Genomic DNA, 57,671 nt, shown 5'->3' on the forward strand with positions numbered 1-57,671 from the left:
ACAACAACCGCTCATGATGCTCATCACCATCATGCACAGTGTCTCAGCCAGAGGGTAGCGTCGGCCTTGCGGGCGACGAAAATCAGGTACCTCACGCAGACAGGCTAGTAAACTTACTTCACTATTTCGCATCTGCTCCCCCTTTCCTAAACATATTAGTTTACGAAAAATAGAACTTAACGGCCCTGCCCCTTTGAAGGGGGCAGGGGGATGAACAACTGTAACTATAAAACTATAAAGTCAGCTATAGCAAAGGCTTAAAAACTCCCCTCCTTAGACAAGGAGGGGTAGGAGTGGTTAAATAATACAAACTATAAAACTATAATCTCAACTGGAGCAAACACTCAAATTCTGTTAACCTATTTAATCCTGTAAATCCTGATCCAGCCAAAAATAAAAAGCCGGAACACAAGACTGCTCCGGCTTTTTTCAACTATAGTTTATCTTTAAATTACTCTCTTGGTTTAGCTGGTCCGCCCTGGTTCGGGTTAGCGATGGAGTTACGCATATCAGTATCAGACTGGATGTTCTGCATTTTATAGTAATCCATAATACCCAGGTTGCCGCTACGGAAAGCTGCTGAAATAGCTTGCGGAATCTCAACCTCAGCTGCAATTACGGAGGCGCGGGCTTCCTGTGCTTTGGCTTTCATTTCCTGCTCTACGGCTACGGCCATAGCGCGGCGCTCTTCGGCTTTGGCTTCAGCAACTTTCAGGTCGGCGTTTGCCTGGTCTATCTGTAGTTTGGCACCAATATTCTCGCCTACATCCACGTCGGCAATATCAATTGAAAGTATTTCGTAAGCAGTTCCGGCGTCCAATCCTTTCTGCAACACCAGCTTCGATATCATATCCGGGTTTTCCAGTACAGCCTTATGTGAGATAGACGAACCGATAGAGGTAACGATACCTTCGCCAACGCGGGCAAGTATCGTTTCTTCACCGGCACCACCTACCAACTGCATAATGTTGGCACGAACTGTAACACGCGCTTTGGCAATCAGCTGAATACCATCCTGGGCAACGGCGGCTACGTTTGGTGTATTAATTACTTTCGGGTTTACCGAAGTGGTTACTGCTTCAAACACGTTACGGCCGGCCAGGTCTATAGCTGTAGCCTGCTTAAACGACAACGGAATGTTGGCTTTATCCGCGGAAATAAGGGCTTTGATAACAGTAGGTACGTTGCCACCTGCCAGGTAATGGGTTTCAAGCTCTGAAGTGGTTACGGCTATACCTGCTTTGGTCGCGTTAATCATCGAGTTTACGATAAGGCTTGGCGGCACTTTACGGATGCGCATAAATACCAGTTCCAAGAGCCCTACGCGCACGTTCGAGAACTGCGCTGTGATCCAGAGACTGATTGGTACAAAATATAAAAAGATCATGAGCAGGATGAGGGCTCCTGCAATCAGAAAAATAACGGATACGTTTTCCATTTGGCTTAGCTTACAGCTTCTACTATTATTTTATGTTGGCTTAATTTGGTAATGCGTACAGTGGTATTGGGGTCAATAAATTCTCCGTTGGTTTGCACCTCGTGGTGCTGGTCGTTAAAAAGTGCTGTGCCCTGCGGACGAAGTGCTGATACGGTCAGGCCAGTTTCGCCTATCTGTAGGTTGTGTTGGTAATCTTCGTTCACGCGGCTGTCTATCGTTTCTTTCAGCGCAAACCGGCTCCAGGCATCCGTCCGGAAACTATAAAAGAATGCCACCCCGGCCGTCAGCACCGATAACCCGAGTATAACATGTCCGGTTGTCGTGCCCAACGCCGCGTACCCGATCCAGATGCCGATGCCAGCCAGCACAAAACCAAGTATACCGATCAGGGTAGTGCCCGGTATAAAAACCAGTTCCACGATAATCAGGATCAGGCCGATCACGATCAGTAAAATAACAGTTACCCAGTCTAGTAGCATAGCAAGTGGCTTGTTAGGTAAATATAGAGGTTTTTAGATACATCTGCTAATTGTTATAGTTGATTCAGTAATTGATATTTACGTTTTTAAGATGATTTCATACAAGAGCTTATAGTTTCAAACTATAGTTTCCCTTTTGTCATTTCTACATTATGAGAAATCTATCTCATACTATAGTTTCTGTTTACTTCAACTTTAAACAAGCTATCCTTTCAAATTTCCTGTACTCCTGGGAGCTTTAGGTAACAATCGTTTCAACTTAACTTTGGCTCCCTCACGGCCGGGAGGCCCCGTCTTTGGGCATCGCGCTGCTGCCTTCTTGCTATCCTCGTGCCTCGGATTGGCTCACGCCACCGCAACAAGTCAAAGGCGCTCAACCCAAAGACTGCGATATTTCTCATAGCTATAGTTCTTCTATAGTTTGATTTTACTCGCTTCGAAATTGATCTTAACTATAGTTTCGTAGGGACAGGTCGCGACCTGTCCGCCTCGTGGATTGTAACTATGAAACTATAGCTCTAACTATAGCAAAGGCAGTAAAAACTCCCCTCTTGAGAGGGGCAGGGGTGTGTTATAGTAAAGGCTAATTCCCCCTTCTCACAAGATCCTTCCAGGATGATAAATGAAAAAGTAGCAGAAAAACTCCCTCTCCTGTTTTGGGGGTAGGGGCCCTCTTTAAAAGGAGAGGGCTGGGTGAGGTCAAAACTTCCCTCCTTAGACTACCGAGAACGAAAGTTCGAGGGTAGCGAGCATAGCGCTGAGGGTAGGAACGGTTGGACCATGGCAACTATAGAACTATAGCCCTGATGCTAGCAGGAACTGCGCACACTGCTAAGTTTAAAATCTTGTAAATTCTTCAATCCTGGTAATCATCATTCAGACAAAAAACAAAAAGCGCCACCCTCCAACCAGGAAAGTAGCGCTTTTATAGTTTGCCAGTCTATCAATCAGCAATTGCCAATCAACAATTAGTAGGCTTTTGCGAAGTAAACGCGGCGCTTGCTTGGTTTACCGGTCAGCATATCTACACCATCTTCATCAGGGGTGTTTAATGCAATACAGCGTATAGTTGCTTTGGTTTCTTCTTTAATGCGTTCTTCGGTTTCCGGAGTGCCATCCCAATGAGCAAGTACAAATCCACCTTTGGTTTCCAGAACCTGCTTAAACTCTTCGTAGCTGTCTACCTTCGTAGTATGCTCTTCTCTATAGTTTAAGGCTTTGTTATAGATGTTCTCCTGTATCTCATCCAGTAAGGCAGGTATGTAAGTGGCCAGGCTGTCGAACTGCTGCGAGCTTTTCTCTTTGGTGTCGCGGCGGGCGATTTCGGCGGTGCCGTTTTCCAGGTCGCGGGCTCCGATAGCGATACGTACCGGCACACCTTTCAATTCCCACTCAGCAAACTTAAAGCCTGGGCGTTCGGTATCGCGGTCGTCAAACTTCACGCTGATGCCTTTTGCCTCCAGTTCTTTCTTCAGTTGGAGCACTTTCTCGCTAATCTGTGCCAGCTGCTCATCACCTTTATAGATCGGAACGATAACTACCTGTATTGGCGCCAGTTTTGGAGGTAACACTAAACCTTCATCATCAGAGTGGGCCATAACCAGGGCGCCCATTAAACGCGTACTAACGCCCCACGAGGTACCCCAAACGTATTCCAGGCCACCATCTTTTGTAGCAAATTTCACATCAAATGCCTTGGCAAAGTTCTGACCCAGGAAGTGCGAGGTGCCCGCTTGTAATGCTTTACCATCCTGCATCATACCTTCGATACAATAGGTTTCCAGGGCGCCGGCGAAGCGTTCGTTTGGCGTTTTTATACCACGTATAACCGGCAGGGCAATGTATTGCTCGGCAAAGGTGGCGTATACTTCCAGCATCTGCTCAGTTTCGGCAATGGCTTCTTCGGCGGTAGCGTGTGCGGTGTGGCCTTCCTGCCATAAAAACTCAGCAGTTCTTAAAAACAAGCGTGTACGCATTTCCCAGCGCACTACGTTGGCCCACTGGTTTACCAATATAGGCAGGTCGCGGTAGCTTTGTATCCAGCCTTTGTAGGTGTTCCAGATAACGGCTTCGGAAGTTGGTCGAACAATCAGCTCTTCTTCCAGTTTAGCGTTCGGGTCTACACGTAATTTACCTGGCTTGTCCGGGTCGTTTTGCAGGCGGTAATGCGTAACAACTGCACACTCTTTTGCAAAGCCTTCGGCATTCTGTTCTTCGGCCTCAAACAAGCTTTTGGGTACAAACAGCGGGAAGTATGCATTTTGGTGGCCGGTGGCCTTAAACATATCATCCAGCTGGCGCTGCATTTTCTCCCAAATGGCGTAACCGTAAGGCTTTATAACCATACAACCACGCACTGCGGAGTTCTCGGCAAGCCCGGCTTTTTTCACTAGTTCGTTATACCATAAGGAGTAATCTTCGCTTCTTTTTGGTAGCCCTTTGCTCATTTTTAAAATTATTTATTGTATATCCTTAATTAAAGATGTTTTTGGAATAATAATTGCTTCTGAGTCAACTATAGTTTAGACATCAATACTGCCCAAAATTACGTTAATATATTATACTATTGATAAGGTTTTGCGCCATTGTGTTTATATCTTTGATATAGAAGGAGTTTTACATCAGCAGGTCATGAAAAAGTTTACAATTTTAACGATAGCGCCGGCGCTGGCCTTGTTTGTAGTTGGTTGCAGCAGCCCTACCGCCATGCAGTCTACGGAGTACGATGATATGTACTATAGCACCGCAGACAAAACAGAATATGTGCAGCCAGCCCAGGAGGCATATACACAGACCGGCGAAACGGAGCAGCAATCCGGAACGGTAACGGAAGAAGGCGTGCCTAACCCGGAATATTCTGAAAGAAGCTCTTCTGTTACTGATAATTATTATGGCGATGAGTATTATGATGGCCGCGAATACGACCCTCGCGATAACTGGTACCGTCCTAACTATTCATTTGTAGATCCTTCTTGGGCGTATACTTCTTACCCGGCTTACAGCAGCTATAGTTCTTACGACCGTTACTCACGTTACCGTTACGCCGATCCTTTTTACGACCCATTCTATTACGATCCGTTTTATTACGACCCTTTTGCATACAGGCCTTATTACAGAAGTGGGGTAACAATAGCTGTGGTGTATAACATTGGCTGGGGTAGTGGTTACTATGGCCGCTATTATAACCCATACTATTATGGTCGCTACTATAACCCATGGTACCCGCATTACAATAACTATTATGGCGGCTATTACGGCAACCGTTATGTGTATGATTATCCGCGTTATACTAACCCGCGCAAAGTACAGTATGGTCCGCGTGGCGAACGTGGAGGTGTGGTAACAGAGCGTACACAGCGTAACGGCCGCACCGAACGAGGCACCTTAACCGAAAGCACAGAGCAGCGCGTTGTGCAAGGCCGCCCAGCTAGAACCACCGAGCGCACCGCAAGGCCTGCCACACAAGACCGTAAAGAAGTAATAACTAACCGCCCGGGCCAGGAAACGTACAGACCGCGCACCGGCGAAGCAAGGCCAACCCGCGACCGCGTTGATAGAACGCAGCAAGAACAGCAGCGTGAGCAACCAGTTACCCGCCCGGCAACCGAGCCGCGCCCAACCCGCGAATTTAGACCACAACGCGAGTACCGCCAGGAGCAACGCAGCACCGAAACCAGGCCACGTGAGAGCGCCCCTCGCCGTGAGACCACGCGTAGTTACGAGCAGCGCGAATACAGGGCACCGGAGCAGCGCGAAACCCGCCGTTCAGAACCGACGCCGAGCCGCAGCAGCAGTAGCGAAAGCCGTAGCAGCGGCCGACCGCCAAGGGGCAATTAAAACCGATTCAGTAAACGAACCACATGAAAATGAAGAAGCTACTCTCTGCCAGCCTGGCGCTACTGCTGGGCTGGAGCGGAACTGCTTTGGCTCAGAACGAGGAAGATGCTTTGCGCTACACCCGTCAGGCCTTGCAGGGTTCTGCCCGCATACAAGGTATTGGCGGTGCGCAAACAGCACTTGGCGCCGATATTTCTACGATGTCTGTTAACCCGGCAGGGCTGGGCATGTTTCGCAGGTCGGAGGCCAACATAAGCCTGGGCTTTACCAACAACAGCACTACTTCCCGGTTTATGGATAACACTACGCCTGACGAGCGCAACACAGTAAACCTGCCGCAGGGGGGCGTTGTGTTCAGTAACCGTAAAGACGACTCGGACGGCAGCGACTGGCGCGGAACAGCATTTGGTGTAAGCATCACACGTCTTAGCAATTTTAACCAGCGTTTCAGCTATAATGGCACCGTGCAGCCACCCAACACTATAGTTGACTATTTTGCAGAACAGGCAAACCTGAATGGCCGCACAAAAGCCGACCTGGATGACGAGTATGGCGATTTTTATTCCTTGGAAGGATTGGCCTACGGTACCTACCTATTCGATTTTAAGGATGTGTATGGAAAAGACACGACTGCAGCAATAGCACTTTACAGCGTAGGCGACATTGACCAGTTTGAAGAAATGGAACGTCGCGGCTCTCAGAACCAGATAGACTTTGCCTTTGGCACAAGCTTCAGAGATAAAATTTATTTAGGAGCTTCGTTAGGCATCGTTACCTCTAATTTTACGCAGGAGCGCATTTTCCGGGAGTCTGGTTATTTTATAGAGCGAAAGCGCAAAGTGCAGGGAGAAGCTGATGTGATAGAATCGGATGGTGACTATAGCTTGGAGCTGCGCGATGAATTTACGACCGAAGGAGCAGGCGTAAACCTGAAAGTTGGGGTTATTGTAAGGCCGATAGATGCCATACGCTTTGGTGTAAGCATCCAAACCCCAACGGCCTATACCTTTACCGAAACTTATGACCGCTCTATGTACACGACCATTAACACCGACCTGGGCTCAGACAACTATAGCGCAGCCGAAATGCCGGGCGAGTTCTCTTATAGCCTTACAACTCCTTTCCGGGCAAATACGGGCTTGGCAGTGTTTTTAGGGAAGTATGGCTTTGTAACCGCCGATGCCGAATTTGTAGACTATAGTAACATGCGTTTTTCCGAAGACGAAGATGGTAGTGGTTTTGGCAGCTACTTTAGTGGCGTGAACAGTCGCATTAACGAGACTTATAAGTCGGCGATGAACTATAGGATTGGCGCCGAAGGCCGTTACGAAGTGTTTAGGTTGCGTGGCGGTTATGCCATCTCCGAGAGCCCGTACAAGAACAGCGCTTTTGATGCAAAAACAAACACACTTACCTTAGGTGCCGGCGTTCGCCTGCAGAAATACTATGCCGATGTAGCCTATGCCCGCACAACCGGCAACAGCCTGTATTCGCCTTACACATTTGCGAATGGCGAAGGCAACCCGATAGTGGACCTCGACAATAAGCAAACCAATGTAATGTTTACAGTTGGGATGAACTTCTAACTAAAATTTACTTCCAGTTTAAAAAGCGTTAGTCTCCTGGGCTGGCGCTTTTTGCTTTTAAAGCTTTATTTATACTTTGGTTAACTATAGTTGCGGTTTTAGCTGTAATCTATGGCATAACAATAATAATCAACTAAATTAGGGGAGCTAAACTAACAATTAACTATTCGCATGTATATCAAACTCAGATCAAACCTTTTAGCTGCCATGTTGCTTTGCTTCGCTTTTGTGGCGCAGGCGCAGCAGAAAAAAGAAATCACCCTGGAGGATATCTACCGCAAAGGTACATTCCGTGCCCAGTCGGTTTATGGTGTAAACTGGATGAAAGACGGCCAGTACTATAGCTCTACCGTAGCTGATGAGCAGAACAAAGTAGCCGACATTGTAAAGTATGATGTAACTACCGGCAAAGCGGTAAGCACCATTATTGAAGGCGAAAACCTGAAGCCGGCCGGCAGCAGCGCACCTATCCAGTTCGATAACTATACGTTCTCTTCGGATGAGCAAAAGGTGTTATTCTCAACAGAAACAGAGCCGATCTACCGCCGTTCGTCTAAAGCTGAGTTTTACATTTACGATATCGCCTCAAAAAAACTGACCAAGCTAAGCGATGGCGGCAAGCAGCTATATGCTACGTTCTCGCCGGATGCGAAGCGTGTAGCTTTTGCCCGCGAAGGCAACATGTTTGTAACTGACCTGGCCAGCATGAAAGAAACGCAGATCACGACAGATGGCAAGTATAACTCCATCATGAACGGGTATGCGGACTGGGTGTATGAAGAGGAATTCTCTTTTGCACAGGGCTTCCATTGGTCGCCGGATGGTAAGAAGATCGCATTCTATACGTTTGATGAGACCAGCGTACCTGAGTTTAACATGCAGATGTGGGGCGAACTATACCCGCAGGACTATAAATTCAAATACCCGAAAGCTGGCGAGGCGAACTCAAAAGTAAAGGTATCGGTGTATGATGTGGCCAGTGGCAAAACCGTAAAGATGGACACGGGCAAAGAGGAAGATATCTACATCCCACGTATCAAATGGACCAACAACCCGAACCTGGTATCTATCCAGAAAATGAACCGCTTGCAGAACACTCTGGAGATACTGCATGCTAACGCAACTACCGGTAAAGCAGATGTGGTTTTAAAGGAAACAGACAAAGCGTACATTGATATCACCGATGACCTGACTTACCTGAAAGATGGCAAGCATTTTATCCATAGCTCAGAGAAAGATGGTTTTAACCACCTGTACCTGTACAAAATGGATGGCAAACTGGTACGCCAGATAACAAAAGGCAACTGGGAGGTAAGCAGCTTTGTAGGTTTTGATGAGAAGAACGACCGTTTATACTTTATGTCAACGGAGGTATCGCCACTGGAGCGCCACCTGTACAGCATCAGCAGCAAAGGCAAAAACAAAAAGCGCCTGACCACCGAAGCCGGCACGCACAACATTAACATGAGTACCGACTTTAAATATTACCTGGATTATGCTTCATCAGCTAATACACCAACTACAGTTAGCCTGCATACAGCCAAGGATGGTAAGCTGATAAAGGTATTGGAAGATAACAGCAAGCTTAAAAATACGCTGGCCCAGTACGACATTGCCAAGCAGGAGTTCTTTACCATGAACACAGCTGATGGTACCAAACTGAATGGCTGGATGATAAAGCCAACTGACTTCGACCCTAAGAAAAAATACCCTGTGCTAATGTTTGTATACGGTGGTCCGGGGTCGCAGACGGTAACCAACAGCTGGGGCGGAAGCAACTACCTTTGGTACCAGGTGCTGGCTAACAAAGGCCTTATAGTTGTAAGTGTAGATAACCGTGGTACAGGTGCCCGTGGTGCTGATTTCAAGAAAGTGACTTATGCCAACCTGGGTAAGTATGAAATTGAAGACCAGATTGAAGCTGCCAAGTGGCTAGGTAACCAGAGTTATGTTGATAAGAACAGAATTGGTATCTGGGGCCATAGCTTTGGTGGTTATATGACGCTGCTGGGTTTAACGAAAGGTAACGGTGTATTTGCAGCTGGTATTTCGGTTGCCCCGGTTACTAACTGGAGATACTACGATAGCATTTACACTGAGCGTTTCCTGAAAAAACCACAGGATAACGCAGCTGGCTACGACGATAACTCACCACTTTTCTTTGCCGATAAACTGCAGGGAGACTTGCTGCTGATACACGGAACCGGCGATGATAACGTACATTTCCAGAACGCAGTAGCCATGCAGGATGCCCTGATAAGTGCCAACAAGCAGTTCGAAAGTTTCTACTACCCGAACCGTAACCACGGTGTAGGTGGGGGCATTACCTCGCTGCACCGTTTCAAGATGATGACTGATTTTCTGGAGCGCAAACTGATTAAGTCAACTGAAGTTAACCAGTAAGCAAATAAAATATAAATTTGAAGAGCCTCTCTGTTCAGGGAGGCTCTTTTATTTAGCAAACTATGGATGCACGTTACGAAGCAAAGTATCATATCCTGGAAGAAGAGCACTGGTGGTTCAGGAGTCGGCGGCACATGGTTTATAGTATAATTAATGAGCTTAACCTGTCGGCCAGCACAGCTATACTTGAAGTTGGGTGCTCTGCGGGGCCTTTATTGCTAAAATTGCAACAAGCTGGTTTTACTAACCTTACCGGTATAGATGTAAGCGAAACAGCTATAGCCTTAGGTAATGAACGGGGCTTGAAATGTATAAGCGTAATGGATGGTGCAAAGCTTGCTTTTCCTGATGCTACTTTTGATCTGGTGATTGCTTCTGATGTGCTGGAACATATTGCAGATGATAAACTAGCAATGCAGGAATGGGCACGTGTACTGAAACCGGGAGGAAAACTAATTGTGTTTGTTCCGGCTTTTCAGCATTTGTGGAGTAATCATGATGTAGTAAACCATCATTTCAAGCGCTATAGCAAAGTGGAATTAAAAACTATAGTTGCGCAGGCTGGGCTAAATATAAAGCGGGCATCGTACTGGAATTTCAGTTTATACTTTCCGACGTTGCTGGTACGCAAACTACAGAATAGCGTAACATCAAAGTCTGCACTTCCAGATGATGACCTGCAGCAACTGCCAACTATAGTTAACAGTATACTTACTAATTTGGTTAAGCTAGAGAATAAGTTGCTGACCAAGGTGAATTACCCAGTTGGTGTGAGTGTATTTGTAGTAGCTATTAAAGCGTAACTGGCGTATTTCTAAGTAGTTGCAACAATAAGGTGTTGTTTAATCTGCTATATTTATGCTCTGTTAAAGCTACATTCTAATCCTCTCTAAACTATGAAATTATCAATCCTGCTGGCTTTGCCACTTTTGATCTGTGCATTTCAGGCAACTAACCCCGCCCGCGACAATGCACTGGAAAGCCTTGCCAATGCCGAACGTAACTTTGCGGCTACATCAGTAAAGAAAGGCTTGCACCAGGCATTTGTGGAGAACATGGCCGACGATGGAATTGTATTTGCGCCAACGCCAACTAACGGTAAAAAACTGCACACCGAAGCTCCAGCAACCAAAGCCTTACTAACCTGGTATCCTGCCTACGCCGATATTTCCGCTTCCCTGGATTGGGGTTATACAACCGGGCCTTACCAACTCAAAGCTACCCCAGAAGATGCTAAACCAGTAGGCGCAGGCTTTTATTTATCGGTATGGAAGAAGCAAGCGGATGGGCAATGGAAAGTAGCCGTAGATATGGGCAATTCGTTTTCGCCGGAACTGATAAAACAGGAAGTATACCAGCCAGCTATAGTTACCAAAAGCAAAACCTCCAAAGGCGCAAAAGAAGAGCTGCTAACTATAGATGCACAGAAATTACAGCCCTACCATACTGAAACACTGATCTATCGTCATGGGGCGTATCCTGTAAAGTATAAAGACCTGCGTATAGAGCCGGCCTCAACTATAGTTTACACTACACTGGGCCACGATATCTCACCGGCGGCCGACATGGCCTATACATATGGCAGCTATACTTCCGGCTCAGGCGAAAAGATAGAAACCGGCCATTACCTGAAAGTATGGAAAATGCTGGACGGCCAATGGAAACTGGCAGCACATAACCTGGTACCGGACAAAAAATAGCGCAACTATAGTTTAAGGTTCCGTTATTTTAGCCAGGCAGTTGTATAGGTATTGCTTTTCCTGTTCATCAACGGGCAGGTTGTTTATGTGGCTACGAAGTTGCGCGTTTGTTACTTCCGGATGGTGCAGTAAATGCGGGTTAAATTTTTGAAATTCTTCGGCCAGAGCGCGTATCTGGGTGCTCATCTCGTCGGCATTGGCAGTGAGTTGGCTTAGCAGCCATAGCAGCCGGTTTAGTAGTTCGTTGGGGGTGTGGTCGGGGTAGCGGATGCAGTGGTCTATTTCGCTCCAGCCTTCTTCAAACAGCGTTTTTACTTGTATCTCGGCGAGGTATTGCTGCTTATGGGGTTGCGTTTTAATAATATAGTGTTCAGCCTTGTAGCCCCTGGGGTTAACCAAAACTCTATAGTTGCTGGCTGCAAACTGTACGCCCTGTAAGGTGTGCTCCTTTTTTACATAGGCGTAAGGTTGGCGTTTCAGTTCCCACATTTGCTGTATATAATTACCTATATCCTGCCAGCTATCTTTGTAAAGATGCAGAATACGCACGCCAACCAGGTCGTTTATAAAATCGAGGTAATTAGCAGTGGTCAGGTTTCTGTCGGGGTACTCTTTCTTTTTCCGGATGATCTTTTTGAGCAAATGCAACGGCTCTTTTACCCGGTGGCGAACGGCATGCACATCTTTTTGCCGCATCAGGGTGTTGGCAACCAGCGCGGCTATACCTTCCAGTTCGTCCAGCCGGTTGATGTAGTCGCTATAGATGGCGAATAGCTCCTGTACATCTATTTGCTGCGCATAAAGTTCCTCCTCACTTACCCCAAGTTGGGTAAGTATAAATGGCAGTGTCGCTAGCTGTGTATGGTCAGCCATAGTTACCTTCAGAACATGCTTGTTATACTTACAGTACGCTCCTCAGTTAAAAAGGCTAAACCTATACTTTGCTTCTACTCGTGTTCGCTGCTTTTTACACCTAACTGCGCATTTATAAGTGGTGTTTTAGGTGCCAGGAAAAACCCGGTTAAGCTGGCAAACATAATAGGTATAAACTGATGAAAACCGGTTAAAGTAGAAAGCAGGATAATAGTGCTAATGGGTGTGCGCGTAACACAGGCGTTAATGGCAGCCATGCAGCTCACCAGTATAAGCGGCAGGTTCTGGCCCGGGAATAGGGAGTTGATAATTAGCCCCGTAATAGCGCCTACAAAGAACAGCGGAATGATAAAACCACCACGCCAGCCCGATGTTACCGTAAAGCTAATAGCAAATATCTTCGCGATCAGCAGGGTAACCAGGAACTCCACCGAAAAGCTTTCTTTCAGAAGTATAGATAACTGGTCGTGGCTGAAGTAGCGGGAAAGCGGCATATAATACGCAATGGTGCCTACAAGCAAGCCACCTATCGCCATCCGGATATAAATGGGCATACGCACCATATTAAATAAGGACTTGCTCTGGCGAACCGTGAAAATGAAAAGCCAACCAACTGCCGTACCTGCCAACGCATACAGCATGGCATAAAAGAAATCGTTTAGCTGCGGCGTACTATAAACCGGAAATTCCCACGTAGGCCCGATACCGATATGTGTGATCAATATAAAAATGACAAAGCTGGAGCAGCTGGCTACAAAGGCAGGGATAAGTGCCTGGTAATATTCAACCACGTGGCGGTGATGCAGAATTTCTAAAGAGAACAAGCTGCCGCCCAGTGGAGCCCCAAACAGTGCTGTAAACCCCGAAGCCATACCAGCTATAGTTAATGAGCGGAGGTCCTCGCCTTTAAATTTAAGCTTGCGCGCAATCCAGGAGCCGGTGGAGCCGGTAACCTGTACCAAGGGTGCTTCCGGGCCGGCACTGCCACCACTTGCAATACACAGCAACGACGATAAGATCATGGACGGGTTATTCTTTGGTTCCAGCTTGCCGCCCTTAAAACGGATGTTATTCACGATCAGGTCCATCTCGCCAGGGTCGCCGAGTTTGTGGATGATAAGACCTGCCAGCAAGCCCGCCGTAGCCATTAAAGGTATAACAAGCAGCCCCTGAAACTGAGACAAGAAATGCAGTAATTGCTCGAGCACGATCCAGTAAGAGCCGGCTATAATACCGCCAATAGCCCCTACAGCTACCCACAAAAAGAACAGTTTGCTAAACACGAACGGGTTAAACCGAAGCGGGTAGTTTAGCCGGTCACGTAACAGAATGAACCGTTTTGCTTTTTTATACTTCATGCCGCAAAGGTACGGAGAAAAGTAAGGAAGGGTAAAGTATAAGTTTGATTTAGAAGTATAATGTTGTGAAAGAGTAAGTTGCTCTACATTTTGCTGGTGCGAGCTTGTAGCTCGTGCCAATTTAAAAGTTCTAAAAAAGTTAAATGCACGAGCTACAAACTCGCGCTAGCGGGAAGGTAATAAGTAGAATTGTCTCCTCAAGGGGACAGTTTCTCCAATAGTATATTTTGTTAAAAGATATGTATCTGGATAAAACAGAGCCACTTGAGATAAAAAGACAGAATTCCTCTACAACTTCACACAAACATTCTGAGGCTCGGTAAAGAAACGCAACGCTTCAAAACCACCTTCGCGGCCAACGCCAGAGTTTTTCATGCCGCCGAATGGCGTGCGCAGGTCGCGGAGGAGCCAGGTGTTTATCCAGATGATGCCGGAGTGTACCTGATGTGCTACGCGGTGTGCCCGTTGTAAATTGTTTGTCCAGATGGTGGCGGCAAGGCCATAGTCAGTACAGTTAGCGTATTGAATCACTTCTTCTTCGGTATCAAAGGGCATAAGCGTAACTACCGGGCCGAATATTTCTTCGGTGTTGGTGCGGCAGTTGTAAGGCAGGCCTTCAACTATAGTTGGTGCTATAAACCAGCCGTTTTCGCAGCGTCCATTTACAGCCACGCGTTCCCCGCCAGTAAGTATAGTTCCGCCTTCCTGTTTGGCAAGTTCAATGTAAGAAAGCACTTTTTGCATGTGTTGTTCTGATACTACTGCACCAAGTTTAGAGCTTTCTTCCATCGGGTCGCCCACTTTCATGGCCTTTACCTTCTCCACAAAAGCATCCCGGAACTTCTCGTACAGCGGGCGCTCTATAAAAATACGGGAGCCGCACAAACAGATCTGGCCCTGGTTGGCAAACGATGAGTGTATAGTTGTGTGTAGGGTGTTGCTGAAATCGCAGTCCGCAAAGATGATGTTCGGGTTTTTGCCGCCTAACTCCAACGACAGCTTTTTGAACATCGGAGCAGCCGTTGCAGCTATAGTTTTGCCTGTAGCGGTTCCACCTGTAAACGAGATAACCGGAACTTTCGGGTGTGCTGTAATGGCCGCGCCTACTTTATGCCCGTAGCCGTGCACAATGTTAAGTACACCTGCCGGCAATCCAGCTTCTATACAGATTTCCGACAACAGGTAAGCTGTCATAGGTGTAACTTCCGATGGCTTGGCAACTACACAATTACCGGCAGCCAGGGCAGGGGCAATTTTCCAGGTGAACAGGTACAACGGCAGGTTCCAGGGCGAGATGCAGCCCACTACGCCATGCGGATGACGGACCGTATAGTTAATGGCATCGGTGCCTTCCATGTAATGCGCCTCCGAAGCAAAATGCTGAATGGCCGCACCATAAAAACGCATGTTGCTGCTTGCCCGCGGTATATCCACCGACTTTGCCAGTTTCAACGGCTTACCATTGTCTACAGATTCGGCTTCGGCCAGTTGGTCCAGGTTCTGGTCTATCAGGTCGGCAATGCGCATCATAATCTGTCCGCGTTTCTCGGCCGGCGTTTTAGACCAAGCCGGGAAAGCTGCCAACGCTGCCTGTACTGCCTGCTCCACATCCTGCTCATCCGAATCAGGTATTAGCGAGTATACTTCGCCAAGCGCCGGGTTATAGTTATCAATATACTGCCCGGCCACAGGCATTACTAACTGGCCGTTTATGTAGTTATGTATGTGCTGCACTACTGGGTAATTAATAATGGATAATTATGAATGATGAATTAGTTGTAACGCTATAGTTTCAATAATTAGCAACTACAAACACCCCGTTCTGCCACCATCCACCGGCACGTTTATTCCGCTGATGTAAGCAGCAGCAGGCGTAGCTAAAAACGCAGCAGCAGCGGCTACTTCTTCGGGTTCGGCGAAACGACGGGCTGGTATTTCCTTCATCATCTCTTCTTCCACGGCATCAACTTCGGAAGCAGTTTTCTTTGCTTTATTTTCGATGATGGATTCTAAGCGGCCGGTGCGGGTAGCGCCTGGTAGCACGTTGTTCACGGTGATACCAAACTGGCCGAGCTCATTAGCCATCGTTTTAGCCCAGCTGGCAACTGCTCCGCGAATAGTATTAGATACGCCCAATCCATGCAACGGCTGCTTTACCGATGTGCTGATGATGTTGATGATACGGCCATACTTCGCTTCTTTCATGCCCGGAATCACGGCTTTTGCCAGCAAATGGTTTGCGATCAAATGTTGGTTAAAAGCATCCATAAACGCATCCGAAATAGCTTCAGTAATTGGTCCGCCAGCTGGCCCGCCGGTGTTGTTTACCAGTATATGTACTATTGGCTGTTGGCTCAGGTAAGCCTGCACCTGTATGTTCAGGTTATATGGATCCGAGAAATCAGCTACAATGTAATCGTGTTTCTGGCCCTGACTTATATCCAGATCCTGCAGTGCTGTTTGTAATTTTTCTTCGTTGCGGGCAGCTAAGGTAATGTTGGCCCCAAGTTGTGCCAGTTCTATAGCTATGGCTTTACCAATACCTTGCGTGCTGCCGCAAACTATAGCTCGTTTGTTTTGTAGATTCAGGTTCATAGGCTAAATGTACGCAAAAGGCTTTAAACTAGCATCGCATAGCTATAGGTTACCATTTTTGCCAGCTTTTGCGTACCTTCCAAGTATCAACCTAACTAAACCAAACTATGGCCATACAACGCGCTTTCAATTTTAAGCAATGGATAGACGAACACCGCCACTTACTGAAGCCTCCGGTAGGCAACCAGCAGGTATTTAAAGGCAACGACGATTTTATTGTGATGGTAGTTGGCGGCCCTAATGCCCGCAAAGATTACCACTACGACGAAAGCGAAGAGTTCTTTTATCAGGTAGAAGGCGACATAGTACTAAAGATCATAGAGGATGGCAAACCGGTTGATATTGAGATAAAAGAAGGGGAGATTTTCCTGTTGCCACCACGCGTGCCACACTCACCGCAGCGCCCTGCCAACACAGTAGGCCTGGTAATAGAGCGTTACCGCCGCGAAGGGGAAAAGGATGGCTTTATGTGGTTCTGTGAGAACTGCGGCAACAAACTACACGAAGACTTTACCGAAGTAACCGATATAGTAAAGCAGCTGCCAGTTATTATGGGTAATTTCTGGGATGATGAACAGAAGCGTACTTGCAGTAATTGTGGCGAAGTGTTGCAACCACCGGTTAAGCCAGCTGAAGCTGTAAAGTAAAGTATAGTTTTAGACCTGGCAGCGTGCGCAGCTCCTGCTAGTGTCTATTGTTCTATAGTTTCACATTTGTCATTTCGACGTTAGGAGAAATCTATCTCTGTTTATAGTTAACAATCCGAACCAAGCTATCCTTTCAAACTTCTTGTATTCCTAGGAGCTTTACTGACCCATCGTTTCAACTATAGCTTTGGTGCCCTCACGGCCGGGAGGCCCCGTCTTTGGATTGATCGCTGCTTTCGCTTCCTTTGCTCCTACGTCGCAATGCCTTGCGGCACCGGAACCTCTCGAGGCGCTCAACCCAAAGACTGCGATCTTTCTACTATTGACCTATATCTATAGTTGGACACGGTAAGCTTCGAAATTGATTGGGGTAATAATTCCGTAGGGACAGGTCGCGACCTGTCCGCTTTTAGGTTGTAACTATAGAACTATAAAGTCAACTATAGCTACAGCAGAAATTCCCCTCTTGAGAGGGGCAGGGGTGTGTTATAGCGAAGGCTTAACGTATCTTTCCACAAGATCCTTACAGGATGACAACAGAAAAGCAAAAGCTGCCTCTGCTGTTTTGGGGGTAGGGGCCCTCTTTAAAAGGAGAGGGCTGGGGTGAGGTAAAAAGTAACTATAAAACTATAGCCCACCTCAAACGACCTCCGAGCGTTTGCAAAACCTCGGAGTGTCTTGTACCAATAACTATAGCTTCGTAGCCAGGACGCTCTTGGCATCTCCGGACGCTACGAGGCCTAACTAACTCTGACTATACTTCCTGACTTTGGTAGGCTTTGAGTTTCTCTTTATGTACCAGCTGTTCCTGTAGCAGTTGCTGCACTTCAGGTTTATTGTAATCCTCGATGGTGTTGATGTGTTTCATGATCTTCTGCATGATCTTGTCCTGTATCTGGCCGGTTTCGAGGGCATAGGAGTATGGTAGGTCGGAAAAGGTAACCATGCCGTATAGTGTAAGCCACTTGTCAGGGTACTGTTCGCTGATCCTGGTTTCTATTTTCTTGCGGAGCAAAAAGTTAGGGTCGGCAACTTTATCGCGCATCTCAATAAAATTCATCACGGCCAGGTCAGCGATGGCGTCGGCGTCGGGTTTGCGTTTGCGTTCAAAAGCTTTAAACAAGGTTTCCCAGTCACCATCAAATGTCTCCATCATTTTGTCCAGCACGGTTATGTCCTCGAAGCCGGCATTCATGCCCTGGCCATAAAAAGGTACTACGGCGTGGCAGGCATCGCCGATCAGCAACACTTTATCCTCATAGCTCCACGGGAAACACTTTATAGTTACCAGCGAGCCAGTCGGGTTACAGAAATAATCCTGGGCCAGGTCAGGCATTAACGGTACGGCATCCGGGAAAACTTCTAGGAAAAAGTTGAGCAGGTCGGTATCTGTTTTAATGGAAGCAAACGAGCGCTCGCCCTCGTAAGGGAAAAACAAGGTACAGGTAAAGCTGCCATCGGTATTTGGCAGGGCGATCATCATAAAATTTCCACGTGGCCAGATATGCAGGGCATTCTTTTCGAGTAGCCAGCCACCGCCATCGGCAGCAGGTATCGTTAGCTCTTTGTAGCCATACTCCAGGTAGCTTTGCTGGTAGTTAAAACGCTCGGTTTTCTGCAGCGCGCCGCGCACCAGCGAGAATGCGCCATCGGCCCCAAAAATAAGGTCAGGGGCTATAGTTTCGTCGGTGTTGGCGCTGTGGTTGCGCAGGGCTACCTGGTTGGTGCGCAGGTTTACGTCCTGCACCTGCATGTTAAAGTGGTAATTTATATCGGGGTTGGGCTCCGAGAGGTTCATAAGTGCCATGTTCAGGCCAGCCCTTGATACAGAGTAAATGGCCTGCCCCTCTTTACCATAAGGCTGATAGGTAAGTTCGCCGTTTTCGCTGTGCATCATGCGGCCGTACATCGGTATTGCTACCTGGCGTACTTCTTCTTCAATGCCAATACCCCTCAGGGCGCGCCAGCCGCGGTCGCTAAGAGCCAGGTTTATCGACCTTCCGCCATCCAGGGTACTTACACGCATGTCGGGCCGGCGCTCGTACAGGTCTACTTTAAAGCCGCGCTTGGCCAGGTATAACGACAGCAATGAGCCAACCAAACCGGCTCCCATAATGGCGATGTTCTTCTTTTCGGTCATAGGGTAAACTATAGGCTATACCACTTTGGTGTAAAGTAACAGTTTCCTTTCTTTTTTCACAATGCTAATTACGAATGCAGTGTGCTTAGCTCACAATTTTGCGAAAGGTAAGGTTAATGCGGCTTCCGGTTGGTTTGGTAGTTTTAGGGATAGCGTGGTGCCAGAAGTGCTGGGTTGGGCCTTGCATCAGTAGCACGCTGCCATGCTGCATGGTTAGGTAGGTGTTTTTGAGTTCTTTGTTATACCTGTGCCTGAAACCAAACCTGCGTGGTGCCCCAAAACTTACCGAGGCTATAGTTGGTTCTGAGCCAAGTTCCGGCTCATCGTCGGAGTGCCAACCCATGCTGTGTTGCCCGTTTTGGTATAGGTTTAAAAGTACGCTGTTATAGGTTTGGCCAGTGGCTTCTTCTAGCTGTTGTTTTAATTCTGATAATATGGGCAGCCAGGGTTGTGGTTTGTTCTGGAGGCCGGAGTAAGTATAGCTTTTGTCGCCGTACCAGGCTGTGAGGCGGGGCATGGGCAGCTCTTTCCCAAACATCCGGATACTTTCCTGCTGCCAGTTTATTTGTGTAAGTAATTGCTGAAAGTAAAGGTTGCTGGCTTCGGGACTGAAAAAGGCGGGAGCATACCAGACGTTTGCATCCGGCATCATGATCTGCGCGAAACGGTTGTCCATAGTTTTAGCTGGTTTTCCGTGATCTGTTTAAGCGTTCTTTTCTTTTCCTGGTCCAGTCGAGGTAGCTCATAACACGCGTAGCCGTTAAGCCATGCAGTAAAATAGAGACCATCACTATAAAACCAACTACCGACCAAAGCTCGTCTGCCTGCGCAAAATCTATCTTATCCAGGGCAAACGAAAGATAAAAGAACGAGCCAATACCCCGGATACCAAAAAAACTAATGGCAAGTTTCTCATGAAGCGGCACTTTTATACCCAGTAAACCAATTAGTGCCGAAACCGGGCGAATGATGAACAGAAATGCCAACCCGATAAAGGCTCCATTCCAGGTCAGGTGATCGAGCAAGCCACGTACAAGACTCCCGCCAAAAACTATAAGCAGTACCACCATCAGTATTTTTTCTATCTGATCTACAAAGTCATGCATTTCGGTGTGGTACTTATCTTCCACTTCGTAGCTGCTCATGGTTATAGCTGTAAAAAACACCGCCAGGAAGCCGTAGCCATGCGCCAGTTCGGTAAGCCCATACGATACCAACGTGGCCGACAGGGCCAGGAACCCATCTTCGGCCTTAGGGAACCGGGTTTTGCGGGGCAGTGTAAAAATAAGATAAGCCAATAAACGCCCCACCAGCCAGCCTATAGCTACACCGGCTACTAACCTGTAAAGTAAATCGCGCAGTAACCAGTCAGATAACCACTCGCCGGAGGTGCCTGCAGCAATAGCCACTACCACAGCCAGCCAGGTAAACGGGAAAGCCATGCCGTCGTTCAGGCCTGCTTCTGCGGTCAGCGAAAACCGTACATCGTCTTCTTCGGGGTCATCGGGGGGGCCAACCTGCACCTGCTCGGCCAGTACCGGGTCGGTGGGGGCAAGCACGGCGCCCAGTAAAATAGCAGCAGCAGGAGCTAAGCCTAAAAAGCCCCAGCCCATAAAGCCCAGCCCGGCAATGCACAGCAACATGGTTATACTTACCAGCCTGAAAGGGATTTGCCAGTTTTTCCAGTTAAACGTGCGCCTGATTTTAAGGCCGGTTCCCATCAGCGAGATAATAACGACCAGTTCGGTGAGGTGTATCACGTAATCTTCCTGCCAGAGCGGGTTGGGTGTGGGCAGGTTAATAGGCAGCAGGTACAGTATAGCCCCAACCGCCACAAAAACTATCGGAAAAGAAAGAAAGGTTTTGTGCAGCAAACGGGGCAACCAGGCCATAGATAGCGCCGCCAGGCCAATGATAGTTAGGTTCAGAATGTATGGGTCCATGGACTGGGTGGCTGGGCGGTTTTACGTAGTTGTTGCGGTGTATACGGTATTTATACATACTAAGCTGCTATAGTTTGCTGCCTTAAACTGATCCGCGTTAAGTAATGCCCAATGCCAGGTTTACTTTATCCAGTTCGTTATCGTTATCGATCATCACCAGCAGTTTGTCGTTTTCCTGCAATATGGTGGCGCCATTTGGAGTAATATATTTGCCTTCGCGGTTTATGAGTACAATAAGCGCTGTTTTCGGGAATTGCAGTTCAACTATAGATTTACCTACTGCGGCGCTTCCCTTGGCAAGGTCCAGCTCTATAAGCGCGTTTTTCGTGTCGTAGCCCATTTCATCGCCTAACTCTAAACGCTTTAGTTGTTTGTTCCATTTAGAGAGGCCAAGCCATTGCGCAACTATAGTTAAGGTGGTGCCTTGTAATATAACCGATGTCAGCACGATAAAAAATACGATGTTAAAGATCATCTCTGATTTCTGGACACCGGCCAGCATGGGGTAGGTAGCAAAAACAATGGGTACGGCACCGCGCAGGCCAACCCACGAAATATATAGTTTATCGGGCAGGGTATTGTTGGAGAAAAGCAGGCTGATAAAAACACTGACAGGCCGCGCCACCAGCATCAGGAAAATAGAGATAAGCAAGCCCAGCCCAATAACCGGAACCATGTGCGACGGAAAAACCAGCAGGCCCAGCGTCAGGAACATGAGTATTTGCATAAGCCAGGCCAGGCCATCGTAAAACCTGTTGATACTACCCCGGTGCAGGAAGTTTCGGTTGCCTAGTATAACACCCGCTATATACACGGCCAAAAAACCGTTGCCGCTGATAACGGATGTAAAGGCATAGGTAAAAATAAGCATCCCCAGCGATAGCGCCGGGTAAAGGCCTTCCTGTTCCAGCATAATCCGGTTAATGACCCAGGCCATGAAGCGCCCCATAATAACCCCCATCACCGCGCCAATACTCATCTGCAGAAAGAACATCGGTACCAGGTCCCATAAACTGGATTCAGCCTCATTCATGATCAGGAACGTGAAGCTCACGGTCAGGAAATAAGCCATGGGGTCGTTGCTGCCCGATTCCAGTTCCAGGGTAGGGCGCAGGTTGTTTTTAAGGCCGATATTTTTAGAACGGAGGATGGAAAACACGGCCGCCGCATCGGTAGACGATACAATAGAACCCAGCAGCAGCGCCTCGAGCAAGGTAAAATCAGTGATGGCCCACACAAAAAGGCCCAGCAACATAGCCGTAATAAACACCCCGAGTGTTGACAAGCTGACGCCCCGCCAAAGTATAGGTTTAGTTGTATCCCAGCGGGTATCGAGCCCACCCGAAAAAAGGATGATCGTAAGGGCAACTGTACCCATGGACTGGGCTGCTCCCGGGTCATCGAAATGGATGTTGCCTATGCCCTCGGAGCCAGCCAGCATGCCCACCGCCAGGAAAAGTATAAGCGCCGGAATACCAAACCTGCCCAGGCTTTTACTTATAAGGATACTCGTGAGCAGCAGTATGGATATGCCCAGCAAAATATTTTCTATCGAGAGGTTCATGTGGCAGCGTTAAACCTGTAATAGCTTGTTATACTTAAAAAACGGGTAAAGTTTTATACTTGCCTCCATTAAAGTATAAAAACCTGGCCCGCCTATAGTTTAGCGAGCCAGGTTTTATAGTTTGTGCCTGTGTTAACAGGGGCTACTGATGTGCTTCCAGGGTCTTGTGCAGTATTTCAGAAAAACGGTACACTTCCTCAAAACTATTGTAAAGCGGGGTAGGTGCAACCCTGATCACATTTGGCTCGCGGTAGTCTACTATAATGCCGGCCTCCATCAATTTGTTAAACAGCTCGCGGGCATTTTGTTTAACTAAAATCGATATCTGGCAACCACGGGCGTTCGGGTCGGTTGGCGTGATCATTTCCAGCACGTCTTTCCCTACATGCACATCGTTGATCAGGTACTCCAGGTAACCGGTCAGTTTCTCGCTTTTGGCGCGCAGGTTCTCCATGCCGGCTTCATCAAACAGCTCCAAAGAGGCACGGTGCACAGCTAATGGTAAAATTTGTGCATTACTCAGTTGCCAGCCTGCTGCGCCGGGCATTGGTATAAAGCCTTTTTTCATCTGGAAACGTGAGCTCGCATCGTGGCCCCACCAGCCGGCAAAACGTGGCAGGTCGGGGTTGTTGGCGTGGCGTTCGTGCACAAACACACCAGACGTACCGCCCGGGCCAGAGTTCAGGTATTTATAAGTACACCACACCGCAAAGTCTACATCCCAGTCGTGCAGCTTAACCGGTACGTTGCCGGCAGCGTGCGCCAGGTCGAAACCAACTATAGCTCCGGCTTCGTGGCCTGCTTTTGTAATAGCTTCCATGTCGAATACCTGGCCGGTATAGTAGTTAATGCCGCCCATCATTACCAGCGCCAACTCATCGGCATTGTCTTTTATGGCCTGCAGGATGTCTTCGTTGCGCAGCGTGTGCTCGCCTTCGCGCGGGTATAGCTCAACTACAGCCTCGTCGGGGTTAAAGCCATGGAATTTTGTCTGTGTTTCTAAAGCATACTGGTCTGATGGGAAAGCTCCGGCTTCGGTGATTATCTTGAATCGCTTGCCTTCCGGTCTGTAGAAAGATACCAGCATCAGGTGCAGGTTTACGGTCAGTTGGTTCATGATCACGACTTCGCTTTCTTTGGCGCCTACCACGCGGGCAGCGCCGGCAGCTAACAGTTCGTGGTAGTTAAACCAGGGTTCTTCGCCTTTAAAATGCCCTTCCACAGCCAGGTTTGCCCATTTATACATTTCGTTATCGATGTACATCTGTGCCGATTTTGGCTGCAGCCCGAGCGAGTTGCCACAGAAGTAGATAGCATCCTGCTTGTTTACCTGCGGAAAGTAAAATTTATCTCTGAAGTGATGTAACGGGTCGTTCTGGTCCTGTTCCTGCGCAAAGGCAAGGGTATTCTGGTAGTTCATGGTAAGGTATAGTTTATGCCACTATGGGCGGCTATTTTCGTAAAGGTCTGCGAATATACTAATTTGTGTCGGTTTGCTTTTGCGCTATAGTTGGGTTTGGTGCGCTGGCTATAGTTTATAGTTCGGGGTTGCAGCGCAACTATAAAAACGGGGAAGCTTTTGAGCCACAGGCTGCGTATTTATAGTATAAATGCTTATATTGTTGGATTGCCTGACAGTGTCGTATAGTTAGATCCGGCATTTTCGCCCTTTTACATCATGCACGAACATACACCCACACATCCTGTACTAACTGACTCCGGTCTGTTGAAGATCGACATACACACGCACATTTTGCCTGCTACCTGGCCTAACCTGCGCGAGCGGTACGGCTATGGCGGCTTTATACGCTTAGAGCACCATAAACCCTGCTGCGCCCGCATGATGATGGACGATAAATTCTTCCGCGAAATTGAAGACAACTGCTGGGACCCGAAGGTGCGCATGCACGAGTGCAGCCAGCATAGAGTAGGGGTGCAGGTGCTAAGCACGGTGCCGGTGATGTTTAACTACTGGGCCAAACCCGAGCATACCTACGACCTGAGTAAACTCCTGAATGACCACATTGCCGGCATCGTGGCCGATTATCCTGACCGCTTTATTGGCCTGGGAACACTACCTATGCAGGATGCTGATTTATCTATAAAAGAGCTGGAGCGCTGTGTAAAAGAACTGGGCATGCCGGGCATACAGATCGGATCTAACATAAATGGCAAAAACCTGGATGCCGCAGAGCTCTTTCCCATTTTTGAAGCCGCACAGGACCTGGGCGCTGCTATTTTTGTGCACCCCTGGGATATGCTGGGTAAAGATAGAACTGGTAATTACTGGATGCCGTGGCTGGTTGGCATGCCCGCCGAAACGACCGTTGCCATTTGCTCGATGATATTTGGAGGCGTATTTGAGCGCTTGCCGAAACTGCGCGTAGCCTTTGCGCACGGCGGCGGTTCCTTCCCGTCAACTATAGGTCGTATTGCGCATGGCTTTGAGGTTAGGCCAGACCTTTGCGCCATCGATAACCCTGTAAACCCACGCGAGTACCTGGGCAAATTTTACTTCGATTCGCTGGTGCACGACCCGCTGATGCTGGAATACCTAGTAAATTTGGTTGGTGCTGATAAAATTGCGTTAGGAACAGACTACCCGTTCCCGCTGGGCGAACTGGAGCCCGGCAAACTGATAGAATCGATGCCTTATGACCTGACAACAATAGAACGCATGCTGAGCGGCACCGCCCTGGAGTGGCTTAACCTTAAAAAGGAACAGTTTGTGAAAGTGCCAACTATAAAGTCTTCGTCAACTATAGCCGGCTTGCAAGTATAACTTTATCCTTTAAGGTAATTGTACTTGCCTGGCATATAACAAAAGAGCTGTCTTCAGTATTAAGGCAGCTCTTTTTGTTGGTAAGATAAAGTAAATACTACATCTCATTTATGACCAGCTATAGTTGCTTCGTGATCTAAAAATACAAGCCTAGCAGTAATGCTATAGTTTGGGTGTTGGAATCAAGTACCTTATTCATGCGGTTTGCAGCGCTGTGTTCGTGCAGATCTGCTCCGTACTCATACCGCGCCTCTACCGATAGTTTCTTGTTTTTTATGTTAATGTAAGTGCCGGCTCCGGCAAGTAAGCCCTTCTGACGCTTAGCTACAAAATCAGGGTTATCTTTTATGCGCTCTTCAGGTGTGCCGGTGCTTGTTCTTCTCACATATTGCCTGTGTTTGTAGTCACGGGTCTGGTAAAAGTTGATAAAGCTACCCAGATTTACGAAAGGCTGTATTGCTTTGCCGCCGAAGTCATAACGTAACAGGGCGCTTCCTTTTACAGCCGACAGGTTAAACGCAATGTCGTTATCGTAATAAGTATCAAACCACTCATAGCTTGGCTGTGCCGTATACTTGTAGCCTACATATTGTGCTTCCAGTTGCAGCGCCAGTTGCTCACTTACACGCGGAGAGTTAAAGCGAACCATTAACCCAAAGCTAGGATATGTTTCCTTGTTAAAGTCGGCATGCTCCAGGTGCAGGTACGCCTCATCTTTTGCCGAAAAGTTAAGTGATGTATGGTTAAAACCTGCAACTATACCTGCACGCGCTGCTAACCAGGGTTTAGATTCTTTAAATACGGTCAGGTCTTCGCTTCCGGTACACTGGTTGTATTCGCGTACCAGCGCCACCAGGCTTTTCTGAGTAAGTGTTACCCGTTCTATCTTACTCAACATCCGGAAGCAATCCTGCATCAACATGTTCAGCACCATTACATGGTGGTTTATTTGCCTCACAGCCAGCGTTCCGGTGCTATTGGCAGGGTTTTCGTTTACGCCGTATTTGTAGTAAGACTGATGCGTAATGTATAGTTTATGCAGTTTGGTGTCGCTATTTTTCTCTACAAAGAAGGTGCCTTTATAGTTATAGAGCCCGATGTTGCCTCTTACCAACTCTTCCACAAAAACATCTTCAGCTGCCAGTGTATCAGCATGGTCGAGGTGGCGTACCAGAAAATTCTTATCGTTCGGGAAGCCGTAGCCTGCAATGTCCTTCGGAGTATAACTAACTTCTTTGGCCTGGCCTGCTGGTTTAAATACACAAACATTGCCTGCTAAAATACCGGAGCGGTAATTCACTTGTCCTTTTAAGGTATCGCCCGCGCTCAGCACTACAAAACCATCTCTGAAATCGGACTGTGCCGTAGCAGGCTGCAAATTGAAAAGAAGAATAGTGGATAAAAAGAACAGGAATAAGTTTGCTTTCATATGAGGGTCAGCGTTTATATATGATACCGCTAATATATGAAATCGACCAGGCTTTTCCGACAGCTACTCAGCGTTTTAAGCTATAGGCTACATAAAGCTCTTGCCCGAAATACTGAAAAGAGATGATACAGCTATAGTTGCCTAACTATCCAGCCAGGTTTTAAATGGTTGTACTTTTTCCCGGCTTACCACTACTTCTGTCGGGGCGGGGTGCGTAAGTTCCAGTTTCAGGCGGCTATTGCTCCAGGCAACTATAGTTTGTACCGCTTTTATGCTTACCAGGTAGCCACGGTTCACCCGGAAGTAATGTGCAGGGCTTACAAGCTGCTCCAGTTGATCCATGGTGTAATCTATCGTGTACCGTTTACCTAGTATAGTTTGCAGAAAAGTGCCTTTTTCGTAACTATAAAAGTATTCCACATCCTCTACGGGAATCATGTGCAGGTGCTCGCCCATTTTTACCACGAAGCGGTTTTTGTAGCTCCTGTTGCCGTCTTTTAATAGCTGCATGGCCTGTTCTAGGGTACCTAAGCCTGGCGTAGTGGCGGGCTTCAATTTCCTGAATTTCTCCAGCGCAGCCTTCAGTTCGTCCTCATCTATGGGCTTTAGCAGGTAATCGATGCTGTTAACTTTAAAAGCCCGCACGGCATAGGCATCATAAGCCGTAGTAAAAATAACCGGTACTTCTACTGGCACTTGTTCAAATATCTCAAAGCTTAAGCCATCAGCAAGTTGTATGTCCATAAAGATCAGGTCGAGCTGGGGTTTGAGTTTGAGCAACTCTACTGTTTTGCGTACGGACGGCGCGGTGGCAACAAGTTCTATTGTGGCATCGGCTTGTTGCAACAGGTTGGCCAGGCGCTCAGTAGCCAGTTTTTCATCTTCTACGATCAGTACCCGCATCAGGCTTTAATGTGTAAAATGGGCAGTTTAACTATAAATTCACGCTCGGTTGGCTGCACCAGCACCGGCTTATCGGTAAGGTAACTATAGCGTGCTTTCAGGTTGGCCAGGCCAGTGTTGGTCGAATCTTCATCGCGGGTACGGCGCTCCTGCAGGTTGTTTTGCACTACTATGTACTCATTCTGCAGGTATAACTGTATGCGCAGCGGCTGCTCTTCTAAAGCCACGTTGTGTTTTATAGCATTCTCTACCAGCATCTGCAGCCCAAGTGGCACCACCATTAAAATGTTATCCTGTGGCAGGTCATTTTGCAGGTATAGCGCCTCGCCGAGACGTATCTTTTGCAGGTAAATATAAGATTCCAGAAAGCCCAGCTCTTCGGTTAGCGACACTACTTCTTTCTGGCGGCTGTCCAATACGTAGCGGTATACTTCTGATAGCTTCCGGATAAATTTTACGGCCAGTTTCTGGTCGGTTTCTACCAGGCTGGTGAGCGCGTTCAGGCTGTTAAACAAAAAGTGCGGGTTTACCTGTGCCTTTAACGATTCGTACTGCGAGGCGATGCTTTCTTTCTGAAGCCGTTCGGCATTAATGGCCGTTTGCCGCCAGCCCAGCAAAAAAGAGCGGCTGTGCCCGAACATGGATATAAAAAAGGTAATAACAAGCGGGCCTATTACCATGCTCTGCCAGTCCTGTTGGGTAAAATGCTGGAAACTATAGCCCCGGATAGAAAGGAAAATGGCATTAAGCAAAATCACCACAATACCCGACACCACTATAGTACCGATAATGCTAACCAGCAGGCGTTTGGCCGGATTGTTAAACCAGGGCATGTAAGCATCCAGCACGTTGGTCAGGCGCTCGTTTACCTGCCATAACGATGCAAACATGGCCACCGAAAACCCGAAGCTCACCAGCAGCCGGCTCAACCTAAACTCAAAACACTGCGGGCACCCGATAAACATTACTACCAGCGAGGCCACCAGCAAAATAGCCAGTTGCTTCAGTAACTTACGGATGTGTTTCTTCCCCGATTTTTTGTCTGGTTGCGCTTTAGCTGGCATAGCTGGTGCAGGAGGTGTTGTTCGTGGCATTTAAACTGGCTTAAGTTACAGCTTTTGTATGGCTTCTGCTATAGTTGTAGCTGTAAGGCTATAGTTTCCGGAAATGTAAAGATGCGTTAGTTACACTTGGCAAGCAGGCTTTCAGCAGCTTTCTGGCCCCAGTGTGGTGCAATGGCAGAAGCAGGTTTTGCCTGGCTATACTTTGCTTTGGCGGTTGTTAAGTAAGGTTTTGCTGCTTCGGGGCCGCCGCCAAACATGGCAGGGGTGTTAAATTTGGTAGAGCCCAGCATAAAATAAGCTCTCGGGTTGTCGGGGTTAAGGGCTTTGGCTTTTTCAAAGTTCTCTATGGCCAGGCCGCTATACTTCATACCGCGCAGCATCGGCGATACACTGATGCGCATTAAGTGCACATACCCCTGCAGCACATACAGCTCCGATTCCTTTGGTACCAATTTAAACGCATTATCTAAGTGTTGTTGCGCCTTATCCAGTAGCTGGTCTTTTTTGTCGCCGTCCGTCTCATCATCGCTCATATTAATGTAAGTTAGGGTGGCATAGTAAGCAGGTAACCACTCGTTGGGTTCGGCAGCGGCAATACGCTCAAATTTATTTACTACCTGCTGGTATTCCTGTACAGTTTTGGCATTGCGCATACTTTCCAGGTTCTGGCCAATGGCTGCTTCGTAGTTGCCCTTCTGCGCAAATGTGTTTAAAGCTAAAAGTATAGCCGTAACAATAAGTAAAATCTGCTTTTTCATGGTTGTTATAGTTTATAATTTACAGTTGATGATCTATAGTTGATAATGTTGAAGTTCTACTCCCAGACTTTCTAACTCTCTAACTTTTTAACTTTCTAACTTCTAATGGTGTATGCCGTTGCCACCGAAGTTGATGAACACGCCGGCGAACAGGAAGTGCCTGGATGGCGGCTCTACTGCAAGGCTGCTATAGTTGCCCGCTTCGTCAGGGGTAGCAGCATAGCGGTAGCTGTACACATGGTTGTTGCCCAGCAGGTTTGTTGCCGATACATAAATTATCGTAAAATTTCCCCGCAGGCTGGTCAGGTAACTAATGTTCAGGCTGAGGTCGTTATAGGTTGGCGTGCGGTTTTGGTTAAAGCCTTCGTGGTTCGGGTTGTGGTAAGGGCGGCCGCTGGCAAAAGAGTAGGTAGCCCCCACTTGTGTCTGTAGCTTCGGGATGAAGTGTTTGTAAACGATACTCAGGTTATGTTTTGATGCAAATGTTGGTACAGCCTGCTGCGGGTAATCCTTATAGTTGCGACGCGTATCCAGCAGCGAGTACGAGATCCAGTAATCTGCATATTTAAAGGTTTTTCGGTCTCTCCAGAACACATCTATACCTTGTGCATAACCGGAGCCGCTGTTGTTATAGCTGCCTGGCAAGTAGGGCTGTTCGGGGTTATACTTTACCAGGTTATCATACTTTTTATAATAGCCTTCTACCCTGAAAGTGCGGTTATCTTTCTGGCGCTGGTAGTTCAGGATGTAATGTGTGGCGCTTTCAGAACGTAACTTATCTGTAATCTTCAGAAACTGTGCTTCAGGTAACTGGTAAAACTTTCCGTAAGCTGCCGATATCTGCCCATGTGCATCGGTTTTATAAGCCAGCGAAATGCGTGGCGCAGCATTTATACTTTCCAGTGCCGAAGCGTTTTCTGCCCGAACACCGACCCGCGCTACCAGTTTTTTACTGATATACCAGTCAGCTTCAGTAAATACAGCGCTAAAGTAATTTGTGAAATCAGCAAGTATAGTTTCGTGGGCAGGGCTTTCAGAATAATGCTGGCTATAGTTTCGGGCTGATAGTTCGGTACCTACTTTTAGCCACAGCGGGTCTGCCAGTTGGTGTTCCAGCATTAGTTTACCTTGGGTTGCCTGGTCTGTGTCTTTAATATTCTGGGAATCTGCAACTATAACATCAGTATTGGCACTATAGCTGAGGCCGGTATATAAGGTCCATTTTTCGGTCAGGGCATTCTGGTAAGTGGCGTTGCTGTAAAAGTTGCGGTTGTTTAACCGGATGTGGCTGCTGCCGTCAGGTGTACGTTGGTTCAGCTCAAAACCTGATGCACTATAGCTGCTGTACGCTTTTAGCATTCCGCCGTTTCTGGTCTGGTGCCGGAGTATAGCTGAGCCGCCTTTGCTTTCAGGGGCATGCAGCCAATCTATGTTTTGTTTGATAAGGGAAGTGTAAGGAGCTAGGTTAGTATAGTCGGCAGTTAGAGCCAGCGATGTGTTCTCCCAGCGTTTTGTATGCGATGCGCCCAGGCCTACCGACATTATAGAAATTCCGGTCTCTGTTTTCTCTGGCAGGCCGTTGGTTTTGAGCAGCAGCGCCGACGAAAGTGCCTGCCCATACTCCGCAGAATAGCCACCCGAGCTAAAGGTAGTGCCACTGAACATAAAAGGGGAAAAGCGGCCACGCGCAGGCAAATCCGGCACCGACGAGTTGTACGGTTTCTGTACTTTCAGGCCATCTATAAAGGTCTGGGTTTCGTGACTGTCGCCTCCGCGCACAAACAGCTTCCCGTCTTCGCCTACGCGCTGTGCTCCGGGCAGGGTATTAATGGCAGGGTAAATATCGGCAGTAGCACCGGCGGTAGTAGCAATATCCAGGGAACTCAGAATGGTGCTGCGTTTCTCGTCTCCGGCCTCAAAAGCACCGGCTGTTATAGTTACTGCGTTCAGTTGGTTAAATTTCTCTTTCAGTTTAAAAGTTATAGTTGGGGCAGCAGCGGGTATAGTTATAGTTTGCTCCTGGGTTTCGTAGCCTAAAAAGCTGGCAACTATAGTTTGCGTGCCGGTAGCTGTTGTCTTAAAACTAAACCTGCCATCTGCACCCGTAGAGGCGCCATCGTAACTGTTCTTTATATACACATTTACACCGGCTATCGGCTCTCCTTTGGCGTCCAGCACGTTGCCGCTTATAGTGTGTTGCTGTTGTGCCAGTGCCTGCCAGGAGGTAAGGCAAATTAAGATCAGAAAACATGTGTATAGCTTTTTCATAGCCGCTGTGTTTTAAACTTCAAACCAAAGATGCACCGACGCACAGCCCCTTAAAATTTAAACCTGATGAACTGTAGAATAGGGCAGATGAAGTGTAGAAAGCGGTGGTTAAAACTTATAATATATACCTGCCTTCAGCGTTTAATTACCTATAGTTTAGGCGCTGGTGTTACCGGGCAGTAACAACAAATCAGCAAGAAAGGAAGTATACGTTGTTCCGGCATGTTACAGAACTGCCATACAAACCATTTTTCATCTCTTTTAAACCAATCCGGAATTTTATGAATATGATCAAGAATAAACTGAAAGGGCTTGCTGTGGCTGTACTTATAGTTGGTGCAGGTACTGTTACCAACACTGCTTTTGCACAAAAGAAAAAACAACAAACACCGCCTGTTCAGCCTAAGACAGAGCAGATTACCCCGCAAACTACCCCAACCAGTGCCTTCACCGATGCAGACCTGAAACAGTTTGCCCAGGCCAACGGACGTTTAATGGTTGTACAGAAAGAAGGCGAAAAAGCGATGCTGGCTATACTTGCCGAAGAAAAACTGAGTGTAGAGAAATTTACAGAAATGGCAAAAGCGCATCAGCAACAGAAAATAAACGAGGTAAAAGCCACCCCCGAAGAGTTTGCAGCCTTTAATAAATCGGCGCAGCGCATGATGGCCCTGCAGCCAACTATGGAGCAGGACATGGAAAAAGCAATTGTAAAAGATGGCTTGACCGTAGAAAAGTATGAACAGATCATGTTAGCCTTTAAGCAGGACCCAGCGGTGCAGGCCAAAGTGCAGCAACTGATGGAACAGAAATAACGATACTTATAGGTCCTAAAAAAAGCGCTGCTCCGAAACGGGCAGCGCTTTTTGCTTGTATTCTCGTGTCTTTATTTACTCTGCGGCAAACTCCATTATTTTAAAAGTTCTGGTTTTGCGGTCGTAGTAGCCATAGTGCAGTTTGTTGCCGTAGCGGTACACCGTTTTATAGTCAGGCTCCGATTTCAGTTCCTGCTCATACTTGTCCACTTTGTCCTGCAATACTTCTTTTTCGCCGTTGGTAGCTTTTGCCAGGGTATTATTATCCAGTACCGCTCTAAAATATGTGCTCACGCCCGGGCCACTAAAACGGCTGCCACTTTGCCCGTAAGGGTCGTAAAAGTAACGGCTATAGTATGGCGAGTTCAGGTAATAGCTCGGTATGTTATAAGCCGGCACCCAACGACCCGGTATCAGCATCAGGCCACGCGACGTGCGGTAATACTGGTCTGGTGTGCGCACCAAACGGCCCATGTCAGAAGCCGAGTTCCGTTCGGTTGGCGGGTCGTAAGAACCAATCGTTAATTGCAGTGTGCTATCCGTAAAAGAGTTTACTGTGATGGCCGGTATACCCTCTGCCAGTTTCTTCATTACTTTGGATGTCTGCTTTACAGTATCCACATCAGATTTAAACAAGCCTCCTGTGCCACGCTGGTAAACCGGAGTAGCCTTAATCGCGATTTCCTGCTCACCGCTAAAAGTATAGGTTTTTATCGGCTGCAAATCCTTAAAGTTATAAGCTGTCAGGTTCAGTTTGTCGCGGTCCAGTTGCAACCTGAACAGCGTATCCCGGAAAAGGAAAGAATTAAACTCCGGGTCGTTGCGTTGCGGCAAGGCTGGCAGCGTACTATAGTTCGATTTACCGGTTTCCCAGTCCAGCGCCAGTACCTCGGTAGTCGCCTGGTTTTTTGCACCTTTCAACTCGTAGCCATCAAATATCATGTAAATGTCGCCGTTGCGGGTATATATCTTTCCGCTATGGTAACCAGCCAATACAGTTTGCTCCATATCCGGGTGTACATATACCAGGTCCATCAGGCGGGTATCTTTGGCGCGTGTGTCGGGCAGGTTTGGCTCAAATATCTTTCGCTCCATTTTTGCTAAGCCCTCCGGCGAGTCGTTGCTGCGGTACAAATGCAGGCGGTCTTTTTTGTCGGTATATAGCATGTAAAAATGGTCGTCGTCGCCGAAGCCACCCACAAAGTAAGTGTTACGCTCCAGTTGCAGCTCTACATCCTGCAGGCTTTTAAAGGCACCGGTCTTTCGGTTAATGGCAAATGGACGCACATAATCGCGGCGGCCCTGCTCAAAGCGGCTATAGAAAACAAAGTCAGTGTCGGTTACACGGGTACCAAGTACCTGCGGGTCGTTGTTCCAGCGGTATGGTATTTCGTGTCGGGCCAAAACGGCTCCGGTAGGGGAAAGCAATGTGAAATATAGTTTGCTGTTCTGATAAAAGTATAAACAAACATTTCCATTATCGTCGGCTACGGAAACCAGATCTTCTGGCTGGCGCAGCGGCAGCTCCACATTAGCAAACTCACGCTGGGCACTGGCCACTTGCACAAAGCCTACAAACAGGAGCAGGGTTAGGATGAATTTATGCATAGTTTAATATACGATTTATGAAGTATAACTAGCAAATTTCCAGCCAGAAGTAGTGAGTTTAGGGATAAATTTATAGTTGTTGTTTTGAGGCTTGTCGCTAATTATGAGTTCTATAGTTTGGGTTTTTTCCAATCGCAAAGCCGACGTAATGGTATAACGTCGGTACAATCGATTGATAGCTTTCTTGTGCAATGCCTGTAACTATAGAACTATAAAGCCGAATTATAGCAAAGGCCAAATTCCCCTCTTGAGAGGGGCAGGGGTGTGTTATAGTAAAGGCCTAACGCATCTTTCCACAAGATCCTTCCAGGATGACAGGGAAAGCAGTAAGTGGAAATTCTCCTCCTTAGACTACCGAGAAGCGAGTTCGAAGGTAGCGAGCGGAGCTCTGAGGGGTAAGGGTGGTTGGATAAACCTGTAACTATAGAACTATAGCCAGCGCCTTCGCCATGCCTGTCCCTGTCGGGCCAGTTGCATCTGGAGATACAACATTATCCTAAGTCACGAGTCTGGAGACTCGCGCCAGCATTACTAACTATAAAACTCTAATTTTATATAAACTCCCTCTCCTGTTTTTAGGAGAGGGCTGGGGTGAGGTTTAATCCTGCAAATCCTGATTCAGACAAAAACAAAAACCGCCCGGCTACAATTTAGCCGGGCGGTTAACAACTATAAACTATAGTTTATGCTTAAAACTCTGCGTTCTGCGGTGTTCTTGGGAAAGGAATAACGTCGCGGATGTTACCCATACCGGTAACGAACTGCACCATACGCTCGAAACCAAGGCCAAAACCGGCGTGCGGACAGCCACCGAAACGGCGGGTATCCAGATACCACCACAGGTCTTCTTCGTGTATGCCTACGCCTTTCATGCGCTCTACCAGTATATCCAGACGCTCCTCACGCTGCGAACCACCTACAATTTCGCCAATACCAGGAGCAAGTATATCCATCGCCGCTACGGTTTTGCCATCGTCGTTTAGGCGCATGTAGAAAGCTTTGATATCTTTCGGATAGTCGGTAACTATAACCGGCTTCTTGAAATGCTTCTCTACCAGGTAACGCTCGTGCTCGCTTTGCAGGTCGATACCCCACTTCACGTCGTACTGGAATTTCTTTTTTTTGTAATGGTTCGAGTTCAACAGAATATCAATTGCCTCAGTATAAGTTACGCGTTCGAAGTCGTTATTCACTACAAACTCCAGCTTCTCGAGCAAGGTCATTTCCTGACGCTCGTTCTGTGGCTTGGCTTTATCTTCTTCTGTTAAACGCTGGCCCAGAAACTCGATGTCTTCGCGGTTGTTTTCCAGTGCGTAACGGATAATGTACTTGATAAACTCTTCGGCCAGGTCGGCGTTCATTTTCAGGTCGTAGAAAGCCATTTCCGGCTCTATCATCCAGAACTCTGCCAGGTGGCGCGTGGTGTTGGAGTTTTCAGCTCTAAACGTTGGTCCGAACGTGTAAATGTCACTGAAAGCCATCGCTGCCAGTTCGCCTTCCAGCTGCCCGGATACTGTCAGGTTAGTAGCCTTGCCGAAAAAGTCTTCTGTATAGTTTACCTGCCCGTCTTCTGTCTTAGGCGGGTTGATTGGGTCAAGTGTCGTTACTCTGAACATCTCACCGGCGCCTTCAGCATCCGAAGCAGTGATGATAGGCGTGTGCATGTACACAAAGCCTTTCTCGTTAAAGAACCTGTGTACAGCAAAAGCAAGTGTGTTACGCACTCTAAATACCGCGCCGAAGGTGTTGGTACGGAAACGCAAGTGTGCGATCTCACGCAAAAACTCCAGCGAGTGTGCTTTTTTCTGCAGCGGATATGCTTCCGGGTCAGCTTTGCCCAGTACTTCTATGGTTTTAGCCTGTACTTCAAACGCCTGGCCTTTACCCTGCGATGCTACCAGCTCACCAGAAATAGAAACGGCAGCACCGGTTGTAACGTCCTTCAGAGCCTCTTCGCTGAAATTATTGGCATCGGCTACAACCTGTATATTATTTATAGTAGAGCCGTCGTTAACGGCAATAAAGTTCACGTACTTATTTCCGCGCTTGGTGCGCACCCAACCTTTCAGCAGAACATCCTGGCCTGCCGCGGCGCCTGATAACAGGTCTTTGACTTTTGTGCGTTGCATGTAACGTTGCTTTATAAAATTTAAATGTAGCCAACTATAAAGGTATAAAGAAAGACCGGAAATGTAGTGGCCCGCAAACTATAGTTTATAGTTGGAAGTCTGCAAAGGTACAGCAGAAACTATAAAAATCGATAAACCTGGCGGCGTGGATGACTGTTACTAACAAAAAATGTGCTAAACCCACGAATTTTCAACCTTTTGTTGATATTGCGAGTAAAATTATTCTAAATTTGAAATACGGGGAACCGTTACTGATAACCAATTCTTAACCCATGCAGCGTCTCGACTTAAGACAACTTTTACAGCAGAAGCTATCGCCGCAGCAGATACAATTTATCAAGCTGTTGCAGATACCTACGGCCGAGCTGGAGATGCGCATTAAAGAAGAACTGGAAATAAACCCTGCCCTGGAAGAGGGCGCCGACCAGCCCGAAGACCAGTACAACGACTCTGATTCAGACGATTACGGCGACAGCGATGATGACTATGGCAAAGACGACGTAGACATTAACGACTACCTGAACGATGATGAGATAAGCGGCTACAAAATGCAGGGCGACCGTGGCGGCGAAGATGAAGACGACCGAGAAATGCCGATTGCTGTGGCTTCTTCGCTTACCGATCAGCTGATGGACCAACTGGGTTTCCTGGATCTGGATGATAAGCAGCACATTATTGGCATGCAGCTTATTGGCAGTATAGATAACGATGGCTACATCCGCCGCGACCTGAGCGCGATCTCGAACGACCTGGCTTTTTCGCAGAACGTGGATGCCAGCGAAGAAGAGATTGAAGAAGTGCTGCACATGATCCAGACCTTCGACCCGGCCGGTATTGCCGCCCGCGACTTGCCGGAATGTTTGCTGCTGCAACTGCACCGCCGCGACCAGGACGAAACAACCATACTTGCCGAGCGCATCCTGGAAGATGCCTTTGATGAGTTCACCAAAAAGCATTATCAGAAAATACAGTCTAAATTTGGCGTGTCGGAGGACGAGCTAAAGAAAGCTGTTGATATCATTACCAAACTGAACCCGAAGCCAGGTGGTGCCGGAGCCGGCATGACGCGCATTCAGTACATCATCCCGGATTTTATACTGACCAACAATAACGGCCAGCTTGAGCTGTCGCTAAACTCGCGCAACGCCCCGGATCTGCGCATCAGTCGGTCTTATGCCGATATGTTTGATGCCTATGATAAGTCGGACAAGAAGGATAAGAAGCTGAAGGAGACCGTTACGTTTGTAAAGCAGAAACTTGATGCGGCCAAGTGGTTTATAGATGCCATTCGCCAACGCCAGAACACACTGCTGCGCACCATGGAGTCCATCATCAAGTATCAGCATAACTTCTTTTTGGAGGGTGATGAGAGCGAACTGCGCCCGATGATTCTAAAGGATATCGCCGAAGATATTGGCATGGACATTAGTACCGTAAGCCGTGTAGCCAACAGCAAAGCCGTGCAAACCGAGTTTGGCATCTATCCGCTTAAATACTTCTTCTCAGAAGGTATCGCCACTGACTCCGGCGAAGATGCCAGTAGCCGCGAGGTAAAGCATATCCTGAAAGAAATTATAGACGGAGAAAGCAAGCGCAAGCCACTGTCTGACGAAAAAATAGAGCAGATACTGAACGAGAAAGGCTACAACATTGCCCGCCGCACCGTAGCAAAATACCGCGAGCAGCTAAACATACCAGTAGCCCGTCTTCGCAAAGAACTATAGTTAATGAATAATTTATAATGATGAATGAATAATGAAGAGTACAAAACAGGAAAGGTGTTTTACCACGTAGCTGGTTAAGAATTTGATCATTACTCACAATCATTATTCATTAAAATTAGTCATTCGTCATTCATAATTATTCATTAAATCTGTGAATCGTTCGCTCGCGAAAGCCCTGTCTGTAGTTTTACACCCGCTGTTGCTGCCAACATACCTGTTTGCTTTTATACTTTACTATCTTCCTGCGCCTGCGCTGTCGCTGCCTATGCAAAGCCGCTGGATTGTGCTGGGGATGATCTTTTTCACCACATTTATTATACCTGGGTTAGGTGCTTATGCCATGATGCGTTCCGGCCAGCTGGACTCCATGGAAATGGAACGCCGTGATCAGCGTCGGTTACCGCTGTTGTTTACCAGCGTATGCTATGGCATTACTACATACCTGCTTTATCGCGAGGCTGCCTTCGACGAGATCTTTTATTTTATCATGGTCATCATTACAGCATCGGTGTTGCTGACGTATGCGGTCTCGTTATTCTGGAAAGTAAGTGCCCATAGTGTAGGTATTGGTGGTGCGTTGGGTTTACTATTACTGCTGAGTAAATTGGTGGCGGATGTGCCCATGTTGTTTCCAATCTCATTAAGTATAGTGTTGGCCGGGGCTGTATTGTCTGCCCGTTTAGCATTGCACGCACATTCTCCCGCTGAAGTTTACACTGGCTTCGGAGCCGGTTTATTACTGGCCTTTACTGCTGGTATACTTGTGCTATAGTTGATTACCTCATCCCAGCCCTCTCTTAAAGACAGAATTGGAGTTTTTGTCTGAATCAGGATTTGCAGGATTAATGGATTTTCAGGATTGAACTATAGTTTTATTGTTAATATTGCTGGCGCGAGCGTCCACGCTCGTGACTTAGGATGGTGTTGTATCTCCAGATGCAACTGGCCCGCGAGGGACAGGCATTGTGAAGGTCGCTGGCTATAGTTCTATCGTTCGTATGATCCAACCACCCTTATTTTACCTCACCCAACCCTCTCCTAAAAACAGGAGAGGGAGCTTTTACTTACTACTTCTTCTGTCATCCTGGAAGGATCTTGTGTGAAGATGCGTTAAGCCTTTGCTATAACACACCCCTGCCCCTCTCAAGAGGGGAATTATCGACTATAGTTATAGTTGAAGCTATAGTTTCATAGTTGGTGTTTGTCATCCCCCTGCCCCCTTCAAAGGGGCAGGGCCGTTAAGTTCTGCCGAGAACTATCCCTTTGAGGTGATTATAGGGGTGTTATTCAGGACCAAAATGCCAATTGTTAGCCAGTTTTAAATTCACCCGCTAATGCAAACACCCCTCTGCGCTCCCCTCAAGGGGAGAATTTGCTAGAACTTAACGGCCCTGCCTTCAAAGGGGGACTTTCCGCTACTACCAATTTTCAAACTATAGTTCTATAGTTACAGCCTATCCACGGACAGGTCGCGACCTGTCCCTACGGGAATACAACCATGGGAAAAGGTCGAAGCTTACCGGTTGAAACTATAGATACAGGTCAATAGTAGATAGATCGCAGTCTTTGGGTTGAGCGCCTTGTAGATTTCTGGTGCCGCAGGCATTTCGAGGTACGAGAAAAAGAAATGTACACCGCGCGATGCCCGAAGACGAGGCCTCGCGGCCGTGAGCGAGCCAAGGTATAGTTGAAACGATAGGTTAATAAAGCTCCCAGGATTAGAGGTAATTTGAAACGAAGGCTTAGTTATGCTTATTTAAACTATAGGACATATAAGATTCCTCGGCTAACGCTCGGAATGACAAAAGGAAACTATAGAACCAGATGTTAGCAGGAGCTGCGCACACTGCTAGGTCTCTAAACTTACTTTTCCTTGCCTGGCACTGAGAAATAACAGACCAACAACAACCACTTTGCACTTCCCTCCATATCCATTACCTTTGAACAACTACAAAACAAATCCTTGAACTATGACTTACGAGTGTTTACTATATGATGTGCAGGATGGTGTGGCAACCATAACCCTGAACCGGCCAGATGTTTTTAACGCCTTTAACGACCAGCAAAGCTACGACCTGCAGGATGCCCTGAAACAGGTAACCCGCGACGACAATGTGCGCGTGGTTGTGTTGACCGGTGCCGGAAAAGCGTTTTGCTCAGGCCAGGATCTGAAAGCAATTGCCAGTGCCAGCAAGCGTGATCTGTCGGAGTCGTTGGAGAAGCGTTATAACCCGATCATACGTGCGATGCGCAATTTGCCGAAGCCGATCATCTGTAAGCTGAATGGTGTAGCGGCTGGTGCGGGTTGTTCTTTAGCGTTGGCGTGTGATATGGTGGTAGCAAGTACAGCTGCCAGCATGATAGAGGTATTTGTGAACGTGGGATTAGTTTTGGATTCTGGTTCTTCGTTTTTCCTGCCGCGTGTAGTTGGTTCCCTTAAAGCATTTGAGTTAAGCACGCTGGGCTCTAAAGTTACTGCCGAAGAAGCCTTGCAACTGGGCATGGTAAACAAAGTGGTAACCCCGGAAGAGTTGGATGCTGCGGTGGCAGAATTAGCTGCACGTTATGCGGTAGCCCCAACCAAAGCCATCGGCCTGATGAAGAAGATGCTGAACAAGTCGTTTAACTCGTCGCTGGATGAGATGCTGGACTATGAAGCCTATTGCCAGAAAATTGCCGGTAACTCTGCCGACTATAAAGAGGGCGTAACGGCTTTTAACGAGAAGCGCAAACCAGAATTTAAAGGGGCATAAGTAAAGTGCCTGCCAAACTATAAAACTGAAGCCGGAGTAATATCCGGCTTTTTTTATGCTAACAAAATAAGGCTGTTAGCCACGGTTAACCGTATGTATACTTTGGATATATGCCTGTTCTTGTACTTGCTGTAACAGTTTTAGTATAAGTTACTTTCCAACTATAGTTCAACGCTTATCCGTAACCATCATGAAAAAGAGAAGCTTCTGGTTTTTGCTGCTTTTTGTAGTGGCAACTATATTTTGGGCACCGGTTAGCACGCTGGCCCAGGATTGTGCAGGGTATTACCTGTTAAAGAACAACACCGAATACGAGCTCATTAACTACGATAAGAAAGACAAACTAACGGGCAGGGTGCTTTATAAAGTTACCTCCGTTAACAGCAGCCCGGGCAAAACAGAAGCTACTATCCATAGTAAAATTCTGGATGAAAAAGGAAAGCTAACTACAGAAGGCGACTACACTGTAAGTTGCCAGGATGGAAGCATGCTGATAGATATGCGCTCGATGGTGAACCCGGATATGCTGGCTGCTTACCAGAACATGGAAGTAAAAATGGAGGGTGACCAGATGGATTATCCTTCGACGCTGACGACAGGGCAGAAACTGAAAGATGGCACCATTAGCATTGATGTGCTGGACAAACAAAGTGGGCAGCCGCTCACCAGTATGGTAATGACAATAACCGGCCGTACCGTTGGCAACACCGAAAGTATAAATGTGCCAGCAGGCGCCTACAACGCATTTAAAATAAACCAGGACCTGGAACTGCAAACCAAAGCCATGGGTATGAAGATGCCAGCCACCCGCATGCAGACGATAGAATACTTTGTGCCTGGTGTGGGCCTGGTACGCACCGAAACCTATCGTAATGGCAAACTGCTGGCATACAGTGTACTGAACAGAATCAGCAATTAAACTATAGATTATAAAAAAGCCTGCTATAGTTAGTTACAGCAGGCTTTATTATGATCTATAGTTGCTTAACGAAGCTCAATTTGCTTACTGCGCCCATTTACAGTTACTTCCGCAATTTTATCGCATGGTTCGCCACCAATAGGGTCGTAGTTCAACACAAAGGTATTGCCGCGTTCTGTAACAGTTTTTACCACGCCCGCTACAAAGTTACGCACACAGGTCTCGGCTAATACAAGTTTCAGGGGCTGCGCTATTGTTGTGTTAAAAGCTACGCCTTGCCTGTTCACGCCTTCCGAACTTCCCGAAATCAGGTAGATGTCGTCTGTTAAAATACGGGTATCGGCTCCGGCAATGCGCTCAATTATGCGGTTTGCTTCCCAGTAGGCAGTGCCCCGGGCAGTTTCTATACTTGCATCCTGCACTACTACATTTACCTTGTTAGCATTTACCCAGGTTTTGGTTTTGGTGCCGGTTAAGTGGTTGTCGTTTACATAATAGTCCAGCAGGGTTATAGTTACGCTGGAACCTGCCGTATAGCGTGGGCCATTAAAAGAAGCTACGATCTTGCCTCGCCTGTTACGGCCATCGCGGCAAAGGCAATTGGTATTCCCAAAGTCGATGGTAAGGGTGCGCGTTTCGCGGTTAAAGGTACGGGTAGCGCAGGCTGGTAAGCTCCCGGTAGCGGCAGCCACCCGGCCGTTCATAAACTCGTCGTCGTTGCCGGCTTCTTCTACAAAATTATCAGCCATCGTAAATTCCGATTCTGTTATGGCCTCGGTTTCTACAGTGTCGGTTTCGAGCTGCTGTGGGTCGTCTTCTTTCTGGCACCCGGCAAAAACCAGCAGGCATGCCGTTGCTGCCAGCGGTAAAATTTTAAAGAGCTGTTTTTTCATAACCAGTTAATAGTGAGGTGAGTTTTACCGTTAGAGCAGCAAAAGTTATAATAGTTTAACGCTATATACAAAAATAATTTTGCGGATATCAGAACGAATAACCTACCGAGAATTTAAGCTGCGCAAGCGGAGTGGCAGCAATATAAGAACTCTCGTCGCTTACAATCTCGTGCCCGATAATGTGGGCCGGCAATAGCTCATCGGCGCTGGTAGACTTGGCATATTTTACGCGCCCACCTAAGGCACCTGCCAACTCCAGCGTAAAATGCTTGCCAAGTAAAAACTGCCCCCCAAGCTGGTAGCTAAGGTCCAGGGAGTTCTGGTACAGGCGACCTACAAATCTATAGTTTGGTGAATTAGGATCCTGCTCGGGCAGCTCAAACACGTTTTTTTCAAAAACCAAGAAACGGTAGCCAAACACCGGACCATAAAAGAAGCCAAAGGGCGCAGTTCGCTTACGGGTGTTATAGTAGCGCTGACTCATGTGTATGGCCACGCCCATCACATCTTTTGCTTCATAATCTTCCCAATCGTCGGTTTCGCCTTTCAGGTAGCTTTTGTAAATGTAGCCAATGCCATACTCGTTAGAGATACGCTCGGTACGCAGCTTCTCCAACGAAAAATATACTTCCCCTATCTGCAACGGATGCACTTTTATAATGCGGTCATGGGCTGTGTCTATCTCCCGTATTTCAGGGGCGTCCAGGTCCTGCTCGTCCTGGGCATTAGCGGTGCATGTTACAAGTATAAACAGTGCCAGTAAACAGGCCTTAACTATAGAGGTAAAATCTTTCTTCATACAATCAGATCATAAAGTATAACTTTTGGTTAAGATGGCTGCCGTTTAAATGCCCTTCAAATTAACCAAAAACCATTCGCTTAAAATTAACCGGTCTTTACAGCTATGCTATAGTTACGCAACATATTGCTGTGCAGGTTTATGCGGGTATACGTTATAACTCCGTGATAATTAGGGCGTATACAATATGTTGTGTAGCTGTTTAACAACTTAACCTACTATAAAACTATGAAAAAAACTGCATCAGCAAGCTTAATTGTTTGCGCTTTATTATTTGGCTTTGGCTGTAATCAAAAACAGGAACCAGTAGAAGAAGCCCAGGAAGTAAACGAAGAAAAATTTGAAGACACAGCTGTAGAGGAAGTCAAAGATGACCTTTCAGAATTTATGACCAAAGCTGCCAGTGGCGGCATGATGGAGGTAGAGCTCGGTAAACTGGCCCAGGAAAAAGCACAGCACGCCGACGTGAAAAGCTTCGGGCAGATGATGGTTACAGACCATACTGCTGCCAACAACGAACTAAAAGCGCTGGCTGGCACCAAAAACATTACCTTACCTGATAGTATGAGCCAGGACCATATGGACAATATTACCGAGCTACGCCAGAAAACCGGTGCCGACTTTGACAAAGCCTACATGGACCTGATGGTGGAAGACCATAACGAAGATGTAGAAATGTTTGATGAAGCATCTAGAAAATTAGAAGATGCCGATGCAAAAGCCTTTGCCAGTAAAACACTAACCACATTGCGTAAACACCAGGAGCGTGCCAAGCAGGTAAAAGATATGCTAGATAAAGCAAAGAAATAGCGCGTTAAGCAATATTGTAAAACATATGAAAGCATCTGTAAGTAACTATACTTTACAGATGCTTTTTTGCTTTTAACTGAACAACTATGAAAAAATATTTATCTGTTATACTTGGGTTTAGCATGCTGCTACAGGTTGGCTGCAACTCAAACGATAGTATAAAAGCGGCCACGGAGCAAAGTATGGCCCAACTACAGCAGGCCGGCATTAATAACATGGAGAACGACGCACTTTTTGCTGCCGAAGCTGCCAGCGCCGACATGCTGCAACTGCAGCTAAGCGAAGCAGCCATTGCACGGGGCGTAAGCCCGGAGGTAAAAACATTGGCCCAGGACATGCAACAGGTGCACCAGCAAATGCTGACCGAACTGCAAGCACTCAGCGCCGATGCCAATCTGGTGTTGCCCCAGACCTTAGGTAACGCTCACCAGGAAGTATACAAAGAGGTAACGTCCAAAGAGGGCATAGGCTTTGATCTTGCTTATATCAGGCAGGTAAAAGAACAGCACGATGAGCTACTAAAGCGCTACGAAGATATGGCCGAGAATGGCGTGTCGATGGAAGTGAAGCAATACGCTTCGCGCCAACTACCCCTGATACGGCAGCATGTAGAGCGTGCCGAAGCACTTGAAAATAAGATTGAATAAAAAGAGCCGCAACTATAAACTATAGCTGCGGCTTTTTTAGGTTGGCTTATACGTTATTCCTGGCCGTTTTCGCGGTAATGGCTGGTTGCCAGTTCTTCTTTCAGGAAACGGGAAGTATAGCCTTTCTTTACTTTGGCCACCTCTTCCGGGGTACCTTTGGCAACTATAGTTCCGCCACCTTCGCCACCTTCCGGGCCAATGTCAATGATATGGTCCGCGATCTTGATCAGGTCCAGGTTGTGCTCAATGATGAGAACAGTGTTGCCCTTGTTGGTCAGTTTATGCAATACTTCTGATAAGTGCTCAATGTCCTGGAAGTGTAATCCGGTCGTTGGCTCATCCAGGATATAAAGCGTCTGGCCGGTATCTTTTTTAGATAACTCCGTTGCCAGTTTCACACGTTGTGCCTCACCACCGGATAGGGTAGTAGCCTGTTGCCCAAGCGTGATGTAACCTAAGCCCACTTCGTTCAGGGTCTGTATCTTGCGCAGGATACGCGGCTGACTCTCGAAGAATTCTACTGCCTGTTCTACGGTCATGTCCAGCACGTCGGTAATGCTTTTGCCTTTGAAGCGTACTTCCAGGGTTTCGCGGTTATAGCGCTTGCCTTTACATACCTCGCACGGCACGTACACATCCGGAAGGAAGTTCATTTCAATCGTTCGCATACCGGCACCTTCGCAGGCTTCGCAACGGCCACCCTTCACGTTAAACGAGAAACGGCCCGGCGTATAGCCTCTTATCTTGGCTTCCGGGAGTTGTGCAAACAGTGTTCTGATGTCTGTAAACACGCCGGTATAGGTGGCAGGGTTAGAGCGCGGCGTACGGCCAATGGGCGACTGGTCTACTTCAATAACCTTGTCTATTTTATCCAGTCCTTCTATCTTTTTATAAGGCAGCGGCTCGCGCTTCGCTCGGAAGAAATGCGTATTCAGGATTGGGTAAAGTGTATCGTGAATCAGGGATGATTTACCTGAACCTGATACACCTGTAACGCAGATCATTTTGCCCAAAGGCAGTTCCAGTGTTACATTTTTCAGGTTGTTGCCCGTAGCTCCGATCAGCTTTAACGTTTCGCCGTTGCCCGGGCGTTTGGTGCGCGGCACGGCTATGCCGCGACGGTTGCTCAGGAAGTCAGCGGTAGTAGTGCCGGCGTTCATCATTTCTTCAGGGGTGCCGGCTGTTACCACCTGCCCGCCATGTATACCTGCGCCTGGTCCTATATCCACCACATAATCCGACTGCAGGATCATGTCCTTGTCGTGCTCTACCACTATAATCGAGTTGCCCAAATCACGCAGGTCTTTCAGAGCGTTAATCAGGCGTTCGTTGTCGCGTTGGTGCAGACCAATACTTGGCTCATCCATAATGTAAAGCACACCCACCAGCTGCGTACCGATCTGAGTTGCCAAACGAATTCGCTGGCTCTCGCCACCAGATAAGGTTTTAACCGGGCGGTGCAGGCTAAGGTAATCCAGGCCTACATCCAGCAAAAAGCCGATGCGCTTACGGATCTCTTTCAGCAGCTCGCGGGCAATTACGTTCTGGCGGTCGCTCAGGCGTTCTTCAAGCCCCTCGAACCAGGCAGCCAGCTTGTTTATATCCAGTACCGAAAGCTCTCCAATGTTTTTGCCATCAATTTTAAAATGCAGCGATTCCTTTTTCAGGCGGTAACCGTTACATTCCGGGCAGGTGTTTGTTTGTGTAAAATCTTCTACCCAACTGCGGATGTTATCGGAATCAGACTCCATCTGGCCTTTTAGGAAATTGATGATACCCTCAAACTCCACTACGTAGTTGCCCTTCTTGGTATTTACTTCCAGGTCTTCTTCCAGACCATAAAGCAACACCTTCATTACATCCTCAGGCAGATCTTTTAGCGGCGTAGAAACCGAAACTTTAAAGTGCTTGAACAGGGCTTCGATCTGCTTAAAAATCCAGATGTCGCGGTACTCGCCAAGCGGCGCAATACCGCCACGGCGTATACTTAAGCTCTTGTCAGGTATAACCGATTCTTCTGTAATTTCCTGTATCTCGCCCAAACCATTACAAACCGGGCAGGCACCATAAGGCGAGTTAAAAGAGAAAGAGTTCGGAGCCGGATCGTCGTAGGCAATACCGGTGGCCGGGTCCATGAGGTGGCGCGAGAAGAAATGTGTTTTGTCGGCATCTGCATCAAGTATAAGTACCGTGCCTTTGCCATGCGTGAGCGCATTTTGTATAGAGCCTGATAAACGGAAACGGTCATCTTCCTTCACTACGATCTTGTCAATTACGATCTCGATGTCGTGAATCTTATAGCGGTCGACCTGCATTTTTGGCGCGATCTCCATCAGTTCGCCATCTACGCGGGCACGGATAAAGCCCATTTTTCGTATCTGCTGGAACAATTCGCGATAATGTCCTTTACGGCCTTTTACCACTGGCGCCAGTACAACTATACGCTTGCCATCGAAATTCTCGAGGATGTGGTTTACGATCTGGTCATCGCTCTGGCGCACCATTTTTTCACCGGTCACATAACTGAATGCTTCGGCAGTACGCGCCCACAACAGGCGCATAAAGTCGTAGATCTCGGTGATAGTACCAACCGTAGAGCGCGGGTTGCGGCTCGTGGTTTTCTGCTCTATAGAGATTACCGGTGACAAGCCCTCGATCTTGTCCACATCGGGGCGCTCCAGGCCGCCCATAAACGAGCGGGCGTAGGCCGAGAAAGTCTCCATGTAGCGGCGCTGCCCTTCGGCATAAATGGTATCGAAAGCCAGCGACGATTTGCCGGACCCGCTGATGCCCGTAAAGACAACCAGCTTATAGCGCGGCAGGGTTATAGATATGTTTTTGAGATTATGTTCGCGGGCGCCATATACTTCGATCTGCTGCGATTCGCCGTTATGCGGGAAGGCTGCTGAAGCTACGCCGGTATCTGTAGTTTGCTTTTGTTCTAAAGCCATTCAGGATGCGTTGATTTTAAATAGCAAAGGTATAAAATTGCCAGCGCTTTACGACAGTAAAACTCCAACCCTTCTTAACAGCAAAAGCAGCTAATTGGTTTAGCATTTGGTAACTTTCCTGTAGCTATGCTTTAATCGGCGTTGCCGTACCGGGAGGCTTCCTTTTCATGAATTATGGCGTGGTGGTGACTGGTTTGCACAAATTCGTCCCGCTGTTTTTTAATCAGACGTTGTTTCTGAAAGTACCGATAGAAACTATAGATAATGAGCCCGCCTCCTAATGCCAGCAATGTAAATCCTATTACCCCCATATACTTGTGCTCCGATAGTTTTATAGCTGCAATGCCGCCGGCTAACAGGGCAATGGAAGTGCGCAGATAAGCCATTAAGGTACGCTCGTTGGCAAAAATAGTACGCTGCACCGCCATCTGATCCCGTATCTCAGTGTTCTTTTTCTCCTGTTGCTTCAGCTTCTTTTTAAGCTTTTTAATTTCTTCCTTTTCGGGGTCAGGTAGCATCATGGGTTGGTTTTTTTGATTTGTTGAGAGTAAGCTAAACTATAGAATTCGGGGAATTAGTGTCTGCTGTAGGGTCTGCTTTTTCCTGGGCGGCTACTTTTGCGTGTACCGGGCTGGTGGGCACATAGGTGCTGGTGTGGTGTTGTATGCGCTCCTGCTTTTTGCAATAACGGCGGTAGCCAACTATGCCTATCGCTATCCCGATGGGAATAAACATTGCGCCCAGGCCTTTATAAACCGGGTCTTCAAAGAATTTAATAAAGGATAAACCTGCCAGCACCAACGCCATAGCCGTGCGACTATAAGCCAGCAGGGTACGTTCGTTGGCCAGTTCTGTGCGCTCCATGGCCAGTTGGTCGCGTACCTCAATGTTCTGCTTTTCCTGTACCTTCAGGTCTTTTTTTATCTCCTTGCGTTTCTTGCCGTTAAGTATACCTTTCCAGTTCATACTGCAAGTATACGGTAGCAACTATACAGGGGATAAGGTCTATTGCAGTGCCTCGAGCCAGCCTTTGTAGCTGCGCCCTGTAGTTGGGTGCTGCAACAGGTAATAGAACATGCCAGTAGTGCCAGACCGTGGGGCCCAGTCATTTTTATAGTTTTTGATGCGTTGAATCTCTTTTCCCCAGCGGTTATACAGCACCAGTTCCCAGTCATCCTCTTTCAGGCCGTGTATAAAAAACACATCGTTCAGGCCATCGCCGTTCGGGGTAATAACGTTGGGTATAAACAGACCACCAATACAATCTTTGAACCTCACTGTGATCTCGTCATCGGCTTCGCAGTGCTGGTTAAAGGCTTTGAGTTTGTAGGTGCCCGGTTTAGTTACTTTAAAGAAGGCGTCGGTGCTGCCATCCTGCCATTCGTAACGAATATTGCCGGGCAGTTCAGTGCCAATTACCAGGGTGTCGCCGTAGCAAAGCGTGGTGTCGTTGCCTAAAGCTATCGCTGGCCTGGTCAGGTAAGGCAGCCAAATCTCATCGCGTACCACGCAGCCAAATTCATTGGTAACATCCACCCAATACTTTCCGGCCTCGGTTACTACAAATGTAGGGTTTGTTGAGCCATCCTGCCACAGGTAAGTGGAATTAGGGAAGGTAGCAGTCAGTAATTTGGTGTCGCCGGAGCAAAGTGTTTCATCAGGGCCCAGGTTAACTATAGGTAGCGGTAAATGGTTAATGCGGATAATATCAGTAGCGCTACAGCCTTTGCTGCTGGTTAGGGTTACCCAATATTCGCCTGCAGTAGCTATAGTTATAGTTGGGGAAGTGGCTCCGGTGCTCCATTTATAGGTCATGCCGGGTTGGGTAGCATCCAGTGTTGTAGTGGTGTTGGCGCAAATGTCGCGGTCAGGGCCGAGGTTAACTATAGGCAATGGGTTATAAACTATAGTTATCTCATCTGATTTTTTGCAACCGTCTTTGCTGGTAACTTCTACGCTGTATGTGCCTGCCTTGGTAACCGTAAAAGTAGAATTGGTAGAGCCATCCTGCCACAGATACGTAGCGCCTTCGTTAAAAGCATTTAGTTCTATCGTTTCTCCCTCGCACAATTCGCGGTTAGCACCCAGATTTACGGTCGGCAAACTATAGTTCGAGACTTTTACTTCGTCGCGGGTAGTGCATTCGGCTATAGTTACATCAACCCAGTAAGTGCCGGGTGTGGTAGTGGTTATGCTTGCCGAGGTGCTGCCGTTGCTCCATTTGTAGGTGGCATTTGGGGTGGTAGCATCCAGGGTTACTTCGGTGCCGGGGCAAACCCAGCGGTCGGGGCCAAGGTCAACTACAGGCGGTGCCAATATTTTTACAGTTATAGTATAGGTTTCCTGTTTGTTGCCGATGTGGCGGGTAAAGGTAACGGTATAGTTGCCGGGAGCACTGAAATGGTGGCTGGCATTTAGCGTGTTGGCCGTATTGGCTGCACCTGATGCCGGGTCTCCGAAGTTCCACTCCATAAAAGTGGGGTTATCAGAAGTAGGGGCATCGAAAGCGAAATTGCTCGGCTCTCCAAAACAGTTAATATCAAAGCTGACATCGTAAGTATAAGTAAAGTTACTCTGGATAAAAGCTGGTAACCCCATCATGCTTTTTCTGCCTTCTAAATAAACTGCTGTGTCAATGTAAAGGCTGGCTGTACCTTTCTCATTTGGGTTACTGATAACACCCAAATGCGCACTGGCTGGTCGTGCAAAGTATATTTTACCATCCGGGGCAAGCTGTAAACTGCCGCCTACAAAGTTGGTTGGCGGGTTGGTAGGGTCCAGGTTTGCCTGGCCTATCAGCGTTTTAGAAGCATTTATAGTTGCAAAATCATTTGAGCTGAGATCATACTGATAGATCTTGGTACCTGCATCTGTAGATACATAAAGCTTGGAGTTATCAGGAGAGAACTCTACACCATAAGGAGAACTGCCGGGGTTTAACGAACCTGCAAAAGGTGCTATCGGGAAGGGAATAATAGAAGAGTTTTCGTTATTAAACCCAAAAAGGCGAACCGTGTTTGTGGCCCTGTGCGTAACGGCCAGTTTTGTTCCATCCGGCGAAAATTTCATGCAGCCTATAGCATCGGTTGCCTCTGAAGCTGGCGGAAAAATTCCTCCTAATAAATTAAATTCGTTGGCCGGGCCTACACCACTACTGGTAACCAGAAAACTCCGGAAGGTGTGAGTGCCATGTTGATGTGACATTACCCAAATGTCGCGTTTGTTCTGTTGCAGTACAGCTGTCAGTTTTTCGGAAGTTGGTGTATAAAGTAACTTGTTTTTGTCAACAACATCGCCTCCGGGTTCTGTCATGTCAATAGTGGCGTAGCGCAACCCATTTCCCCTGCCAGTAGCATCCGTCGTGAACAGGTAGAAAAGTTTCTGGCTTCCAGGCTTTGGAACTATAATACAGGACTGAGCACTATTGGCGCTTCCCATTAATCCGGAGCCATTTCGCATTACCTGGTGCTGGTTATTCCAGACAGTGGTGCCATCCGTGTAAAAAAGAAGTTTGCCGTTGGCATCAGCTATACTTGCGGTTCCTTCAAAAGCATTCATGGCGCTGTTGGTGAGCACTGCCGGCGGGTTTACGTTAAAATCTAGCCCAGCCTTATCTCCGAAATACCAGACATGAGACGCCTTGTTACGCTGCGCCTGCACGCCGGAAAAGCTTCCCGAAACCAGAAAACAAACTAAAAACGCCGCTACTTTACTACAAACCGAAAGCTTACCCCCACAGGTCATAATTTACCAAACTATAGTTAACCAGAATACTGTAAATATAGCTGATATAGGATGTTATAAGTATAGCCTTGTAAGAATATTTAGTAAACGGTATGTTATAGTTCAGAAAGCATAAAAAAAGCCTGCTGTGTTGGCAGCAGGCTTTTGTAAGTATAGTAAAACTGTTTCTCTTAGAAGTTTGGAGAAAGCAGGTACTTGGCATAGAAGTCGTCGATGATCTTTACCGCTTCCGACGGATCGTCTACGATGTGTACCAGGTCCAGGTCTTCGGCGCTGATGTTGCTTTCCATTTTCAGCATTACATCTTCTACCCACTGCATCAAACCTTCCCAGTACGAGCGGCCAACCAGCACGATCGGGAATGCACCGATCTTCTTTGTCTGGATAAGCGTGATCGCTTCAAATAACTCATCAAGTGTACCGAAACCGCCTGGCATTACCACAAAGCCCTGTGCATACTTCACAAACATTACCTTGCGCACAAAGAAGTAATCAAAGTTGATCAGCTTATCAGAGTCGATGTAAATGTTGTTGAACTGCTCGAATGGCAACTGGATGTTCAGACCCACTGACTTACCGCCTTCAGAGTGCGCACCTTTGTTACCGGCTTCCATAATGCCCGGGCCACCGCCTGTAATTACCCCATAACCATGGCGCACCAGCTTGGCAGCAATTTCCTCAGCCATTATGTAGTATTTGTTGTCGGCTTTGGTTCTCGCCGATCCGAAGATAGAAACGCATGGACCGATTTTGGCCATCTTTTCGAAACCATCCACGAACTCAGCCATTACTTTAAATATCTGCCACGAGTCGGCTATTTTGATCTCGTTCCAGTTTTTGTCTACAAACGCCTTACGAATGCGGATATCTTCTTCAGAGGCAGGAGGGGCAGTTACCTGGCCGCTTTCGCGCAGGTCAGTTACCGATCTTACTTTGTTGTCGTTAGCATCGGGGTTAAGTATAGTTTGCCCGCTACCAGTGTTAAGCGCCTCGTCGTGGAGCTTTGTTTTGCTTGTCTTTCTAAGCTTTGTCATAATATATTAAATCATCTTCTCGGCAGGACAATAGTACCCTGCGGCGCTTTTAATCAGGCGCCTTTCATCAAAAAATTAATCGCAAAAATACAGGCTGTGAGGGCGCGCTGCAAAATGCGGGTTGTAAGTTACTTTATTTAGAGCGGATTGCAATAACCGGGTCAAGATTTGACGCCAGCACGGCCGGGATTATACCTGAAAGCATACCAATCACCGCGGATACGCCAAGGCCCAGCACAATGTTACCTATCGACAGGCTAATTTTCATCATGTCCTGCGGGATGATGGTGATCAGGAACACCAAAAAGATGCCTATGCCACCACCTAACACGCTCAGGAACACCGACTCGAACAAAAACTGGAAAAGGATAAAATAGTTTTTAGCCCCCAGTGATTTTTGTATACCTATAATGTTGGTTCGCTCTTTAACCGACACAAACATAATGTTGGCAATACCGAAGCCGCCTACCAATATAGCAAACCCACCAATTACCCAGCCAGCCAGGCCAACCACATCAAAAAAGCCTGATATAGATTGTGTTACCATTTCGGGGCGGTTTATGGCAAAGCTGTCATCGTCGCGGGGGCGCTGGCCACGTATGTTGCGCATCATGCCGCGCACTTCATACTCCAGTTCCTGCAGGCCTTCATCCTCCGGGCGGCCTTTAATGGCAATGGCATTGCCTACGCCATCGGGCCCGGTATCATACATTTTGCTGAAGGAGCCAAATGGTATAATGCCCATCTGGTCGAAGTTGGGCATACCAAACATGCTTTCGCCCTGTTTCTCTATCACCCCGATCACCCTAAACCGCTGACCGCCAACTTTTACTTCCTGGCCTACCGCGCTTATGTTCGGGAAAAGGGCATCAGCAATTTCTTTGCCTATCACTACTACATTGCGGGAGGCATCAACCTCCTGTGGTACAAAATAACGGCCTTCTTCAATCGGTATCTCGCTTACTTTGTTGTAGTCATAGGTTACACCCATTAGCATGGCGCCGGTAAAGCTGTTGCTTTGGAATTTAAAAGTACTGCCGCTTTTATCTGCAAACAGGGCCACACCTGCATCGTTGGCCAAGTTGCGATCCAGTAAACGGAACTCGCGCACCGTGGGCTCCGGTCGCTGAAAATATTTCCACCACGGGTAGCTACCACCAAAGCTCCAGGGCCATTTCTGCACATATAAAACTTTATCGCCAATAAAGCTCATGCTGTCGCGCACGTTACGCTCTAGCGAATCTACCAGCGTAAAAACTGATATTATGGCGAAAATACCAATGGTTACGCCCAGCAGCGAGAGCAGTGTACGGAGCATATTGGCACGTAGGGCCTGCCAGGCAAATCGTATACTTTCCGCAATCAGACGCAGGTATATCATCGGTTTTGTGGTTATATAAAGTAATTTTTTTAAAAGTAAGAATATTTCGGTCAAACTGAGTAAATTTGCGGCTCGTTTTTTTGTTTATTGCCGGGTTAATTTTCCGAACTCCTGAAAGCAACTTCAAGTTATAGTTAAAGTCTTTTCACCATTTGGAATCCAAATACCGTAATATTTGATCTATGAAATTATCAGAATTTAAGTTTGATCTGCCGGAAGAGCTCCTGGCTACGCACCCAACCGAAAACCGCGATGAGTCGCGCATGATGGTACTGCACCGCGATACAGGTAAGATCGAGCACCGTATTTTTAAAGATATACTGGAGTATTTTGACGACGGCGACGTGATGGTTGTGAATGATACCAAAGTGTTTCCGGCCCGCCTTTACGGCAACAAAGAGAAAACCGGCGCTAAAATAGAGGTTTTCCTGCTGCGCGAACTGAACAAAGATATTCATTTGTGGGATGTGCTGGTTGACCCGGCGCGTAAGATACGTGTAGGCAACAAACTATACTTTGGCGAAAGCGACCTGGTAGCGGAAGTTATTGATAACACGACATCGCGTGGCCGAACTATAAAATTCCTGTTTGACGGCACAGACGAAGAGTTTTACAAAACTATTAACGACCTGGGCGAAACGCCGCTGCCACGCTATATTAAGCGCGAAGCTGAGCCGGAAGACCGTGAGCGTTACCAGACTGTGTATGCCAAAAACGTAGGTGCCGTAGCTGCGCCAACTGCCGGCCTGCACTTTACCAGAGAAGTACTGAAGCGCCTGGAGATAAAAGGGGTAGATATAGCGCCTCTTACGCTACACGTTGGGTTGGGTACATTCCGCCCGGTTGATGTGGAAGACCTGACCAAGCACAAAATGGACTCTGAGAACTTTAGTGTTCCTGCTGAAACATCGGATATGGTGAACAAGGCGTTGGATAACAAGAAGCGTGTTTGTGCTATAGGTACAACTACCATGCGTGCACTGGAGTCTTCGGTATCGGCGAGCAACCGCCTGAAGCCAAACGAAGGCTGGACAGACCGTTTCATCTTCCCTCCATACGATTTCAAGATAGCGAACGCACTGGTTACCAACTTCCATATGCCGGAAAGCACCCTGCTGATGATGACAGCTGCTTTTGGGGGTTACGAACTGGTAATGAAAGCCTATGAAGAAGCCGTAAAAGAGAAATACCGTTTCTTCAGCTACGGCGACGTAATGCTGATTTTGTAAGGATAAGCTGCTTATAAAGTATAAAAAGCCCCGACTGCAAAGTCGGGGCTTTTTTATTGCGGATCGTTGAATTGTTGGATCAGCTATAGTTAAGACGCAAAGTATTGCGTCTCTACATCTTCTAATTTTTCTAACTCATCCATCTTTAACTCCTAAACTCTTTAATTCCTAAACTATAAATCTTTTTAACTTTGCTCCTTATGGCGCAAGAACTCCCAGAATATGCGATTATAGTTGCCGGCGGCTCGGGCAGCCGGATGCAGCACGATACTCCTAAGCAGTTTATACCTGTAGCTGGAAAGCCGATACTAATGCATACGATAGAACGCTTTTACAACTATAGCCCAACTATACGGCTGATTGTGGTATTGCCTAAAGAACAGCTGGAAACCTGGCGTGAGTTGTGTAAAACGTACAGCTTTACTATTTTCCATATGACGGTGCCGGGTGGTGCTTCGCGCTTCGAGTCTGTGAAAAATGGCTTAGGTGCTGTAATGGGAAATGGTTTGGTAGCCGTGCATGATGGCGTTCGCCCGTTTGTGGAGGTTGAAACTATAAAAGCTGCTTTTGAGGCCGCTGCAAACTATGGCAGTGGCGTGGTAGTGGTATCACCAAAGGATTCTATTCGCGAACTGATTTCGAAAGGAAGTATATCTGTGCCGCGTGCCAACTATAAACTGGTACAAACCCCGCAGGTATTTACAGCAGAAATTCTTAAAAAAGCCTACGAGCAGCACGACCAGGGTTACTTTACCGACGATGCCTCGGTAGTAGAAAGTATAGGCGAGAAAATTACATTGGTAGAAGGCAGCTACCGCAATATAAAAATCACAACTCCCGAAGATCTGATATTAGCTGAAGCTTTTGCCAAAGAACAACTATAGTATAACTGGTCGGCCAGCTTCCAAAAAAGCCTGGTTCTCTAAAACAGTATCCGGGGAGATAACCTCTAATATTGGTTCTGGCTTAGAAAGGTTTAACAAGTAGCCTTCCATCGTCGTCAGGTTGTGCAGGTCGTGTGTAATACAAAGCACAGTTTTCTGATTTTCGTGTACCCAGCTTTGCAGCAGCTTAAATACCTTGTTCTTATAGTATACATCCAGTTGCTGCGTGGGCTCATCCAGCAGGTTTATAGCTGCGTCCTGCAGCATCAATTGCGCCAACCATACCAACTGTTGTTCCCCGCCTGAAAGGGTTGTAAAGTCGTGGTCCTGCAGGTGGGTGAGTTGTAGTTGCGCCAGTACCTGAGCGGCGGTATCGTAATCCTGGGTAGTGTAATCTTCAAAAAAGCGCTTCTTCCGGAACAGGCCCATTACCACCAGGTCTAGCACTTTTATAGAGAAAGAAACTGTATTGCGTTGCGGCAGGTAAGAAAGTATGCCTTGCTTGGTGGCCAGCGGCAGGGTTTTAAGGTCGTGGCCTTTTATATGCAGTTGTCCCTGGTAAGCTACCTTTTGCTGAAAGGTTTTGAAGAAGGTGGTTTTGCCCGCACCGTTGTGGCCGATGATGGCGACAAACGTTGGGGCAGGTATAGAAAAAGAAAGGTTGCGGATAAGAGTACGCGACTCATAACCCGCAACCAGATTTTTTACTTCAACGATGTTATTCAATGATTAATTACTAATGATGAATGAATAATGAGTAAGCTTTAAAGCTATTGGCAATTATTCATTATTCATTACCAATTATTCATTATTAATATTCGTCTTCGTTAAACATGAAGTCTTCCTTGGTAGGATAGTCAGGCCAGATCTCTTCGATGTTCTCGTAAGGCTGTCCGTCATCTTCAAGGGCCTGCAGGTTTTCTACTACCTCCATAGGTGCTCCAGAGCGAATTGAGTAATCAATTAACTCATCTTTAGTTGCTGGCCAGGGTGCGTCCTCCAGGTATGATGCTAATTCAAGTGTCCAGTACATAGTATGTGTCTCCTTAACTAATTGTTGGCTATTTTAGATTGGTTTGCAAAAGTATAAATAAATATAAAAACAAAAATTTATACTTTAAAAAATTGCTTTTTTATTTGTTTTTAACAACACAACGCAAAACGTATACAAATGTTCAGGATGAAGTGCTAAAATTTAAAATGCAGGCATAAATTAGTAACAAAAGCTGTACGGCTACCTATAAAAGCGCTTTGGCAACAAAAAAGCCTGCGCGTGGCAGGCTTTAAAGTATAGCTATAGTTTGGTTAAGCGTTGTTGCTATAAGCCCCCAACTTCTCTTTAAACCCTTCTATCAGTTGCTGTTTGGTGTTTATCTTCCGCTTAAAGTTACGGATCTTACCCTGCAGCATACTACGGAAGGTGTCGTTGCTTGGCGAGTCGCTCAGTTTATCCAGGTTATCTTCCAGCACTTCCAGCTCGCTTTTATCTGATTTTATAAAATCCTTCAGCGCGTTGATGCGGGCATTAAGGCCATCTGCTTCGCTTAGCTTTTCGTTGCTGGCCTGCTGGCGTTTTCGGATGTA

Annotated in this window: 47 protein-coding genes (1 of these 47 running past the window's edge); 16 read left to right on the forward strand and 31 right to left on the reverse strand. The window is 47.3% G+C overall.

The window, feature by feature from the left end; all coding sequences use genetic code 11:
* Positions 1 to 451: 451 nt before the first annotated feature.
* From floA to proS, 3 genes are all read right to left on the reverse strand, one after another.
* Positions 452 to 1,438 (reverse strand): flotillin-like protein FloA, encoded by a 987-nt coding sequence (floA, locus tag GWO68_RS10965; RefSeq protein ID WP_162346496.1) that lies wholly within the window; start codon positions 1,436 to 1,438, stop codon positions 452 to 454.
* 5 nt (positions 1,439 to 1,443) lie between these two features.
* Complete coding sequence (locus tag GWO68_RS10970) at positions 1,444 to 1,917, reverse strand: NfeD family protein (protein ID WP_162346497.1); 474 nt, start codon at positions 1,915 to 1,917, stop codon at positions 1,444 to 1,446.
* Positions 1,918 to 2,885: 968 nt separating this feature from the next.
* A complete protein-coding gene (gene proS, locus GWO68_RS10975) occupies positions 2,886 to 4,364 on the reverse strand; it encodes a proline--tRNA ligase (protein WP_162346498.1) in 1,479 nt (492 codons plus the stop codon).
* A 184-nt stretch (positions 4,365 to 4,548) separates the two neighbouring features.
* On the opposite strand from proS, the gene GWO68_RS10980 reads away from it, so the two are divergent.
* The 5 genes from GWO68_RS10980 (at position 4,549) to GWO68_RS11000 (ending at position 11,443) form a co-directional block, all read left to right on the forward strand.
* On the forward strand, positions 4,549 to 5,754 hold the full coding sequence (locus GWO68_RS10980) for a hypothetical protein (RefSeq protein ID WP_162346499.1): 1,206 nt from the start codon (positions 4,549 to 4,551) through the stop codon (positions 5,752 to 5,754).
* 29 nt (positions 5,755 to 5,783) lie between these two features.
* A complete protein-coding gene (locus GWO68_RS10985) occupies positions 5,784 to 7,340 on the forward strand; it encodes an OmpP1/FadL family transporter (RefSeq protein ID WP_162346500.1) in 1,557 nt (518 codons plus the stop codon).
* A 171-nt stretch (positions 7,341 to 7,511) separates the two neighbouring features.
* Positions 7,512 to 9,743, forward strand: a complete 2,232-nt coding sequence (locus GWO68_RS10990; RefSeq protein WP_162346501.1) for a S9 family peptidase — start codon at positions 7,512 to 7,514, stop codon at positions 9,741 to 9,743.
* Between the two features lie 62 nt (positions 9,744 to 9,805).
* Positions 9,806 to 10,546: a class I SAM-dependent methyltransferase gene (locus GWO68_RS10995; protein ID WP_162346502.1), complete on the forward strand. Its 741-nt coding sequence runs from the start codon at positions 9,806 to 9,808 to the stop codon at positions 10,544 to 10,546.
* Between the two features lie 93 nt (positions 10,547 to 10,639).
* Positions 10,640 to 11,443, forward strand: coding sequence for a hypothetical protein (locus GWO68_RS11000; protein WP_162346503.1), 804 nt, complete (start codon positions 10,640 to 10,642; stop codon positions 11,441 to 11,443).
* Positions 11,444 to 11,455: 12 nt separating this feature from the next.
* Here GWO68_RS11000 and GWO68_RS11005 read toward each other — a convergent pair whose 3' ends face one another.
* From GWO68_RS11005 to GWO68_RS11020, 4 genes are all read right to left on the reverse strand, one after another.
* On the reverse strand, positions 11,456 to 12,316 hold the full coding sequence (locus GWO68_RS11005; RefSeq protein WP_162346504.1) for a RelA/SpoT domain-containing protein: 861 nt from the start codon (positions 12,314 to 12,316) through the stop codon (positions 11,456 to 11,458).
* A 74-nt stretch (positions 12,317 to 12,390) separates the two neighbouring features.
* Positions 12,391 to 13,674 carry a chloride channel protein gene (locus tag GWO68_RS11010; protein ID WP_162346595.1) on the reverse strand — a complete coding sequence of 428 codons (1,284 nt, stop codon included), beginning with the start codon at positions 13,672 to 13,674 and terminating at the stop codon, positions 12,391 to 12,393.
* Positions 13,675 to 13,962: 288 nt separating this feature from the next.
* Entirely contained in the window at positions 13,963 to 15,408 is a 1,446-nt protein-coding gene (locus GWO68_RS11015; RefSeq protein ID WP_317164521.1) for an aldehyde dehydrogenase, read from the reverse strand.
* Between the two features lie 72 nt (positions 15,409 to 15,480).
* The gene (locus GWO68_RS11020; RefSeq protein ID WP_162346505.1) at positions 15,481 to 16,269 is read right to left on the reverse strand and encodes an SDR family oxidoreductase; all 789 of its coding nucleotides are present in this window, start codon (positions 16,267 to 16,269) and stop codon (positions 15,481 to 15,483) included.
* A 107-nt stretch (positions 16,270 to 16,376) separates the two neighbouring features.
* On the opposite strand from GWO68_RS11020, the gene GWO68_RS11025 reads away from it, so the two are divergent.
* Positions 16,377 to 16,916: a 3-hydroxyanthranilate 3,4-dioxygenase gene (locus GWO68_RS11025; protein WP_162346506.1), complete on the forward strand. Its 540-nt coding sequence runs from the start codon at positions 16,377 to 16,379 to the stop codon at positions 16,914 to 16,916.
* Between the two features lie 159 nt (positions 16,917 to 17,075).
* Here GWO68_RS11025 and GWO68_RS11030 read toward each other — a convergent pair whose 3' ends face one another.
* The 6 genes from GWO68_RS11030 to kynU all read right to left on the reverse strand — a co-directional run bounded on the left by GWO68_RS11030 (position 17,076) and on the right by kynU (position 23,983).
* Positions 17,076 to 17,213 (reverse strand): hypothetical protein, encoded by a 138-nt coding sequence (locus GWO68_RS11030; protein WP_162346507.1) that lies wholly within the window; start codon positions 17,211 to 17,213, stop codon positions 17,076 to 17,078.
* A gap of 457 nt (positions 17,214 to 17,670) precedes the next feature.
* Entirely contained in the window at positions 17,671 to 19,056 is a 1,386-nt protein-coding gene (locus tag GWO68_RS11035) for an FAD-dependent oxidoreductase (RefSeq protein WP_162346508.1), read from the reverse strand.
* A gap of 85 nt (positions 19,057 to 19,141) precedes the next feature.
* Positions 19,142 to 19,732 carry an alpha-ketoglutarate-dependent dioxygenase AlkB family protein gene (locus GWO68_RS11040; protein WP_162346509.1) on the reverse strand — a complete coding sequence of 197 codons (591 nt, stop codon included), beginning with the start codon at positions 19,730 to 19,732 and terminating at the stop codon, positions 19,142 to 19,144.
* Between the two features lie 4 nt (positions 19,733 to 19,736).
* A complete protein-coding gene (locus tag GWO68_RS11045) occupies positions 19,737 to 20,999 on the reverse strand; it encodes a cation:proton antiporter (protein ID WP_162346510.1) in 1,263 nt (420 codons plus the stop codon).
* Positions 21,000 to 21,096: 97 nt separating this feature from the next.
* Entirely contained in the window at positions 21,097 to 22,563 is a 1,467-nt protein-coding gene (locus GWO68_RS11050; RefSeq protein ID WP_162346511.1) for a potassium/proton antiporter, read from the reverse strand.
* 142 nt (positions 22,564 to 22,705) lie between these two features.
* Complete coding sequence (gene kynU, locus GWO68_RS11055) at positions 22,706 to 23,983, reverse strand: kynureninase (RefSeq protein WP_162346512.1); 1,278 nt, start codon at positions 23,981 to 23,983, stop codon at positions 22,706 to 22,708.
* 258 nt (positions 23,984 to 24,241) lie between these two features.
* Between kynU and GWO68_RS11060 the strand changes: the two genes are divergently transcribed.
* Positions 24,242 to 25,345, forward strand: coding sequence for an amidohydrolase family protein (locus tag GWO68_RS11060; protein WP_202923731.1), 1,104 nt, complete (start codon positions 24,242 to 24,244; stop codon positions 25,343 to 25,345).
* Positions 25,346 to 25,481: 136 nt separating this feature from the next.
* Here the strand turns inward: GWO68_RS11060 and GWO68_RS11065 are convergent, their stop codons facing one another.
* The 5 genes from GWO68_RS11065 to GWO68_RS11085 all read right to left on the reverse strand — a co-directional run bounded on the left by GWO68_RS11065 (position 25,482) and on the right by GWO68_RS11085 (position 31,767).
* Positions 25,482 to 26,774 (reverse strand): porin family protein, encoded by a 1,293-nt coding sequence (locus GWO68_RS11065; protein ID WP_162346513.1) that lies wholly within the window; start codon positions 26,772 to 26,774, stop codon positions 25,482 to 25,484.
* Between the two features lie 141 nt (positions 26,775 to 26,915).
* A complete protein-coding gene (locus GWO68_RS11070; protein WP_162346514.1) occupies positions 26,916 to 27,677 on the reverse strand; it encodes a LytR/AlgR family response regulator transcription factor in 762 nt (253 codons plus the stop codon).
* Positions 27,677 to 28,771 carry a sensor histidine kinase gene (locus GWO68_RS11075; RefSeq protein WP_162346515.1) on the reverse strand — a complete coding sequence of 365 codons (1,095 nt, stop codon included), beginning with the start codon at positions 28,769 to 28,771 and terminating at the stop codon, positions 27,677 to 27,679. Before GWO68_RS11075 ends, GWO68_RS11070 begins: the two co-directional genes overlap by 1 nt.
* Positions 28,772 to 28,857: 86 nt before the next feature.
* Complete coding sequence (locus GWO68_RS11080) at positions 28,858 to 29,499, reverse strand: hypothetical protein (RefSeq protein ID WP_162346516.1); 642 nt, start codon at positions 29,497 to 29,499, stop codon at positions 28,858 to 28,860.
* A 102-nt stretch (positions 29,500 to 29,601) separates the two neighbouring features.
* Positions 29,602 to 31,767 (reverse strand): TonB-dependent receptor, encoded by a 2,166-nt coding sequence (locus GWO68_RS11085; protein WP_162346517.1) that lies wholly within the window; start codon positions 31,765 to 31,767, stop codon positions 29,602 to 29,604.
* A gap of 281 nt (positions 31,768 to 32,048) precedes the next feature.
* On the opposite strand from GWO68_RS11085, the gene GWO68_RS11090 reads away from it, so the two are divergent.
* A complete protein-coding gene (locus GWO68_RS11090) occupies positions 32,049 to 32,582 on the forward strand; it encodes a DUF4168 domain-containing protein (RefSeq protein WP_162346518.1) in 534 nt (177 codons plus the stop codon).
* A gap of 75 nt (positions 32,583 to 32,657) precedes the next feature.
* On the opposite strand, the gene GWO68_RS11095 is transcribed toward GWO68_RS11090, so the two are convergent.
* Positions 32,658 to 34,190: a hypothetical protein gene (locus GWO68_RS11095; protein ID WP_162346519.1), complete on the reverse strand. Its 1,533-nt coding sequence runs from the start codon at positions 34,188 to 34,190 to the stop codon at positions 32,658 to 32,660.
* A 689-nt stretch (positions 34,191 to 34,879) separates the two neighbouring features.
* Positions 34,880 to 36,319 (reverse strand): asparagine--tRNA ligase, encoded by a 1,440-nt coding sequence (gene asnS, locus GWO68_RS11100; RefSeq protein WP_162346520.1) that lies wholly within the window; start codon positions 36,317 to 36,319, stop codon positions 34,880 to 34,882.
* Positions 36,320 to 36,591: 272 nt separating this feature from the next.
* On the opposite strand from asnS, the gene rpoN reads away from it, so the two are divergent.
* The 4 genes from rpoN to GWO68_RS11120 all read left to right on the forward strand — a co-directional run bounded on the left by rpoN (position 36,592) and on the right by GWO68_RS11120 (position 41,715).
* Positions 36,592 to 38,043, forward strand: a complete 1,452-nt coding sequence (gene rpoN, locus GWO68_RS11105) for an RNA polymerase factor sigma-54 (protein WP_162346521.1) — start codon at positions 36,592 to 36,594, stop codon at positions 38,041 to 38,043.
* A 151-nt stretch (positions 38,044 to 38,194) separates the two neighbouring features.
* Complete coding sequence (locus tag GWO68_RS11110) at positions 38,195 to 38,815, forward strand: hypothetical protein (RefSeq protein ID WP_162346522.1); 621 nt, start codon at positions 38,195 to 38,197, stop codon at positions 38,813 to 38,815.
* A gap of 1,198 nt (positions 38,816 to 40,013) precedes the next feature.
* Positions 40,014 to 40,796, forward strand: coding sequence for an enoyl-CoA hydratase-related protein (locus GWO68_RS11115; RefSeq protein ID WP_162346523.1), 783 nt, complete (start codon positions 40,014 to 40,016; stop codon positions 40,794 to 40,796).
* Between the two features lie 190 nt (positions 40,797 to 40,986).
* Positions 40,987 to 41,715: a TapB family protein gene (locus GWO68_RS11120; RefSeq protein ID WP_162346524.1), complete on the forward strand. Its 729-nt coding sequence runs from the start codon at positions 40,987 to 40,989 to the stop codon at positions 41,713 to 41,715.
* Positions 41,716 to 41,780: 65 nt separating this feature from the next.
* Here the strand turns inward: GWO68_RS11120 and GWO68_RS11125 are convergent, their stop codons facing one another.
* Both GWO68_RS11125 and GWO68_RS11130 read right to left on the reverse strand, forming a co-directional pair.
* Positions 41,781 to 42,608: a hypothetical protein gene (locus tag GWO68_RS11125; protein WP_162346525.1), complete on the reverse strand. Its 828-nt coding sequence runs from the start codon at positions 42,606 to 42,608 to the stop codon at positions 41,781 to 41,783.
* Positions 42,609 to 42,696: 88 nt separating this feature from the next.
* Positions 42,697 to 43,407, reverse strand: a complete 711-nt coding sequence (locus GWO68_RS11130; protein ID WP_162346526.1) for an ABC transporter ATP-binding protein — start codon at positions 43,405 to 43,407, stop codon at positions 42,697 to 42,699.
* A gap of 228 nt (positions 43,408 to 43,635) precedes the next feature.
* Between GWO68_RS11130 and GWO68_RS11135 the strand changes: the two genes are divergently transcribed.
* Together GWO68_RS11135 and GWO68_RS11140 are read left to right on the forward strand one after the other, a co-directional pair.
* Complete coding sequence (locus tag GWO68_RS11135) at positions 43,636 to 44,217, forward strand: DUF4142 domain-containing protein (RefSeq protein ID WP_162346527.1); 582 nt, start codon at positions 43,636 to 43,638, stop codon at positions 44,215 to 44,217.
* A gap of 86 nt (positions 44,218 to 44,303) precedes the next feature.
* Positions 44,304 to 44,864, forward strand: coding sequence for a DUF4142 domain-containing protein (locus GWO68_RS11140; protein ID WP_162346528.1), 561 nt, complete (start codon positions 44,304 to 44,306; stop codon positions 44,862 to 44,864).
* Positions 44,865 to 44,917: 53 nt separating this feature from the next.
* On the opposite strand, the gene uvrA is transcribed toward GWO68_RS11140, so the two are convergent.
* From uvrA to GWO68_RS11170, 6 genes are all read right to left on the reverse strand, one after another.
* On the reverse strand, positions 44,918 to 47,815 hold the full coding sequence (uvrA, locus tag GWO68_RS11145) for an excinuclease ABC subunit UvrA (RefSeq protein ID WP_162346529.1): 2,898 nt from the start codon (positions 47,813 to 47,815) through the stop codon (positions 44,918 to 44,920).
* Positions 47,816 to 47,946: 131 nt separating this feature from the next.
* Positions 47,947 to 48,336 carry a YidH family protein gene (locus GWO68_RS11150; protein WP_162346530.1) on the reverse strand — a complete coding sequence of 130 codons (390 nt, stop codon included), beginning with the start codon at positions 48,334 to 48,336 and terminating at the stop codon, positions 47,947 to 47,949.
* 31 nt (positions 48,337 to 48,367) lie between these two features.
* Positions 48,368 to 48,781: a DUF202 domain-containing protein gene (locus tag GWO68_RS11155; protein WP_162346531.1), complete on the reverse strand. Its 414-nt coding sequence runs from the start codon at positions 48,779 to 48,781 to the stop codon at positions 48,368 to 48,370.
* 39 nt (positions 48,782 to 48,820) lie between these two features.
* A complete protein-coding gene (locus GWO68_RS11160) occupies positions 48,821 to 51,559 on the reverse strand; it encodes a PKD domain-containing protein (RefSeq protein WP_162346532.1) in 2,739 nt (912 codons plus the stop codon).
* A 170-nt stretch (positions 51,560 to 51,729) separates the two neighbouring features.
* The gene (locus GWO68_RS11165; protein ID WP_162346533.1) at positions 51,730 to 52,593 is read right to left on the reverse strand and encodes an LOG family protein; all 864 of its coding nucleotides are present in this window, start codon (positions 52,591 to 52,593) and stop codon (positions 51,730 to 51,732) included.
* A 133-nt stretch (positions 52,594 to 52,726) separates the two neighbouring features.
* Positions 52,727 to 53,974 (reverse strand): ABC transporter permease, encoded by a 1,248-nt coding sequence (locus GWO68_RS11170; RefSeq protein ID WP_162346534.1) that lies wholly within the window; start codon positions 53,972 to 53,974, stop codon positions 52,727 to 52,729.
* Positions 53,975 to 54,156: 182 nt separating this feature from the next.
* Here GWO68_RS11170 and queA point away from each other — a divergent pair, with 182 nt between their 5' ends.
* Entirely contained in the window at positions 54,157 to 55,203 is a 1,047-nt protein-coding gene (gene queA / locus GWO68_RS11175; protein WP_162346535.1) for a tRNA preQ1(34) S-adenosylmethionine ribosyltransferase-isomerase QueA, read from the forward strand.
* A gap of 200 nt (positions 55,204 to 55,403) precedes the next feature.
* On the forward strand, positions 55,404 to 56,087 hold the full coding sequence (locus GWO68_RS11180; protein WP_162346536.1) for a 2-C-methyl-D-erythritol 4-phosphate cytidylyltransferase: 684 nt from the start codon (positions 55,404 to 55,406) through the stop codon (positions 56,085 to 56,087).
* Here the strand turns inward: GWO68_RS11180 and GWO68_RS11185 are convergent.
* The 3 genes from GWO68_RS11185 to GWO68_RS11195 form a co-directional block, all read right to left on the reverse strand.
* Positions 56,082 to 56,813 carry an ABC transporter ATP-binding protein gene (locus GWO68_RS11185; protein WP_162346537.1) on the reverse strand — a complete coding sequence of 244 codons (732 nt, stop codon included), beginning with the start codon at positions 56,811 to 56,813 and terminating at the stop codon, positions 56,082 to 56,084. The genes GWO68_RS11180 and GWO68_RS11185 overlap by 6 nt on opposite strands.
* A gap of 85 nt (positions 56,814 to 56,898) precedes the next feature.
* Positions 56,899 to 57,120 (reverse strand): DUF2795 domain-containing protein, encoded by a 222-nt coding sequence (locus tag GWO68_RS11190; protein ID WP_007652164.1) that lies wholly within the window; start codon positions 57,118 to 57,120, stop codon positions 56,899 to 56,901.
* A gap of 272 nt (positions 57,121 to 57,392) precedes the next feature.
* Positions 57,393 to 57,671 carry the 3' end of a DUF349 domain-containing protein gene (locus GWO68_RS11195; protein ID WP_162346538.1) on the reverse strand. 1,041 nt of this gene lie beyond the right edge of the window, so only the last 279 of its 1,320 coding nucleotides appear in the window; its start codon lies beyond the right edge, outside the window; it ends in the stop codon at positions 57,393 to 57,395.

This window comes from Pontibacter fetidus, from assembly GCF_010119545.1.
GTDB lineage: Bacteria > Bacteroidota > Bacteroidia > Cytophagales > Hymenobacteraceae > Pontibacter > Pontibacter fetidus.

Excerpts from the sequence above, each read along its gene's own strand:
- GWO68_RS11135 (WP_162346527.1), top strand. The coding sequence starts at position 43,636 with ATGAAAAAAACTGCATCAGCAAGCTTAATTGTTTGCGCTTTATTATTT.
- GWO68_RS11045 (WP_162346510.1), bottom strand. The coding sequence starts at position 20,999 with ATGGACCCATACATTCTGAACCTAACTATCATTGGCCTGGCGGCGCTA.
- GWO68_RS11160 (WP_162346532.1), bottom strand. The coding sequence starts at position 51,559 with ATGACCTGTGGGGGTAAGCTTTCGGTTTGTAGTAAAGTAGCGGCGTTT.
- floA (WP_162346496.1), bottom strand. The coding sequence starts at position 1,438 with ATGGAAAACGTATCCGTTATTTTTCTGATTGCAGGAGCCCTCATCCTG.
- GWO68_RS11140 (WP_162346528.1), top strand. The coding sequence starts at position 44,304 with ATGAAAAAATATTTATCTGTTATACTTGGGTTTAGCATGCTGCTACAG.
- GWO68_RS11090 (WP_162346518.1), top strand. The coding sequence starts at position 32,049 with ATGAATATGATCAAGAATAAACTGAAAGGGCTTGCTGTGGCTGTACTT.
- GWO68_RS11070 (WP_162346514.1), bottom strand. The coding sequence starts at position 27,677 with ATGCGGGTACTGATCGTAGAAGATGAAAAACTGGCTACTGAGCGCCTG.
- GWO68_RS11180 (WP_162346536.1), top strand. The coding sequence starts at position 55,404 with ATGGCGCAAGAACTCCCAGAATATGCGATTATAGTTGCCGGCGGCTCG.
- GWO68_RS11115 (WP_162346523.1), top strand. The coding sequence starts at position 40,014 with ATGACTTACGAGTGTTTACTATATGATGTGCAGGATGGTGTGGCAACC.
- GWO68_RS11080 (WP_162346516.1), bottom strand. The coding sequence starts at position 29,499 with ATGAAAAAGCAGATTTTACTTATTGTTACGGCTATACTTTTAGCTTTA.
- GWO68_RS11075 (WP_162346515.1), bottom strand. The coding sequence starts at position 28,771 with ATGCCACGAACAACACCTCCTGCACCAGCTATGCCAGCTAAAGCGCAA.
- GWO68_RS11035 (WP_162346508.1), bottom strand. The coding sequence starts at position 19,056 with ATGACCGAAAAGAAGAACATCGCCATTATGGGAGCCGGTTTGGTTGGC.
- GWO68_RS11060 (WP_202923731.1), top strand. The coding sequence starts at position 24,242 with ATGCACGAACATACACCCACACATCCTGTACTAACTGACTCCGGTCTG.
- rpoN (WP_162346521.1), top strand. The coding sequence starts at position 36,592 with ATGCAGCGTCTCGACTTAAGACAACTTTTACAGCAGAAGCTATCGCCG.
- asnS (WP_162346520.1), bottom strand. The coding sequence starts at position 36,319 with ATGCAACGCACAAAAGTCAAAGACCTGTTATCAGGCGCCGCGGCAGGC.
- GWO68_RS10970 (WP_162346497.1), bottom strand. The coding sequence starts at position 1,917 with ATGCTACTAGACTGGGTAACTGTTATTTTACTGATCGTGATCGGCCTG.
- GWO68_RS11040 (WP_162346509.1), bottom strand. The coding sequence starts at position 19,732 with ATGGACAACCGTTTCGCGCAGATCATGATGCCGGATGCAAACGTCTGG.
- GWO68_RS10980 (WP_162346499.1), top strand. The coding sequence starts at position 4,549 with ATGAAAAAGTTTACAATTTTAACGATAGCGCCGGCGCTGGCCTTGTTT.
- GWO68_RS11120 (WP_162346524.1), top strand. The coding sequence starts at position 40,987 with ATGAAAAAGAGAAGCTTCTGGTTTTTGCTGCTTTTTGTAGTGGCAACT.
- GWO68_RS11155 (WP_162346531.1), bottom strand. The coding sequence starts at position 48,781 with ATGAACTGGAAAGGTATACTTAACGGCAAGAAACGCAAGGAGATAAAA.
- kynU (WP_162346512.1), bottom strand. The coding sequence starts at position 23,983 with ATGAACTACCAGAATACCCTTGCCTTTGCGCAGGAACAGGACCAGAAC.
- GWO68_RS11025 (WP_162346506.1), top strand. The coding sequence starts at position 16,377 with ATGGCCATACAACGCGCTTTCAATTTTAAGCAATGGATAGACGAACAC.
- GWO68_RS11170 (WP_162346534.1), bottom strand. The coding sequence starts at position 53,974 with ATGATATACCTGCGTCTGATTGCGGAAAGTATACGATTTGCCTGGCAG.
- proS (WP_162346498.1), bottom strand. The coding sequence starts at position 4,364 with ATGAGCAAAGGGCTACCAAAAAGAAGCGAAGATTACTCCTTATGGTAT.
- GWO68_RS11065 (WP_162346513.1), bottom strand. The coding sequence starts at position 26,774 with ATGAAAGCAAACTTATTCCTGTTCTTTTTATCCACTATTCTTCTTTTC.
- GWO68_RS11010 (WP_162346595.1), bottom strand. The coding sequence starts at position 13,674 with ATGAAGTATAAAAAAGCAAAACGGTTCATTCTGTTACGTGACCGGCTA.
- GWO68_RS11050 (WP_162346511.1), bottom strand. The coding sequence starts at position 22,563 with ATGAACCTCTCGATAGAAAATATTTTGCTGGGCATATCCATACTGCTG.
- GWO68_RS10990 (WP_162346501.1), top strand. The coding sequence starts at position 7,512 with ATGTATATCAAACTCAGATCAAACCTTTTAGCTGCCATGTTGCTTTGC.
- GWO68_RS11000 (WP_162346503.1), top strand. The coding sequence starts at position 10,640 with ATGAAATTATCAATCCTGCTGGCTTTGCCACTTTTGATCTGTGCATTT.
- GWO68_RS11020 (WP_162346505.1), bottom strand. The coding sequence starts at position 16,269 with ATGAACCTGAATCTACAAAACAAACGAGCTATAGTTTGCGGCAGCACG.
- GWO68_RS11165 (WP_162346533.1), bottom strand. The coding sequence starts at position 52,593 with ATGACAAAGCTTAGAAAGACAAGCAAAACAAAGCTCCACGACGAGGCG.
- GWO68_RS11095 (WP_162346519.1), bottom strand. The coding sequence starts at position 34,190 with ATGCATAAATTCATCCTAACCCTGCTCCTGTTTGTAGGCTTTGTGCAA.
- GWO68_RS11130 (WP_162346526.1), bottom strand. The coding sequence starts at position 43,407 with ATGAAGAAAGATTTTACCTCTATAGTTAAGGCCTGTTTACTGGCACTG.
- GWO68_RS10995 (WP_162346502.1), top strand. The coding sequence starts at position 9,806 with ATGGATGCACGTTACGAAGCAAAGTATCATATCCTGGAAGAAGAGCAC.
- GWO68_RS11150 (WP_162346530.1), bottom strand. The coding sequence starts at position 48,336 with ATGATGCTACCTGACCCCGAAAAGGAAGAAATTAAAAAGCTTAAAAAG.
- GWO68_RS11190 (WP_007652164.1), bottom strand. The coding sequence starts at position 57,120 with ATGTACTGGACACTTGAATTAGCATCATACCTGGAGGACGCACCCTGG.
- GWO68_RS11085 (WP_162346517.1), bottom strand. The coding sequence starts at position 31,767 with ATGAAAAAGCTATACACATGTTTTCTGATCTTAATTTGCCTTACCTCC.
- queA (WP_162346535.1), top strand. The coding sequence starts at position 54,157 with ATGAAATTATCAGAATTTAAGTTTGATCTGCCGGAAGAGCTCCTGGCT.
- GWO68_RS11005 (WP_162346504.1), bottom strand. The coding sequence starts at position 12,316 with ATGGCTGACCATACACAGCTAGCGACACTGCCATTTATACTTACCCAA.
- GWO68_RS11125 (WP_162346525.1), bottom strand. The coding sequence starts at position 42,608 with ATGAAAAAACAGCTCTTTAAAATTTTACCGCTGGCAGCAACGGCATGC.
- uvrA (WP_162346529.1), bottom strand. The coding sequence starts at position 47,815 with ATGGCTTTAGAACAAAAGCAAACTACAGATACCGGCGTAGCTTCAGCA.
- GWO68_RS10985 (WP_162346500.1), top strand. The coding sequence starts at position 5,784 with ATGAAGAAGCTACTCTCTGCCAGCCTGGCGCTACTGCTGGGCTGGAGC.